The organism is Mycobacterium sp. NGS48, assembly GCF_059812585.1.
Genome location: NZ_JCALCY010000002.1, coordinates 285,740 through 342,339 on the forward strand (window position 1 = coordinate 285,740; position 56,600 = coordinate 342,339).

The window sequence follows — 56,600 nt, forward strand, 5'->3', positions numbered from 1 at the left end:
GAACTGGTCAGCGGCACGATGGCGGCCTATCTGCGCCCCGACACCACGCTGTTCGACCGTTGCGCCGAGGCGGTCGAGAAGAGCTTTTCCAAGCTGACGTTCGTCCGCACGTTCTGCGGTGGTGACCGCGAGGTCGCCGAAGCCATGGGCGTATCGATGGGGCCGACCGACCTCATGCGCGTCGCCCTCACCGCGCCCTTCATCATCGGACGTTTCACCGCCGTGAGTCAGGCCAGCCGCATTCCCGTGCTTCGGGAAATCACCGACGCATATGTCATCGGGCTCCTCAAGCTTCGGCTGGCGACCTACGGCAAGCCCGAATTCACCACCGACGCAGCGCATTACACGCCAGTCCCGCACTGAGCCTCTTAACCGCGAGCGTGCGTGTCTCCGGCCGACACGCCGGGCGTGCGGCCGGGACACGCACGCTCGAGCAAGAGATTAAGCGAAACGCTTCGTCAGCTGCGGCGGCAACACTCGCATCAATTGAACCAGCGGTGCCCACGGCCAGGCCGGGACGACGGCGCGGCCAGATTCGCGTTCGATCGCGGCGACCATTGCCTTCACCCCGGTCTCGTTGTCCACCATCAGCATGGTGCTCGCCGACTTGGCCGTCATCTCCGACTCGATGTAGCCAGGCTCCAGCACAGTGACCCTAATCGGGCCCTTGGCGTACTCGGCGCGCAGCGATTCACCCAGCGACGTCACCCCGGCCTTGCTGGCCGCATACGCCGCCTTGACGCCCGGCACCCCCTTGTTGCCCAGCACCGACGAGATCAGCACCAGGTGCCCCGACCCGGCCTGCTTGAACATCTCCAAGGCGACCTCGATCTGCACCAGCGCCGACACCAAATTGGTCTCGATGGTCGCCTTGTTGGCCCACAGCTTGCCCGAGCCCAGCGGCGCACCCTTGCCTATGCCGGCGTTGACGATGATGCGGTCAATGCCGCCGAGCTCGTCGGACAGCACGCCGAACACTTTGGGCACCTGCTCGTGGTCGTTGACGTCCAGCGCCGCGACGCCCACCGTGATGCCCGGATGTTGTTGCGTCAGTTCGGCTTTGATCTCATCCAGCCGGTCGGTGCGACGGGCGCACAGCGCCAGGTCGCGGCCCTTGGCGGCAAACGCGCGCGCCATTCCGGCGCCCAGGCCCGAGCTCGCGCCGGTGATGAGGATCTTCTGTCGAGGCACCCGGGCAGCATAGCGACCGCCCCTCGAACGTCGAGTTGTCGGGCCAAACCACTGGTGGGCCGCACAACAAGTCGACGCTCGCGCAGCGCAACTATTTCAAGAGCCGCGACATCCGCCGGTCAGCCAGCACCTTGCCGCCGGTCTGGCAGGTCGGGCAGTACTGAAACGACTTGTCGGCAAACGACACTTCGCGCACGGTGTCCCCGCACACCGGGCACGGCATCCCGGTGCGCGCATGCACTCGCAGCCCGGAACGCTTCTCGCCCTTCAACGTCGCGGCCTGTTGGCCGACCGAACGGGACACGGCATCGGTAAGCACCGACACCATCGCCTCGTGCAGTGCGGCCAGTTGACCATCCGAGAGTTTGCCGGCGGTGGCGAACGGCGAGATCTTGGCGACGTGCAAGATCTCGTCGCTGTAGGCGTTGCCGATGCCGGCGATCACCTTCTGGTCGGTGATGACGGTCTTGATCCGGCCGGTGTTGCCCGCCAGCAACTCGGCCAACTCCTCGACCCCGACCTGCAGCGCGTCCGGCCCGAGCACGCTGATTCCCGGCACTGTCATCGGGTCCTCGACGAGCCACACCGCCAACCGTTTCTGGGTGCCGGCCTCGGTGAGGTCGAACCCGGGCGCTTCGCCGGGCACACCGAGATGAACCCGCAGCGCGATCGGGCCCTTACCCGGCCGCAGCGGCGCCCCGGCCAGCTTGTCGGACCAGCGCAACCAACCTGCCCGGGACAGGTGCGCGATCAGAAACAGGTCGCCGACCTGCAGGCCCAGGTACTTGCCCCAGCGGTGCGCCCCGGTGACGGGTTGGCCGTGCAGCGCGCCCACCGGCGGGTCGAAGGTCTTGAGCACCGAAAACGCGACGACATCGACCCGGCCGATCGTCAAGCCGACGGCGTGCTGGCGCAGGTAGTCGGCGAGCGCTTCGACTTCGGGCAGTTCGGGCATGCGTCCAGTCTGCCGGTCACACCCGAGTGATGCGCCGGGCGTCGCGCACCACGAGGGACAGCAGCCAGCTCACGATCGACAACACGATCGCAGCCCAGATGGCGGTCCACCAGAAGTGGTCGATTTGCAAGCCCCAGTGCGTGGTGTGGTCGGTGATTCCGGCGGTGATCCACAGCATCAACGCATTGATGACGATGTGGATCAACCCGAGCGTCAGGATGTACAGAGGAATCGACAGGATCTGCACGATCGGTTTGATGACCGCGTTGACCAGGCCAAAGATCACCGCGACGATGAAGACGATCCCGATCCTCTGCATCGGTGTGCCGCCACCGACAAACCTGATCCCGTCGACGACAAGCGTGACCACCCACAACGCGAAGCCGGTCACCGCGGCACGAAACAGAAATGGACCCATGGCGAGGAACCTACTCCGCGGCGCGCAATAAATAGGTATCCATAATCCAGCCGTGGCGGGCCCGGGCCTCGGCGCGCAGCGATGCGATCTGCTCGCCGTCCTCGCCGACCGTGCCCGATATCAGCAGCTCATCTTCCGTGCCCAGATAGGCACCCCACCAGATCCGGGTCGCTGGCGGACAGGCGAGAAACGAGCACTCGCCGTCGAGCATGACAACTGCCGAGCCGGACAGCCCATGGGCGCGAAGCTGTCGGCCGGTGGTGATCAGCACGGGTTCGCCGACATCGTTGAGCGGAATGCGGTGCCGTGCCGTCAGCGCCTGCACGGCGGTGACGCCCGGGATGACGTCGTAGCTGATGTCGGCCTCGGCAGCGACCGTGTCGAGGATGCGCAGCGTGCTGTCGTAGAGCGACGGGTCACCCCAGGCCAGAAACGCACCGACGTCGTCGGGACCGAGTTCAGACGCGATCGCGGCTGACCAGAGCCGCGCGCGGGCCGCGTGCCAGTCCGACACCGCGCCTCGATAATCGCCGTCCGCGGAACGCGTGGGATCGGGCAACTCGACGAATCGATACCCCGGCTCACGGATGAACCGTGCGCAGATTTTTCGACGCAACGCCATCAGATCGCTTTTGGCAGCACCCTTGTCCATCGCGAAGAACACTTGAGTGTCGTTGAGTGCCTCGATCGCCTGCACGGTCAGATAACCGGGATCTCCGGCACCGATCCCGATGACGTGAATGTGCCGCTTGCCCATCGCCAGGAAAGCTTAACCGCAGTAAATAGCCGAGACCACCAGTATCCGATACCCTGGGTATTGACATCTTCTTGCGCGCTTCCTACCGTCTGATTCAGAGCGAAGCGAGGAGGAGCGGCGCCCATGACTACTGCGTTGAAGCCGGCCGGGCCCGGTCGTGAGGAATTCTCCGAGCGGTTGCTCAAAGGCTCGGTCAAGAAGTCCTATGCGCCCGTCGTCGACATCGACTGGGACGCCCCGCTGGACCCGGACAAGTTTTTTCTCCCGCCGAAAATCGTGTCGCTCTACGGCACGCCGATGTGGGAAGAGATGACGCGCGCCCAGCGCATCGAGCTGTCCCGCCAGGAACTGGTCAACACGCTGTCGGCGGGCATCTGGTTCGAGAACATGCTCAACCAGGCCTTGCTGCGCAAACTCATTCACGCGGACCCGACCACCCGGTCGTCGCACTACGCCCTGACCGAACTCGGTGACGAAACCCGGCACATGGTGATGTTCGGTAAGGCCATCGAACGGGTGGGCGCCAGGCCGGTGCGTCCCCGGCTGTACCAGCGCATGGTGATCAACATCTTGCCGCTGTTCTTCCGCGGGCCGGTGCTGTGGGTGGCGGCGCTGATCGGCGAAGAGATTTTCGACTCACTGCAGCGACAAATGATGGACGACCCCGAGTTGCAGCCGATGATCCAGCGGCTGATGCGAATTCACGTCACCGAAGAAGCCCGCCACATCCAGTTCGCGCGCGACGGGCTGCGCAAGCGGGTGCCGCACATGGGGCGGCTCAACCGGTGGCTGGTTGCCAACGTCAACGGCCTGGGCGGATGGTTCTTCCGCTACTTGTTCACCAACCCGGTGCCCTATGCGCGGGCGGGCCTGGATGCGCGACGGGCGCGCAACACTGCACGAAACAGCCCGCACCGTCACGAAATTCAAGTGGCCGGTTTCGCGCCGTTGGCGGCGTTTCTGACCGAGGTGGGTCTGATGGGCCGGATCGCCCGGCGCGGCTGGACGCGCAGCAAGTTCCTGTGATCAGTAACCTCCCAGAGGTCGTCGTCGTCGGCGACGCGACGGCCGCCACGCAACTGCGCAACGCCGGTATCGCTGATTTCACGCTCGTGGACCGAGAAGTCGTCAGTTCGGTATTCGACGACGACGCCGCCACCTGGACACTGACCACCAGTGGCGGCGAAACATGCCGTGGCCGGGTTGTCGTCGGCTGCGCATCGCCCTTCGTCCCGTGGATTCCAGACCTGCCCGGGCGCAACGACTTTGGTGGACTGGCATTCGCGGCAGCTGCAGGCGATACTCAGTTCGAGCCAGCCGGTAAACGGGTGGCGGTCATTGGCGCCGACTCGGCCGCCGGGCAGTGGATCGGCCGACTGATCACATCGGCGGCGTCGGTCGAGATCTTCCCCCATTCACCGCGGCGGATCATCCGCACGCCCCGCCGGCGATGGCGGCGCACATCGGTCAAACCGGTGCGCTCCCCCGTCGACGTCATCACCGCGTCGGGCATCCGCACCTGTGATGGCGCCCACTATGACGTGGACGCGATTATCTACGGCACCGGTTTCACGGTTCCCGCGCAGCTCCCGGCAGACACGCTGATCGGCGCTCACGGACTCAGCATCCAACAGGCCTGGCAGGACGGCATGGAGCCCTACCTCGGTATCGCTATGCACGGTTTCCCCAACTACTTCCTGGCCGCCGCATCCAATACCGAACGCCACGTCGCCAAATGCCTGCAATTGATGAACCGCAGCGGCAGTACCCGCATCGAGGTGCGCCGCAGCAGTGCGCAGACGTTCAACGAACACGTCTACCTGCGCTGCAGGCGGCGTCGTCTGGTGGCATCAGCATTCGAGTTGTCCCGCGCCGGAATAGACGGCCAAACCTATAAGGGCCCCGCGACGCTGACCATCGCCGGCGCCTGCCGCGAGGTACGCGTTCACCTGACCGGCCACGTCGATCCGATCGACGGCCAATACCACTGGCAGGGAACTATTTACAATCGAGTGCCGACCGATCTCGGCAAGCAGGCCGGGGCAGTGGTCCTGGCGATCGGCGAGCGCAGCGCGGCCGCACGCATTACCGAGGAGACATCGCAGGGTACGCACTCGATCCTCGGCGTAGGCGCCCCGCCTTTCGCATTGGACGGTCTCGAAGTCACTACGGCTCAGTTGTAAATTGTCTCCGCGCGCGGCTGGCTGACGTGATGGGAGTCGCTGACACGATTGACTACGCCTTCTAAGGGGTACTTGCCGGACAGGAGCAAGGCGAAGTGGTCACTCGGGGCGTGGCCCCGGTTAAAACGCGTTGCATTCAGCGTTGTGTGAGCTATCTGGGAGGGGCATCCTGTCCAGGGAGACCGGTCAATTGATGATTTGCGCGGCCACCACGCAATATGCATCGCTGGCCACCGTCGACGGTGTGCTGGACAGCAGCACTTATCTGAAGCTGCGGGACTCGATCATCGAGGCGGCCCTGGGCGAACTGCGCGCAGTCGTTGTCGATGTGACTTCACTGGAGGTCCCGGCCCCCTCGGCGTGGTCGGCGTTCAGCAGTGCACGCTGGCACGTCCGCACCTGGCCCGACGTGCCGATAGTCCTGGCATGTGCGGATGACGGCATACGAGCCGCTATTACCCGAAGCGGCGTCACACGCCATGTGCCGGTATATCCAACGGTCGAGGCTGCCCTGCACGCGCTTCGTTTCGGCAACGATCGATCATTTCGCCGCCGTTTCCGCCGGGAGCTGCCGGCCTCACTTGGCAGCCTGCGTTGCGCCCGCCAGCTGGTGGCTGAGTGGCTGGGGGCCTGGTCACAAGCTGAACTCATCCCGGCCGCGACGGTGATCGCCAACGTGTTCGTCGAGAATGTGCTCCAACACACCGACAGCTCGGCGATCCTGGAGCTGGAAACGAATGGCGTGACGGTCACCATCACGGTGCACGACACCTGCCGGACCTTGGCAGTACTTCGTGAAGACCCGGCCCACGGCAATCGAGTATCCGGACTGGCGATCGTGGCCGCAGCATCCCGTTCCTGGGGTTGCACACCGAGGCAGTCCGGGAAGGCAGTGTGGGCGCTCGTCGGTCCGGAGAACCAACTCTGACCCGCCGTCAACTCAGGTGCGCTGATTCGACGAGCCCCCGCGCGACTGCCGCCACCGGCGTGTTCGAGTCCTGCGACAACCGCTTGAGCAGTTCGAATGCCTGCACCGCATCTGTGTTGAACCGCTGAGGCAACTACTGCACGCCACGTCAGCTCTGCCCTTTGCCCGTTGTAACAGGTTCTAGTATTCGGTTGACGACTTGCGATTCCCAGGACTGGAGGCGGTGTGCGGTTCAGCTATGCCGAGGCGATGACGGATCCGACGTTTTACGTCCCGTTGGCCAAGGCTGCCGAGGCAGCCGGGTATGCCAGCATGACTATTCCGGACAGCATCGCCTATCCCTACGAGTCCGACTCGACGTATCCGTATACGCCCGACGGCAACCGCGAGTTCCTGGACGGCAAGGCGTTCATCGAGACGTTCGTGCTGACCGCCGCTTTGGGCGCGGTGACGACGACGTTGAGGTTCAACTTCTTCGTGCTCAAGCTGCCGATCCGGCCGCCGGCTCTGGTGGCGAAACAGGCCGGCTCGCTGGCGGCGCTGATCGGCAACCGGGTAGGGCTGGGCGTGGGCACCAGCCCGTGGCCCGACGATTACGAGCTGATGGGTGTCCCGTTCGCGAAGCGCGGCAAGCGCATTGACGAATGCATCGAGATTGTGCGCGGACTCACCACCGGTGACTACTTCGAATTCCACGGCGAGTTCTACGACATCCCCAAGACCAAGATGACCCCGGCACCCACCAAACCGATCCCGATCCTGGTTGGCGGGCATGCCGATGCCGCTTTGCGGCGGGCGGCACGTGCTGATGGCTGGATGCACGGCGGCGGTGACCCAGCCGACCTCGACGACTTGATTGTGCGGCTCAAGCGATTTCGCGACGAACAGGGCAACGATGGCCCGTTTGAGATCCACGTGATCTCGGCCGATGGGTTCACTGTCGACGGGATCAAGCGGTTGGAGGACAAGGGTGTCACCGACGTCATCGTCGGTTTCCGGGTCCCCTACATCAAGGGACCCGACACCGAGCCGCTGGATACCAAGATCCGTAACTTGGAGAAGTTCGCCGAGAAAGTGATAGCGAAAGTATAACCGTTACAGTGGATCCCAATTCGCGGTCCGTTTCTCGCGGTGCGCCCTGGCCGCTTCGACCGGATTGTTGGTGAATCCACTGATGATCTGGGTGCGGTTTTCGATCTCCTTGGCGTGCCGCAGGCTGGGCGCGTCCAGCGCGGCGTTCAGCCCGATCTTGGTCTGCCACACCCCGTAGGCATTGTTCGCGGCGATCGAGCGCGCCATCCCCAGCGCTGTCTCGGTCAGCGCGTCCGGTGCCACGACTTCATGGACCAAAGTGATCCGATAAGCCTCGGCCGCATCGATGATCCGGCCGGTCAACATCAGTTCACGGGCCACGCCCGCTCCGACGATCTTGGGCAGCAGATAGCTGGTGCCCATGTCCATCGAGGAGAATCCGGCTTTGATGAATACCGACCCGAACCGGGCCGCGTCGGATGCGATCCGAATGTCGCAATGCAACGCGTAGGCCAACCCGCCGCCGACGGCCACCCCGTTGACCGCGGCGATCACCGGGATGGGCAACTCGTAGAGCCGGGTCAGTTGATCGGCCAGCCGGACCTGGCCGTCGTAGCTGGTCTTGAACTCGGCTGCGGCCGGCGCTGTCCAGGGCTCACCCGTGCCGCTGAGGTCGGCGCCGGCGCAAAAGCCGCGGCCCGCGCCGGTCAGGATCGCCGCCCGGTACTCGCCCACGCTGAGCTGGTCCAGGGCGTCGTCTATGCCGTCGAGCAGTGACCCGTCGATCGCGTTGAGGCGTTCCGGCCGATTCAGCGTGACGCAAGCGATGTTGTCCTCGAGGCGTTCCATTTCCACAGCAGCCATACCGGAACCGTAGGCGACTGACGACCTACGGTGGCATCAAGGGTTAACGACCTAAGAAAGGCGGCCAATGACTGAGAACATTCTCTCCGATACCGCTATCGCCGCGATGTCCTTGGCCGAGCGTCGTGAGTTGGTCCGCCGGCTGCAGCGCCCTCTTGCCGAGCTGGCCCCTCCGACAGAATACGAGCGAGACCGTCGAATCCGGCTCGGACTCATGATCAGCGGTGCGGCAGGACTGATTCCGTGGATCGTCTATCTCGCCTTCACCCTGCCCGACACATACGTCGCCCATAATTGGCCAGCGACCTGGGTGGGATTCGACACTCTGCTGGTCCTGTTCATGGCCGCGACTGCCGTGCTCGGTTTCCTGCGCCGCCAGATCTTGATCTTGTCCGCGTTCACCACCGGGATCTTGTTGATCTGCGACGTATGGTTCGACGTGATGACCGCCGGCCCGCGCGACATGTGGGCGTCGCTGCTGACCGCCGTGGTGGCCCTGACGCTGGCGGCCGTCCTGATCAGCGGCACGCTGCGTATTGTGCGACTGACCGCGACGCGGTTTTATCTGCTGGATCCGGCTACGCGGTTGTGGCGGTTGCCGTTGTTGCCTTGACCGTCAGTTGTGTTTGGCGGACCACTCGGCCTGCATGGCCAATAGCGCCATCGGCTCCAGTTGCGGTGTGCCCGGGTCGAGTTCGCGATAACGCTGATAGACGTTGACGACGACGCGCTCGGCGTCCAGCCAGTCCGCATACCCGCCGAGGTCGATGGCGTCGGCCGCCTCCGCGAACGACAAGCCGTTGCGCCAAGCCGCCTGGGCCTGCTCGTTGACGTGGACGAGATACCCGCGAACCGCGCGGATACCATCCAGGTCGGTGACCGGGCCGTGGCCCGGGACCACCGTCGCCGGGTCTAGCGCGATCATCGCGTCGCAGGCCGCCACCCAGTTGGCGATCGGACCGGCCCACACAATCGGCGTGCAGCCGATGAACAGCAGATCACCGGCGAACAGCACGCCTGCGTCTGGCACGTGCACGACCGAGTCGGCTGCGGTGTGGGCGGGTCCCAGGTTCAGCAGCCGCACTTCCCGTCCACCGACGTCGATGGTCAGTTCGTCGTCGAAAGTCTGGTCGGCGTTCCGCAGCCGGATGCCGCTGAAGTCGAAGGGCCCGAAGCGGTCTCGCAGATACCGCGTTGCGACCGAGCCCAGGTCGACGGTTTGGGTCATCGCCAGCATTTCGGGGGCCATCCCGTGGGCGATCTCCTCGGCGGTGCCCTTGGCGGCAATGATTCGCACCGAGCGGTCCAGCAGTTGGTTGCCGTGGGTGTGGTCGCCGTTGGAGTGGGTGATCAGCGCGTCGGTGATCGGAGCGGCAGCGGTGATCGGCTTCATCGCGGTCAGCATTTCACGGGTCAGCGGCAGGTCGAAGAGGGTGTCGACGAGCAGCGACGCACCATCGGCCGCGACCAATCCGGCGTTGCTCCAGCCGTATCCGCCGTCCGGCAGCATCCATGCCCACACCCGCGGAGCGACCTCGTGCAGTCCGCGGGTATAGGGCACCTTCGCTGGCGCCCGGTTGACGCGTGTGCTGGCCGTGGCCTGCGGGTCGGGCCGTGGCGGCAGGGGGTGCGGTGCGGGCGTGTGGCGGACGGTTTGGCGGATTTCGCCCAGCCCTTGGACTCTGAGCGTGACGACATCGCCGTCGTGCAGCCAGCCGGGGAACGATTCTGGGTTCGCCGGGTCGAGGTGCTCGACGAGCGTACACGTCGGAACGGTGCCGGAGCCGAAAACGTCACCGGGAGTAAGGGTTACGCCGCGCGAGGCGTAGGAGATCACTTCACCGAAACTCCAGTCCATCGAGCCTGTCGAGCCCGAACCGATCACCGTGTCGTTGACCATTGCAGTGACGTCGAGGCTGAGTTTGCCGTCGCGGCAGTAGGACTCGAGTTCGTCAGGCGTGACCAGGTAGGGACCTAGCGTCACGCCGCTGTCTTTGCCCTTGGCCTGACCGATGCCCAGTTGGCCTTCCAACTGCTGCAGGTCGCGTGCCGACCAGTCGTTGAAGATCATGTAGCCGATGATCGCCTGCTCCGCCTCCTCGACCGACAAGTCTTTGCCTGCGCTGCCGATTACTGCCGCGATCTCCAATTCGAAGTCTTGCCAGGCACTTCCGGGTGCCGTGGAAGCGTCTTCATACGGTCCGAGAACCGTCGAGGGACAGGCGAAGTAGAACGCCGGGATGCGGTACCAGGTGTCTTTGAGTCCCCGGCCGCCGCCCATCGCGGCCTGGCAGTTGCGCATGTGGTCCAAAAAGCAGAGCGAATCCCGGATCGACGGCGGGCGCGGGATCGGCGCCAGCAGCGTCACCTCGTTCAATCGCACCACGGTATGCGGCGAATGCAACACCGCCTGGCCCGCTTCTTGCAATCCGGTGGCGCCGCGCCCGACCAACTCGAGCAACGTCGCGCCCGGCGGCATCACATGGATTGCATCACCGCAGAGCACCCCGGTGCGCTCGTCGGCTGTGTCTCCATTTGAACCGAGATATGTCACCCACCGCATGTCGATTCGCCCGCTATTGCGCAGTAGCGCGGGAGTTGGGCCAGTCCGGCAGGAAGGAGTCAAGCTTTCCGTGCTTCTGCGCGTCGACCATATTGAGCGCTACTTCCCGCAGTTTGATATTCCGCTCCTGAGATATTCGGCGCAACTGCCCGAATGCCGTGTTGGCGTCGCAGGAGAATCGCCGCATCAATATGCCCTGCGCCTGGCCGATGGCTTCGCGGGTCGCCAGGGCGCCGTGCAGATGATCGATCAACTGGCGGGCGTCGTTGTACAACGACGCATTGTCAAACGCGGTGCCCGCGTGCAGCGCGAACAGCAACACCAAGTCCAGTGCCTGATCGGTGAACTGATGCGGGCGGCGGGAAAACAAGGTGAACCCCACCAGCGGCTGGCGTCGCACGGGCATCGGCAGCGCCAGGCAGCTGTGGAACCCGGCTTCGCGCATCCGGTCGGAAAAGCCCGGCCAACGCTGCTCGGTGTCCGCGTCGTCGACCCGGCGCGGCTCGCGATAGCGCACCGCGTCGAAGATCGGCCCAGGCCACGGCGTTGCTTCGGACAGCGAATGGCACAGCGAGGTGACCTCGGCACCGGCAACCGTCTCGAGCTTTTCCCCGGCGCCTACGGTGATCGTCACGTGGTCACACCCCGGGATGGTGCGCGCCGCACGCCCGACCAGCCGCTCGAGCACCATGGTCACATTTTCGTCCTCGCTCAGCCGGCCGACCTCAGCCAGCTCGTGTGCCAGCGAATACACCTGATCGTCCACGCTGCACCTCCCCAGAAGCACCTTTAGACAGACCACCGTGTTCGTGCTAAAAATGCAAGATCAGTCTGTCTTCGACAGGGCAGGGCAGCGCCAACTCACACCAGAACATTCTGGAGCTGCCTCATGTGCACTGTCATCGAAGAACTATCGGATACCGCCGCGCGGCTGCAGGTCGACCTCGCACACCACGGTTCTGCCGTGATCGTCCACGCCATCGGTGAAGTAGACGCCTACACCTTGCCGATCTGGCGCCGAGCGACGCTGGAGGCAGCTGCCCACGTCAGCTCACCGGGGCCAGTGATCGCCGACATCAGCCGGCTGGACTTCATCTCCTGGGGCGGGCTGCGGACTCTGGCGGAGGAGGCGGCGGAGTGCCGGCGGCGCGGGACCGATCTGGTTGTGGTGAGCCAGGCCGCGATCGTGCGCCGCATGACCGCGGCGGCCAAACTGCAGGACCTTCTTACAGTCCGCCCGAGCGTCGAGGCTGCGCTGCGTACCGCGGGGTAGTCATTCCCGCACCACCTCGTCCGGCGACTTGTCGGGCCGCAGACCGCGCCAGCTGGGTTGACGCAGCCGGCCGTCCGATGTCCATTCGCTGTAGCGGACCTCACCGACCAGCGTCGGCTCGACGAATGTCACTCCCTTGGCGTCGCGAGTGGGAAGCCGTGTGTTGAACGGAGATTCGTCGGTGCGCAACGGCGCCAATGTCTTCTTCAGAGTGGCCAGGGCGTGTTCGGTGAAACCGGTGCCGACCTTCCCTGCGAAGTGCAGCCCACCGTCGGCGGGTATGCCCATCAGCAGGGAACCGATACCGCTGGTGCGTCCACCCTCGCCGGCGCGCCAGCCGCCGATGACGACTTCCTGCGTATTCCAGTGCTTGTCCTTGATCCACGACGACGAGCGACGGCCCGGCTGGTAGGTGGAATCGCGCTTTTTGGCGACGACGCCCTCCCAGCGATGTTTGCGCGAATATTCCAGTGCTTGATCACCATTGCCGGGCAGCAAGTCCGGAACGATGAGATTGGTGCCGGTGGCCAGCGTTTCCAGCAGGCGGCGGCGATCGCGGTATTTGGCGCGCAGCAGCGACCGACCGTCCAGATACAACAGGTCGAATGCCCAATATTGGATGCGGGTGGCGCGGACCCGGTTCTGCATCTCGGAGAAACTTGGCACCCCGTCTTCGTCAAGCGCGACAACTTCCCCGTCCAGGACCATCCGATGGTCTGTGAAATCAGCTGCCAGTGAACGTAATTGAGGATATTCCTTGGTGACTTCGCGTCCACGGCGTGATCGCAGCAGAACGGTGCCGTGATCGGCATCGGCGAGTAACCGGTAGCCGTCCCACTTGCCTTCGAACGCCCACTGCGATGCCTTCAGATTCGCCACCGAGCCCTCCGTGGCGAGCATCGGGCTCAGCCCGTCGAGTTCGAAAACCTTCTGGTCTTTCGTCCGGTGCGCCAGCCACTGATCGCCGTTGGTCTGAATCAGTGCGTAACGACCCGAGATTCGGCTGCCGTGCAGCGTGACAATGACTTCATCGTCGCGAAACTTCTCGGTCTCGTAGGTGCCGGCGTCCCAGATGATCACTTTGCCGCCGCCGTACTCCCCTTTGGGAATCGTGCCCTCGAAGGTGGCGTACTCCAGTGGATGGTCCTCGGTGTGCACCGCCAGATGATTGACCGACGGGGTGTCAGGCAAATTCTTGGGCACCGCCCAGGACACCAGCACGCCGTCGCGCTCCAGTCGAAAGTCGTAATGCAGCCGACGGGCGTGGTGCTCCTGGATGATAAAGGTATTGCCCTGTCCGACAACCGGCTTCTCGCTGGGTACCGGCTCCGGTGTTTTCGACGCATCGCGCATACTGCGGTATTTGGTCAGTCGGTCGGGGGTAATGTCGGCGTCCAGCGGCGCCAGTAGATCGCCGTCGCGCTCGATGCGTGTCAGCACCTCGTCGTAGCTCAACTGGCGAAGCCGCTTGTCGTCGAGTTCCTCCCAGTTGCGCGGCGCAGCGACCGTCGGATGATCGCGACCGCGCAGTGAATACGGCGCGATCGTGGTCTTGGACCCGTTGTTCTGGCTCCAGTCCAGGAACACCTTGCCGGCCCGCAAGCTCTTGGTCATCGTCGCGGTGACCAACTTCGGCATCGACTTCTCCAGCTGCTGCGCAATACGTTTGGCTACTACCACGGCTCCGCGGCTGCTCACCGGGTTGTCCAGCGGGGCATAGAGATGCAGTCCCTTACTGCCGCTGGTAAGCGGGAACGCCGTGAGACCGATATCGGCGATCAAGTCGCGCACCGCGCGGGCCACCTCGGCGAGTTGAACCATGGTCACGCCTTCACCGGGGTCGAGGTCGAACACCAATCGCGTTGCAGGCCCGGGTTTGAGTTCTTCCCCACTGCGTGTCCACTCCGCGACGAAGCGCCACTGCGGCACGTGGACTTCCAGCGCAGCCTGCTGTGCGATCCAGGCCAATCCGGTCGAGCTGTCGATGATCGGATAGGTCGTCGTTCCCGACTTGTGCACCACGCTTCCGCGAGGCAGCCAGTCCGGTGCCGACGACGCCAGCTGCTTTTCAAAAAATGACGGCTCGTCAACACCATTGGGCCAGCGCTTGCGGGTGGCGGCGCGACCGACGATGTGCGGCACCATCACCTCGGCGATACCGGTGTAATAGTCGAACACTTCGGCTTTAGTGGTGCCGGTGGCGGGATAGAGCACCTTGTCGGGATTGGTCAGCTTCACCCGCGGCGCATTCATGCTGCTAAACGTACGCGCCGAGCCGCGTGTGGCGTATTTCACCGCGTCGGTTAAACGCCTGCTGAGGGCGGTAATGTCGGGTGCGACGATACCTTGCTCGCTTAACGATTTCCGTCACGACGGGTACGTTCGGCGACCTATGGGTTACGCAAACTCTCTTACGAATGTCGTCACCCAGGGCCACACCACTGGGGTTCCGCTGAGTGACGCCACATTGCCTCTGCATTCGTCACGGATCGACGTGCCGACCTACGACAGGTCAGCTCTTCAACCTGGCGTCGTTCACATCGGAGCAGGCAACTTTCATCGTGCACACCAGGCCGTTTACTTCGATGACCTTGCACGGTCGGGCATCTCCGACGGATGGGGGGTCACCGGCGTCAGTCTTCGCTCGCGCGACGTCAAAGACTTGCTGTCCGCTCAGGATGGCCTCTACACGGTTGTGCAGCGCGGCCATGACCACCAAACGGCCCGCGTGGTCGGCTCAATCGCCGCCTACCACTACGCACCGAACGACGGCGATGCAGTCCGTGCCGCGCTGACTGATCCACAAACCCGCATCGTCAGCCTGACGATCACCGGGAACGGATACTTCCTGGATCCGGTTACCGGCGAATTCGACGCTGCCAACCCCGACGTGCGTGCCGACCTGGTCGCAGGTCTGGATTGCTATGTCACCGCGTGGGGCTACCTGGCCGAGGCGCTTGACCGGCGCCGCCGCGCCGGCACCGCCCCGTTCACGGTGCTCTGCTGCGACAACATTCCCGACAACACCCAGGCGGCACGGACCGCGCTGGTCTCATTCGCCGCGTTGAAAGACCCCGAGCTTGCCCGCTGGATCGACCGGAATGTCGCATTCCCGTCGACCATGGTTGACCGCATCACCCCGCAGACGTCCAACTCGGAGCGCCAATTCGTCGAGCAGACGTTCGGCATCGCCGACAAGTGGCCGGTACTGACCGAACCGTATTGCCAATGGGTCATCGAGGACAGCTTTAGCTACGGTCGCCCGCCGCTCGATGAGGTCGGCGCTCAGTTCGTGACCGATGTCAGCGATCACAAGCTCGTCAAGACCCGTCTGCTCAACGGAACTCATATCGCGATCGGGTGTTTGGCGACGCTGGCCGGCTACCAGCGCACCGACACAGCGATGCGCAACCCCGTCATCGTCGATTACGTCGAGCAACTCATGCGCGACGAGATTCAGCCACTGCTGCCGGCGGTGCCCGGGATGAACACACCCGGCTATCGGGACACCTTGCTCACCCGGCTGGGCAATCCCCAGATGAGTGACCAATTGTCGCGATTGGCGCGCCGCGGATCGACGAAGATGTCGTCGTTTCTGCTGCCGTCCCTGCAGGAGGCGATCACCCAGGGCAGACCGCGCACGTTGCTGATGTTGGCCCTCGCCGGCTGGGCCCGATATCTGCGCGGCTATGACCTCACGGGACGCACAATCCGCATCGAGGATCCGCAGGCAGAAACGCTGACCAATTTGGCGACCTGCGGAGGGAACAACCCGGATCCGCTGCTGCAGCACGAGGTCTTCGCCGAATTACGGATAATTCCTGGCTTTGCGGAGCGCCTCGGCGAGATGATTACGGACATCGACGAGCATGGTGCGATTCCCGCACTGCGTCGAGCATTGCGGGACAACGCGCGGGAGTTGGTGTTGCAATGAATCAGCCGCTGAAGTTTGTCCGCCAATTCGACCCCGCATCGATCACCACCTTGCTCTGCGACGCAGACGACAACCTTTTCCCTTCGGAGAAACCGGCATTCGCCGCCTCTGTTGAGGTGATCAATCGGTTCCTGGCCAGGTTCGACGTGCCGGCTCCGTTCACCGCAGAGCAACTGCGCAAGCAGGCCGTCGGAAAGAACTTTCGCAGCACCGCTCTCGACCTGGCCGTGCAGTCCGGAGTGTCCGTCGACGCCGACGAGCTCGAGCAGTGGGTGCGACAGGAGCGCGAGCAGGTCACCGCACACTTGGCCGCCACCCTCAAGCCAGACCGGCAGGTGCTGGCTCCATTGCAGGCGCTTGCATCGCGGTATGCACTGGTAGCGGTCAGTTCCAGTGCGACCAAACGTCTGGATGCCTGCTTCGCCGCCACTGACCTCGATCCGCTCATCCCGGCGGCGCTGCGCTTCAGTGCGGAAGATTCCCTTCCGGTGCCGACCAGCAAGCCCGACCCGGCGGTGTATCTGCATACCGGCCAGGTGATGGACGTCGAGGCCCACCAGGGCCTGGCCATCGAAGATTCCGTAGCCGGCGTCACCTCCGCGGTCGCGGCCGGCTATCTCACCGTCGGTAATCTGATGTTCGTCTCAGACGACGAACGGCCCTGCCGCGGTGCAGAATTGATCGAAGCCGGTGCGGTCGCGATAACCGACTCCTGGCAGGCTCTCGCTGATGTCCTCATGTTGTCGCCCGTGACAGGTGGAAGTTTCACCGCTTAGGAGTTGGGCAATCATGCCTAACGTGACGAACCTCAACAATGCAGCGCTGACAAAGCTGCCGATCGCAACGCCGAGCTATGACCGCAGCAGCCTCAGCATCGGTATTGCGCATATCGGGGCAGGTCACTTTCACCGGGCGCACCAGGCCGCCTACATCGACCGGTTGCTGCAACAAGGCCTGGCGCGTGAGTGGGGCATCTGCGGAGTGGGCGTACTGCCTTCCGACTGGCCGATGCGCGACGTCCTGCGTGACCAGGACGGGCTCTACACGCTGGTTCAAGAAAGCCCCGACGGCCGTCGGGACGCACAGGTGATCGGCTCGATCATCGACTATCGCTACGCTCCGGACGATCCGGAGGCAGCGCTCGAGGTGCTGGCCGCGGCGTCCACCCGGATCATCTCGCTGACCATCACCGAGGGTGGTTACCGCGATCCCGAAGGGCCCGCGTTCGCTTTGATCACCGAGGCTCTGGCCAGGCGCTGTGACCGTGGGATCGCCGCACCGACAATTCTGTCGTGCGACAACATCGAGAGCAATGGTTTGGTCGCGCGGCGGGTCGTGCTGGCGAATGCCGAGCGGCGGAATCCGGAGCTGGCCGAGTGGGTGGCGGAACATGCCCGGTTCCCGAGTTCGATGGTGGACCGGATCACCCCTTACACCACGCCGGAGATGGCCGCGGCGATCCAGCGTGACCTCGGTGTCGCCGACCGGTGGCCGGTGCTGACCGAGGCGTTCGCCGCGTGGGTCATCGAAGATTGCTTCGGTGACGGCAGGCCGCCGTTGGAAGAGGCGGGCGCGCTGATGGTCGACGATGTCGTCCCCTACGAAATGATGAAACTGCGACTGCTCAACGCGGGGCATCAAAGCCTGTGCTACTTCGCGCATCTCTGCGGCTTCGAGTTCGTTCACGACGCAGCACGTGATCCATTGCTCAGCGAATTTCTGCGCCACTATTTCGATACCGAGGCCATCCCGACACTGCCGCCGGTACCCGGCATCGATCTGCACGATTACAGCCGCACACTGATCGAGCGGTTCGCCAACTCAGGCGTGAGCGACACTGTTGCCCGGCTGTGCGCCTACTCGTCGGATCGCATCCCGAAATGGCTGTTTCCCGTCGTCTGTGACAACTTGGCCAGCGACGGGCCAGTGCGGCTGGCGGCGGCAACGGTGGCCAGCTGGGCTCGCTATGCCGAAGGCGTCGACGAGCGTGGTGCGCCGATCGACGTGGTGGACCAGCTGGCGGACTCGCTGGTGCCGATTGCCCAGTCGCAACGCGAGAATCCCACCGCGTTCATCGACACCGTCTTGTTCGGAGACCTGATCTGTCAGCCACGCTTCGTCGAGGCATACCGCTGGGCGCTGGATTCGTTGCACCGCAAGGGAGCTCGGGCGACCCTGGAGGAGCTGCTGCAGTGAGCCGCGCGCTGGTGATCGGCGAGTCCTTGATCGACATCGTCGGGCGTGGTGAGCACGTCGGCGGCAGCCCGCTCAATGTCGCCGTCGGACTGGGCCGACTGGGCCGCGGCGTGGATCTGCTGACTCATATCGGTGACGACGCATACGGCCGGCGCATCGCGAAACACGCGAATATGGCCGGGACGCAACTGGTCCCCGGAAGCACCACGGCCGCGCGAACACCGACCGCGCGGGTCACGGTGGACGAAAACGGGTCGGCCGACTACGTATTCGATCTGGCGTGGGAGCTGTCGGGTACACCGGAAGTGGCTCCCCCACTCGTCGTGCACACCGGATCGATCGCCGCGGTGCACGAGCCGGGTTGCCTGGCGGTCGCGGCGCTAGTCGACACGTATCGTGTGTCGGCCACAGTGACCTTCGATCCCAATGTGCGGCCGGCGTTGATCATCGACCGTGATCTTGCCCGCGAACGCATCGAGCGTCTCGTCGAGCGCAGTGACGTGGTCAAGGTCAGCGAGGAAGATCTGCGCTGGATCGACCCCGACCGCCCGCCCGACGTGGTTGCCCGGAGCTGGCTGGCGTCGGGGCCGTCGATCGTCGCGATGACAATGGCTGAGCGGGGCGCGGTGGGATTCTTCGCCGGTGGCGAAGCGCGAATCCCGGCCAAGGCCGTGCAGGTGGTCGACACCGTCGGCGCCGGCGACGCGTTCATGGTCGGCCTCATTGACGCGCTCTGGACGATGGGTCTGCTGGGCGCTGATCGCCGCGACGAATTGCGCCGGATCGGGCCCGATGCGCTGACCGCCATACTGCGGGCAGGCGCATTGTTGTCGGCGTTGACAATCGCCCGGGCCGGCGCTGACCTGCCAGATCGAGCCGCTGTTGACGCCGCAGGATCCCGAGGCGACCGCTAACCTATCGGTACCCCGAGAAGGCGAGGGTAAGCCGATGTGTGTTGGTCTGCTGTCAGGCATCGGCGCTATGCCGACCGACACCAATGAGACAGCGCTGCAAAAGCGTCTCGCGGTCGTACTGTTCGCGGGAACGTTGCCGTTCACAGTGTCGTGGAGCGCAATCTACCTGCTGGTGCACGCCCCACTCGCCGCCGCGATTCCGGCATTCTATTCGGTGGTCACGGTGGTCAATACGGGCTTCTTTGCCTGGACTCGCAATCTGGCGTTCTACCGCTTCACCCAGCTGCTCCTGGTCTTGATCCTGCCGTGGCTGGTGACGCTCGCGCTGGGCGGCTTCCGTCAATCCAGCGTCGTGATCGTCTGGGCCGCACTGTGTCCGGTGGGATCGCTTCTGCTGGAAGAGCTCCGGCGCACGCTGCGCTGGATCGTGGGCTTCGTCGCGCTGCTGGTCGTGACCGGGTTGCTGCAGCCGCACCTGACGCCGGCGATGTTGCCCGAGCCGTTCGTCACCTGGTTCTTCGTGCTCAACGTCGGAACCGTGATCACGGTCGTGTTCGGTCTGCTGTACTACTTCGTCGGCCGCCGCAACTTCTTCCAGGAAACATCGGAAATGCTGCTGCTCAACATTTTGCCGAAGGAGATCTCCGAGGCGCTGAAAACCGAACCGCGTGCGGTCGCCGCCGACTACGACAGCGCCAGCATCTTGTTCGCCGACATCGTCGAGTTCACCCCGATGGCAGCAACCATGACGCCGCTGCACTTGGTCGATCTGCTCAACGAGGTGTTCCAGTGCTTCGACGCGCTCGTCGACGAATACGGCCTAGAGAAGATCAAGACGATCGGCGACTGCTACATGGTCGCCGCCGGTGTGCCGCGCCCGCGCGCCGATCACGCGCAGGCCCTCGTCGACTTCGCACTCGACATGCAAGCTGCGATCGGTTCGCGGACGTTCGGCGGGCGAAAACTCGCGTTCCGCATCGGCATCAACTCCGGACCGATCGTCGCCGGTGTTATCGGCCGCAAGAAGTTCAGCTACGACCTCTGGGGCGAGACCGTCAACATGGCGAGCCGGATGGAATCGCACGGCCACAGCGGCATCATCCAGATCACCCGCAACACCTTCGAACTCGTCTGCAACGAATTCGATTGCAAGGCCCTGGGGATCATCGAGGTCAAGGGAGCCGGGCACGTCGAAACCTGGCAAGTGACCGGACGCAGGCCGCCGGGCGAGCCAACCGGACGCTAACGCCCGTGTTACGCGCTTACCTGGTTGCTGAGGTAGGCATACTGTCGGGTATGCGTTCCATCTGGAAAGGTTCCATCGCCTTTGGTCTGGTGAACGTTCCGGTCAAGGTGTACAGCGCCACCGAAGACCACGACATCAAGTTCCATCAGGTGCATGCCAAGGACAATGGCCGCATCCGCTACAAGCGGGTGTGCGAGGTGTGCGGCGAGGTCGTCGAGTACCGCGACATCGCGCGGGCATATGAATCCGACGATGGCCAAACGGTGGTGATCACCGACGACGACATCGCGACGCTGCCCGAAGAGCGCAGTCGCGAGATCGAGGTGCTGGAGTTTGTTCCGGCCAGCGACCTGGATCCGATGATGTATGACCGCAGCTACTTTTTGGAGCCGGATTCCAAGTCGGCGAAGTCCTATGTGCTGCTGGCCAAGACGCTGGCCGAGACCGACCGGGTCGCGATAGTGCATTTCGCGCTGCGCAACAAGACCCGGCTTGCGGCGTTGCGGGTCAAGGATTTCAGCAAGCGCGAGGTGATGGTGATCCACACATTGCTGTGGCCCGACGAGATTCGCGATCCCGATTTCCCGGTGCTGGACAAGAAGGTTGACATCAAGCCTGCCGAGCTGAAAATGGCCGGGCAGGTGGTGGAGTCGATGGCCGATGAGTTCAATCCCGACCGCTACCACGACGACTACCAGGAGCAGCTGCACGAGCTGGTCCAAGCCAAACTCGAAGGCGGCGAGGCGTTTACCACCGAGGAGCAACCCAAGGAGCTGGACGAAACCGAGGACGTTTCCGATCTGCTGGCCAAGCTGGAGGCCAGTGTGAAGGCGCGGTCCGGCAACGGCAAGGCTCCGGCCAAGAAGACTGCGGGCCAAAAGGCGCCGGCGAAGAAGGCGGCCGCGAAGAAAGCACCCGCCAAAAAGACCGCGGCCAAGAAAACGCCGGCTAAGAAAGCTAAGGCGAGCTCGAAATCCTGATCGCCTCCGCACATGCGGGCGACTTCATGATTCGGACACGGCCAGGGTGGGAACCCTGCACACATGTCTAACAACACGAGGAGTTGACATGGCCACCAGCGCTGTCATCTGGATAGTCGTAGCCGTAATCGCCGCAATTGTCCTGATCGCCATCCTTGTTCTCCTGACCCGACGGCAACGCGGCCTGCAAGCGCGAAACATTCGCGAGCAAGTCGACGCCGAGACGGCGGGCGTCGACAAACGCGAGGCGTTCGCCGACGAGACGGCAGCCCGAGCCCGAGCGGCGCAAGCCGAGGCGGAAGCCAAGGCGGCTGAGGCAGCCCGGCTGGAGCAGCGGGCCGCGACCCATCGCGAGCAGGTAGCGGATTCGCGAGACCGGTTACGTCAACAGTCCGAGCGCGCCGACTCCCTCGACCCGAAGACAAGGCCGAAGGACCGGACCGCGCGTCCCGACGAAGACGGTGCAACGCAACCGGAGGCCGAGATTCCGCCGCGGACGACGACCTGAGGTCAGTGTCGGCACGGCCGACCACCGTACTAGAACGTGTTCTAATTGCCTGTTACGGTGACGCTCGTGATACTCGATAAATTCCGGCTTGATGACAAAGTCGCCGTAGTCACCGGGGCCGGCCGCGGCCTTGGCGCAGCCATCGCCCTCGCTTTCGCCGACGTCGGCGCCGACGTTGTCATTGCCTCGCGGACTCAATCTGAACTAGAGGCCGTCGCAGAAAAGGTCCGGGCGGCCGGCCGACGCGCCCACGTCGTCACCGGAGATCTGGCGCATCCGGAGGTGACCGCGGAACTGGCCGGCCAGGCCGTCGAGGCCTTCGGCCGGTTGGATGTCGTCGTCAACAATGTCGGCGGCACGATGCCCAACGCGCTGTTGAGCACGTCGACCAAAGATCTCAAAGACGCATTCACGTTCAACGTCGGCACCGCCCACGCATTGACTTCTGCAGCGGTGCCCTTGATGCTCGAGCACTCCGGCGGCGGAAGCATCATCAACATCACCTCGACGATGGGACGGGTGGCCGGCCGCGGCTTCGCCGCCTACGGCACCGCTAAAGCCGCCCTTGCCCACTACACCCGGCTGGCCGCGTTGGATTTGTGTCCGCGGATCCGGGTCAACGCCATCGCCCCCGGGTCGATCGCCACCTCGGCGCTGGACATCGTCGCCTCCAACGACGAGCTGCGCGCACCGATGGAAAAGGCGACACCGCTACGGCGCCTCGGTGAGCCGGACGAGATCGCCGCCGCAGCGGTGTATTTGGCGTCTCCCGCAGGCGCCTATCTGACCGGCAAGGTACTCGAAGTCGACGGCGGAATCACCTTCCCCAACCTCGACCTACCGATCCCGGACCTGTGACATGACTATTCGCGTCGCTCAGATCGGCACCGGCAATGTCGGGGTCCACGCCTTGAGGGCATTGATCACTAATCCCCAGTTCGAGCTCACCGGCGTGTGGGTGTCGTCGGAGGCGAAAGCCGGCAAAGACGCCGGCGAGCTTGCCGGCCTTGATGTCTCGACCGGCGTCGCCGCCACCACCGACTTGGACGAGGTGCTGGCCACCAAGCCGGAATGCGCGGTTTACACCGCGATGGCCGACAACCGACTCCCCGAAGCGCTCGAGGACTACCGACGAATCCTGGCCGCCGGCATCAACGTGGTCGGCAGCAGCGCGGTGTTCCTGCAGTATCCATGGCAGGTTCTTCCCGAAGAGATGCTCGCACCGTTGGAAGATGCTGCACAGGACGGAAATTCGAGCCTATACGTCAACGGCATCGACCCCGGCTTCGCCAATGACCTGCTGCCGCTGGCGCTGGCCGGCACCTGCCAGAACATCCAACAGGTGCGGTGCATGGAAATCGTCGACTACGCCACCTATGACAGTGCGACCGTGATGGTCGACGTGATGGGGTTCGGCAAGCCGATCGACGAGACCCCGATGCTCCTGCAGCCCGGCGTGCTCAGCCTCGCCTGGGGGTCGGTGGTGCGTCAGCTTGCCGCGGGGCTGGGCGTCGAACTCGACGAGGTCACCGAACGGTACGAGCGCCAACCAGCTCCGGAGAACTTCGACATCGCCGCGGGGCACATCGCGAAAGGCAGCGCGGCGGCGCTGCGGTTCGAGGTGCTCGGGATGGTCGACGGCTCGCCCGCGGTCGTCCTCGAACACGTCACCCGGCTACGCGAGGACCTGTGCCCCGATTGGCCGCAGCCCGCCCAGCCGGGCGGCTGCTACCGCATCGAGATCACCGGCGAGCCGTCGTACGCCGTGGATGTCTGCTTGAGCAGCCGCAACGGCGACCACAACCACGCGGGGCTGGTCGCCACCGCGATGCGAGTCGTCAATGCGATCCCCGCGGTGGTGGCCGCACCGCCCGGCATCCGGACCACCCTGGACCTGCCGTTGGTCACCGGCCGGGGGCTCTACAGCCAGAGCTGACACGCCGAAGACGACGCGGACGATTGGCGAAAGCAGGTTTCGTCTACCCTAACTCTGTTATTCGTCCGCCCGTACAGAAAGTAGCGCCGGTGATCGACGAGACCCAGGTTCAGCCAGGGAAGCGGCCGGTTTCGGGGAAATCAGGCTGGTATCTGCTAGGTCCGGCGTTCGTCGCCGCCATCGCTTACGTCGACCCGGGCAACGTCGCCGCCAACGTCAGTGCCGGCGCACAGTTCGGCTTCCTCCTGGTCTGGGTCATCATCTTGGCCAACGTGATGGCCGGTCTGGTGCAGTACCTGTCGGCCAAGCTCGGGCTGGTCAGCGGTCGTTCACTTCCCGAGGCCGTCGCCGATAACAGCCGAAAGCCCGCTCGGATCGCCTTCTGGCTTCAGGCCGAGCTGGTGGCCATGGCGACTGATTTGGCCGAAGTGGTGGGCGGGGCGATCGCCTTGTACCTGCTCTTCGACCTGCCCTTGTTGCTCGGCGGTGTCATCACCGGCGCGGTCTCTTTGCTGCTCCTGGCAGTACAGAATCGGCGCGGACAGCAAGTGTTCGAGCGGGTCATCACCGGGCTGCTGATGGTCATCGCGGTCGGCTTCCTCGCCAGTCTGGTCGTCGAGCCGCCGCCGGCCGGGCAGGTGATCGGTGGTCTGGTACCCCGCTTCGACGGCGCCGAGAGTGTGCTGCTGGCCACCGCGATCCTGGGGGCCACCGTGATGCCGCACGCGGTGTATCTGCATTCCGGTCTGTCCCGCGACCGGCACGGCCATCCGGCACCGGGTCATCGGCGTCGCCGGCTCATACGGGTCACCCGGTGGGACGTGGGACTGGCCATGCTGCTTGCCGGCGCGGTCAACCTGGCCATGTTGGTCGCTGCGGCGACCAACCTGCAGGGTCGGACGGACACCGACTCGATCGCAGGTGCGCACGCCGCGGTGAGCGAATCCCTCGGGCCCGCGGTTGCGCTGCTTTTCGCGATCGGTCTGCTGGCTTCCGGCCTGGCGTCGACGTCGGTAGGGGCCTACGCGGGCGCGATGATCATGCAGGGACTGCTGCGGGTGTCTGTCCCGCTGCTGTGGCGGCGCCTGATCACCCTGATCCCGGCGCTGGCGATCCTGGCGATCGGGGTGGACCCGAGCCGAGCCCTCGTGATGTCGCAAGTCGTGCTGTCGTTCGGCATCCCGTTCGCCCTCTTCCCATTGGTGCGCCTGACCAGCAACCGCACGCTGATGGGCATCGACACCAACCACCGTCTGACCTCCGCACTCGGCTGGGGCGTCGCGCTGATGATTAGTGTGCTTAATGTGGTCCTGATCTATCTGACCGTGAAGGGCTAATGCCCGACCGGCATCATGCCTACTTCGCGTATGGGTCGAACCTGTGCGTTGAGCAGATGGCGCGGCGGTGTCCCGACGCGGTCGACCCTCGTCCGGCGGTGTTGCGCAACCACGACTGGCTGATCAATCAACGCGGGGTGGCCACCGTCGAACCGTTTGCCGACACCGCGGTGCACGGCGTCATCTGGCAGATCTCCGATCATGACCTCGCGACCCTGGACAGTGCCGAAGGTGTGCCAGTGCGCTATCGGCGCGACCGGCTGGCCGTTCACACCGACAATGGGCCGTCACCCGCCTGGGTCTACATCGACCATCGCGTCAACCCGGGTCCGCCGCGGCCCGGCTACCTCGAGCGCATCATCGACGGTGCGCTCCACCACCAGCTACCGCAACGCTGGATCGACTTCCTGCGCCGGTGGGATCCTGCCCACTGGCGCCGACCGCTAACTGCACCAAATTCGCCTGCACCGCAAACACTTTCAGAACTGCTCTCGGATAACGGGGTGATCGAAGAGAGTCGGCTGCGATCACGTTTCGGCTTTCTCGCCATTCATGGCGGCGGGCTGGAACAGATGACCGATGTGATCGCCGAACGTGCTGCCGAGGCGGCCGACGCGTCGGTGTATCTGGTACGCCATCCCGACCATTACCCGCACCACCTGTCCTCGGCACGCTTCTGCACTGGCGAGTCGGCTCGTCTCGCGGAGTTTCTCGATCACGTCGACGTCGCGGTCTCGCTGCACGGCTATGGGCGAATCGGGCGCAGCACCCAGCTATTGGCCGGCGGCCGCAACCGCGCACTGGCAGCCCACGTGGCCGAGCACATCGATCTGCCCGGCTATCAGGTCATCACCGAGCTCGACAAGATTCCCCTGGAGTTGCGTGGCCTGCATCCAGACAACCCGGTCAATCGCACAAGCCGCAACGGGACGCAGCTGGAATTGCCTCCGCGTGTCAGGGGCATCAGCCCGCGCAGCCCGCTGCCGGCGCAGGACGGGTTGTCACCGGTAACGTCGGCTCTGGTGCAGGGGCTGGTGGCGGCGGCTCGCTCCTGGAAATAGAACGGAGATTCTTGGTGGGCAATGACTTTCGTTTTTCGATCGGCATCCACGCGGTCAAGTCACGCGCCGCATTGGTCGATAAAGCGCGACGGCTGGAGGGTTACGGGTTCGATGTGCTGCATCTGCCCGATCACCTCGGTGCGCCGGCACCGTTTCCCGCGCTGACGGCGATCGCTCAGGCCACCACCACGGTCCGGCTGGGCACCTATGTGCTCAATGCGTGCTTTTACAAGCCGGCCCTGCTGGCCCGCGACGTCGCCGCGGTCGATCTGCTCAGCGACGGACGGTTCGAGGCCGGCCTCGGCGCCGGTTATGCGCGTGAGGAATTCGAAGCCGCCGAACTGCCGTACCCCAGCGCCGGACGTCGTGTCGACTACCTCGAGCACGTCACCACGTATCTGAAGAAGCACCTGTCGAGCGTGCCGATCCTGATCGCCGGCAACGGTGATCGTCTGCTGACAGTGGCGGCCCGGCACGCCGACATCATCGGGCTGACCGGGGCGAACCCGGGTGCGGTCGACGATCCGCTGGCCGAGCGCATCGACTTCGTTCGCGCCGCTGCCGGTGACCGGTTCGAGCAGCTCGAGTTGAACCTGGCGATCACCGCAGTGCCGACCGACAACTCGGGGATGCCCGATCTGTCCTTGACCCGTAGGTATGCGCCGACGCTGTCGGACGAGGAGATATTGGCGTTGCCCGCCGTTTTGAGCGGATCACCGCGCGACATGGCCGACAAGTTGCGGGGGTTCCGCGACACCTACGAGCTGACGTCGTTCACCGTGCAGGAGAACCACGCCGACGGCTTCGCCAAGGTGATTGCGGAGCTGCGCTGACCGCTGGCGGTAAGCTCCCAGCCGATCCGCCCCAGGGGACCTGACGAAAACTCTTGGAGGCCTGGTCTCTGGCGGTGAGCTCGTACCGCCGGGAACGTGACTTTCCCGATTTGGGAACGCGCGATGCCCGCAGCGTCATAGGTGGCAAGCTAGCCCAGCTGCCAGCGGCGTCAGGATCGCAAGCCAGATCGCGGTCGTCGGCGCCAGCCTCTCGCGCCACTGGATACCGCGGGACGCCGGGCTGGTCAGCCGTGCGGCGCGGGCCGGTACTGCAGTACCGGCGGCTCCCAACGCAGTCGACGACGCTACCGACCTCTGCCCCGCCAGGGCCAACAATCCGCTCAGCAGTGGCACCGGACCGTAGCAACGGACCGCGACATCGTCGGCACACATCTCCAACAGGTCGGCGACCGCATCCGCTGCCGCGGGAAACAACGGCAGCCGCGGCATGCTCGTAGCAATCGCTCGCAGCAGCATGTGCAGACCGTGGTGACGGCCGGTCAGATGAGCTCTCTCATGCGCCAGTACAGCGGCCAACTGCGATTCGTCGAGCCGGTCGAAGGCGGCGGTGGTGACGATGATGGCATTGGGCCGACCCGCCACGCAATAGGCAGTAGGCTCACTTGCGGATATCACCACTACACCGGGCTGGTCACTGGGCCGGCCGATCATCAGGGCGATCGACGCGTGGCGACGGCTGCACGACCGCTGTTGCCGCAGCCGGCGAGCACTACGCAGGATCACCACAGCGGTCGCCATCAAGCCCACTGTCAGGAAGCCCAAAGCGAAGGCCGAACCGGCCTTCTGCGGCAGTCCCAAGTGGCCCGCGATACCGAGTATCTTCCGGCATATTGTGAGTGTCGAATGCCGCCCTATACTCATTAACACGTCGATGAGCAGGATGACCAGCGCGCCAACCCACGTGGCGATAACTGCGGTCACCGTCGTCACCCACGCCGCTACAGCGAGACGTGGATGCACACCACGCCCGGTGACGCGCCGGAGCAGCGGCGGCCCGAACCAAGCCAGCGCCAACGCGTGCAAAACCAGCAAAATAGCGGTGTTCATGTGAGGTTCCCGCCCTCGATGATGCGACGCAGGGCGGCCCGAACCTCTATCGAGTCTTCCTGGCTCATCTGGCCGAGAAAAAACGACAGCACTAGATCTGAGTCGCCGCCGGTGTCCAACGCATCGCGCATCAGGGCGGCTGAATATTCCTCTCGGGTCATGGTCGGCCAGTAGTGGAAGGCCTTGCCGGCCTTTTTGCACTGCAGCCAGCTTTTGCGGTGCAGGTTGTCCATGGTCGACATCACAGTGGTGTAGGCGATCTGCCGCTCGCGTACCAGATCCTCGAAGATGTCGCGCACCGTGACCACGTCCCCCCGCCTCCACACCCGGTCCATGACGGCGGCTTCGAGACTTCCAAAACTATGAGCGGGCACGAGGTCCATCATTTAGTTGCACGGCAGGGGCGGTGTTGGCCTTGACAGTAGCAGGAGAACACACACCAGCCATTAATCAGCGACGATGCCCGCGCAAGATGATTCGCGTCATCCTAAGCGTGAAGTGGGTGAACCGCCAGGACTGCACGAGCATGTTTTGCCGCATCCGAAGCGTCGCACGGGTGGGCAGCGGGGCGTCGGCAATGCTCTCGGCGGTGCGGGTGTTGGCGTCTGAGTTGAGGCCGTTCTCGTCCACGGGGGCGCCTTTCATTCGGGGATCAGCCACCACAGCGGTCGGGCCTTGGCTTTATAGATGAACATGTAGTGCAGCATCAGCTTCATCCAGTGGCCGGCCAGGCCGAGTTCACCGAACGTGCCCGGGATATCGCGCCCGGTCTGCGGATACTTCGCCGGGTCGGGAACGACCGGGAACATCGTCATCGAGGCGGCCGAGCCCTTACGCAAACCGGTGCCGGCTGAGGCGATACACGCAGCACCCATGGTCGCCATCGAGGCCTGATGGGCGATAGCGTCGGGGTTTTTGATCCGGTCACGGATGGTCTCGGCGACCGTCTTGGCCATGACGCCCGATGGCATCCCGGTGCGCGGCGGTGCAGGCGTGATCACCGTTCCCTTGACGCTTTTGCGCGGCCGGGAGATCGGGTGCGGGGGGGCAAACGCGATGCCCGGGGCGAAGATGTTCGGGTAGGCGGGCGACTCGTAGGTGCGCGGCCAATCCTCGGCGCACCATTCGTCATACGGCTTGCCCGAGTAGTCGGCGTCGACTTTGAGAAAGCCCGACGGTGCGAACAGCACCGACGTGATGTCGTCGCCGTCTTTGTCGTAGGCGGCCAGCGGCGCACCCCGAAACGGCGGCAGCAGCATCGCGAAGTCGAAGTCAAGGTCGTGCTCGTTGCCGTCGAGTTGCTCGTAGCGCAGCTTGCCGTCCATCACCTCGTGCACGGCAGCCTGGGTGATCGCCTTGACCCCGCGCTCGCGGAACAGCGATTCGGTCCACATCCGGCTGGACTGTAAGAAACCTTTATCGATGAATTTCATGCCGTTGACGCCGAAGTCGCCGAGTTCGTATTCGTTGGTCAGGTAGATGATCTCGGCGAGGTCACGTACGCCGGCATCCCGCAGGACTCGATCGACGTTGAAGGTGTACTCGAATGCAGCGCCCTCACAGGTGCAGGTGCTGTGACCGATGCCGACGACCAGACGCTGCCGCTCTCCGGCCTTCAGTTTGGCGACGACCTGTTCGAAGGCCTTGCCCGCCTCGACGGCGTGCTCGGCGGTGCATACCGACCAGGAGTGCCCGCCGGGCCCCAGGCCGGGTGTGGCCGCGAAGTTCAGCTGCGGACCGGTGGCGTTGATCAGGTAGTCGTAGGTGAGGTTGCCGGTCTCGTCATGGCGTTCGGCGTCGGTGTAGGTGAAGTCCACCGACGGCGGCGAGGAGTCGCCGGTGCCCTCGGGGCGGATCGCGGTAGCAAAAGCCTGATGGAACTCGATGCCCTTGCGGCGGTAAACGGGCCGCAGTGGGATCAGCACCTTGTTCGCCTGCATCCGGCCAACCCCGACCCAGATGTTCGACGGGATCCAGTTCCAATCGGCGTTGGGGGACACCACCACGACCTCGTGTGCGCGCGGCAGCCATCGCCGCAGGTGCAGCGCGGCGAAGTGTCCGGCGATACCGGCGCCAAGGATGACGACTCGTGCCATTTGACTCTCCTCACTAGAACCGGGCCACCAAAACTAGAACCGGGCCATAGAGCGGCATTGTCACAATCATATACCCTGGCGGGTATAAAGCCAACCCGAACAGTCGCCGTCCTCGTCGTCCGATGGCTGCCACCGGCGACGTGTCCCGCATGTGCCGCCACCTAACGTTGAATACCCACACCGGTATGGGTTACCCTTCATGCGTGGACACCTGCCGGGGTATACAACAAGGCTACCCGTCACACATCGCCGCTATCGGGTAAGGAGACATGACATGTCCATCGCCATAAGCACATCCATCGACGCAGCCGACTTCGACAAAGTGGTCTCGAGAACTCGGGAGATATTGAAAGACAACGGGTTCGGGGTATTAACTGAGATTGACGTGCAAGCGACTCTGAAGGAAAAGCTGGGAGAGTCGATGGAGCGTTATCTGATCCTCGGTGCCTGCAACCCGCAGCTGGCACATCGGGCTTTGTCGGCGAAGAAGCAGGTCGGGTTGCTGATGCCGTGCAACGTCATCGTCCGCGAGGATCCGCAGAACCCGGCAACGGTACACATCGAAGCGATGCACCCCCGGTTGATGGCGGAGGTCGTCGACGATCCGGGTCTGTCGCCGGTCGCCGAACAAGCCACCCGCCAACTAGAAACCGCGATAAGCGCGCTCACCCAGGAACTGCGATGACCTCGATCGAGCGAGGTCCGGGGTGGCTGGCGGCAACCCCCGCCTGTAGAAGACAGTAGAACGAAGAGCAGATCGTGGCGTCCGCCGATGCGATGGATCTGGTACTGACACGGCTACGCCGTGCACAAGGCCAGCTCTCAGGGGTCATCGCGATGATCGAAGCGGGCCGTGGCTGCAAGGAAGTTGTCACGCAGCTGGCTGCGGTCTCTCGTGCGCTCGACCGTGCCGGCTTCATGGTGGTCGCGGCCGGGTTGCGGCAGTGCATCATCGGGACTGACAGTGCCGACGGCCCGGCGCGCACCGAGGCCGAACTCGAAAAGCTCTTCTTGTCGTTGGCCTGAGATCGTTTCCCGGCCCCGCGGACGGGAATGTACGGATGAACAAGTTCACGTCCGAACGCTAGCCCCTAAAGCGAAGGGAGACCCTCATTTTCGCGCCACTGAAGCGGGCCTGGGTGCCCGTAGTCGTCGTCGTGGCGGCCACTCTCGGGAGTATCGCCGTTATCAACCTTCGCGGCGTATTCGGCTCCGACGCGATTTTCTCCTGGAACGGAAGCGGCTCTGAAGTGATCGAGTCGATCAATACCAAACATGTGACCTACGAGGTTTTCGGGCCACGCCATGCCGCCGGGGGGGTGAGCTATTTGAACGTCGATAGCCAGGCCGAACAGGCAGAGTTCAGCAGCCTGCCCTGGACCCACGAGATGACGACGACAAACCCGGCGGTCATCGCCAACGTGTTGGCCCAAGGCGACAGCGACGGTATCGGGTGTCGCATCACCGTCAACGGTGACATCAAAGACGAGCACTTCTCCGACGGGCATCACGCCCAGGTGTTTTGTCTGGTGAAAGCCGCATGAGCAGCCACCACGACACCCGCCCGCTGTACATGCGGGCGGTCCGTCGGCTCGCGGTCCCGATTATTCTCGCCTGGCTGGCGCTGACGATCGCGTTGAACGTGTTGGTGCCGTGGATCGAATTCGTCGCCAGGGATCATGCGGTCACGATGTCGCCGCAGGATGCGCCGGCGATGATCGCCGCCAAACAGATTGGTAAGACCTTCCAGGAGTTCGATTCCGACAGCATGGTCATGCTGGTCTTAGAAGGCGACCAGAAACTCGGCGAGGATGCCCACCGCTATTACGACACCTTGGTGGAAAAGCTGGTGGCGGATCACGAACACGTCCAGCATATCCAGAATTTGTGGGGAGATCCGATCACGGCCGCTGGCGTGCAAAGCACCGACGGCAAGGCTGCGTACGCGCAGATCCACACGGCCGGCGATCAGGGCAGCACCCTGGGAAGCGAGTCGGTCGACGCGGTCCGCAAGATCGTCGACGCGTCACCGCCACCGGACGGGGTGCGGGTGTATGTGACCGGGCAGGCCGCGCTCACCACGGACATGACCGAGGCCGCCGACAAAAGCATGTTCAAAATGATGGGCGTGACCGGCGTGGTCATCATGATCATGCTTGCGCTTGTTTATCGCTCCGTCAGCACGGTGCTTCTGGTCCTGTTGATGGTCTTCATCGAGATGCTCACGGCCCGTCAAGTTGTCGCGGTTCTTGGCCACTACGGCCTGCTGGGATTTTCGACATTCGTCGTCGCCATGCTGTCGTCGCTGGCCATCGCCGCAGGAACGGATTATGCGATTTTTCTCATCGGGCGCTACCATGAGGCGCGCCAGGCCGGCGAAGACCGAGAAACCGCCTGGTACACGATGTTTCACGGCACCCAGCACGTTATTTTAGGTTCGGGCCTGACGATTGCCGGCGCGTCATTGTGTTTGCACTTTGCGCGGTTGTCCTATTTCAAGGCCTTGGGCATCCCGTCGGCGCTGGGTTTGCTTGTCGTGATCGCCGGCGCGCTCACTGTGGCGCCGGCGATCGTCGCGGTGGCCAGCCGCTTCGGCCTGTTGGACCCCAAGCGTGTCGAGGGGCGTGGGTGGCGGCGCATCGGCACGGCCAACGTCCGCTGGCCCGGACCGGTCTTTGTGGCGGCGCTACTGGTCACCCTGGCCGGCATGCTCCTGGTACCGAGCATGAAGATCAGCTACAACGATCGCTACTACATCCCCAGCGATCTCCCGTCGATCGTCGGGTATGACGCCGCGGAGCGACATTTCAGCGCGGCCCGGATGAATCCCGATATTCTCATGATCGAAAGCGATCATGATATGCGAAATTCCAGCGACATGCTCATTTTGGACCGGATCGCCAAGAACATGTTCCGCACCCGCGGCGTGGAGAGAGTACAAGGCATTACCAGGCCGCTGGGCAGCCCGATCGATCACACGTCGATACCGTTTCAGATCAGCATGCAGGCGGTCCCGATACAGGAAAACCTGCAGTTCATGCACGACCGGATGGCCGACATGCTCACGATGAGCGACGACCTCGGCGCCATGATCAATTCCATGCAGCGGCTGCGTGACCTGGTTGGGCAGATGAGCGACACGACCGGGAACATGGGCGATCACATGGTGGAAATAAAACACACCGCGGATGAGATACGCGATCACATCGCCGATTTCGACGACGTCATACGACCGATCCGCAACTACACCTACTGGGAGGCGCACTGCTTCAACATCCCGGTCTGCTGGGCGGCGCGGTCGGTGTTCGAGGCCTACGACGGGGTGGACAGATTCAGCGAAAACATGCAGCCGCTGCTTCAAGACATCGACGACCTGAACACGGTGCTGCCCCAAATGGTCGCGGAGTTTGCGCCGATGATCGCGGTCGCGCGGTCCATGCAGGGCAGCCTGCTGACCATGCACAGCAGTTTCTCGGGCCTGATCACCCAGATGGAGCGGATGACCGACACGGCCAGCGCAATGGGGCAGGCCTTCGATTCCTCGAAGGCCGACGACTACTTCTACCTGCCGCCGGAAGCCTTCGACAACCCCGATTTCCAGAAGGGGTTGCAACTCTTTTTGTCCCCGGACGGCAAGGCCGCGCGCTTCATCATCACCTACGACGCGGACCCGGCAACCCCCACCGGCATCTCCTTCGTCAAGCCGGTACTGGCCGCGGCGCACGACGCGGTGAAGGGCACCCCGCTGACCGGCGCCAAGTTCTACCTCACCGGCACCGCCGCGGTCTACAACAACATCCAAACCGGCGCGAAATACGACATCCTGATCGTCGGGGTAGCCGCGGTGACGCTGATCTTCATCGTCATGTTGATCATCACCCGCGCGCTGGTGGCCGCAGCCACGATCGTCGGCACGGTGCTGTTGTCGCTCGGTGCCGCTTTCGGGCTAACGGTGCTGGTCTGGCAGCATATTTTCGGCCTGGAACTGAACTGGATCGCGCCGGTGTTCGGGGTGATCATCTTGCTGGCCGTCGGATCAGACTACAACCTGCTGCTGGTCTCCCGCTTCCAAGAAGAAATCGGCGCCGGAATCAAGACCGGCATCATCCGCTCCATCGGCAGCACGGGCTCGGTCGTCACCGCGGCGGGCCTGGTGTTCGCCTTCACCATGATGTCCATGGTCGCCAGCGACCTGTACTCCATAGGACAGGCCGGCAGCACGATCGGGCTCGGGTTGTTGTTCGACACTTTGATCGTGCGTTCCTTCCTGACGCCGTCCACCGCGGCGCTGCTGGGACGCTGGTTCTGGTGGCCGCACAAAGTGCGGGCTACCCCCGGTCGGGCTGCCTACCGAGCCGAGGCCCCACGGGCAGCAGACGATGATCCGACTGTTGCACACGCCGGCAGGCGCGGGGTGGAGTAGCCGCCGGCGTTGACGTTCAGTTCCGGGCAGCCGATGTCGTTGGGTAGATGGTGAGTGGCCACGACCACCGTCCGTTCTGCGCTGACCAGCCCGCCATCGGGGTCGAGCAGCCTGCGCAGCAGCACCTCGGCGTCGCCGGCGTCGAGGTGTTCGGTGGGTTCGTCGAGCAGCACGATGCGCGCCGGTGAGATGATGGCCCGGGCCAGCAGCAGCCGGCGGCGCTGACCTGCGGACAGTGCCTGCGCACCGCCGGATAACACCGTCGCCAAGCCGTCGGGCAGGCCGGCCAGCCACCCACCGAGTCCGACCCGGTGCAGCACCGCCATCAGCTCGTCGTCGCGGCAGTCGCCGCGGGCCACCAGCATGTTGTCGCGGACGGTGGTGGCGAAAGTGTGTGCGTCTTCGGCGAAAAAGGTGATGGCGTTGCGCAATTGGTCTTCGTCGAAATCACTGAGCGCGGTCCCGTCCAACTCGGCCTGGCCGTGTAGTGGCGGCAGCAGGCCGGCCAGCGTCATCAGCAGCGTCGTTTTGCCGGAGCCGCTGGGGCCGGTGACCGCGAGCCGGGCACCGGGTTGCAGGTCCACCGTCACCAGGGTCGAGCGCTCGGCGTGGTGACCGACGCGGATATTGGCGGCGCACAGCCGGTGGGTCACCGGTGGATGCGACTGCGCCGGCGGGCGAGCCGGGTCGGTGCCCGGCTGGTCTGCGGGGGCCAGGTCGAGCAACCGCCGCGCCGCGATCCGCGACCGGGTCAACTGGATGGCCGCGGCCGGCAACGCCGCGGTCGTCTCGAATGCCGACAGCGGCAACAGCATCAGGATCGCCAGGGTGGTGGGCGCGACGGTGGGCGCGATCGAGATCGAGGCTATCACCGCGCCGAGCACGCTGACCCCGATCGCTGCGGTGGGCATGGCGGCGGCCACCGCGGCCGGGGTTGCCGCGGCGTCGATCGCGTCGGCCCAGGCGCGTTGCCGGCGTTGCGACTCGGCGACGATATCAGGCAGTCTGCCGCTGACGCGCAGCTCGCTGGCGTGCTCCAGCGCGAGCATCGCCGCCACGTCACGCTCGGCCAGGTGTTGGCGGGCAACGTCTTCGGCCGCCGCGGCTGCCCGCGCCGACAGCCACGGCGCGATCACCCCGGCGGCGAGCAGGCAGACCGCCAGCACCGCGGCGGCCGCCGGCGAAATCACCGCAATCACCGCCACGGCGGCCACGCTGAGCACAACCGCGACCCCAATCGGCAGCAGGGCGCGCACCAGCACGTCGGCCAGCACGTCGACGTCGGCGCCGACCCGTGCCACCAGCTCACCGCTGTGCAGCCGGGTCGCGACGTCTGCGGGTCCGTGGGCCAGCCGGCGATAGATTGTGCCGCGGGCGACGCCGGCCGCGCGCAGCGCGGTGTCGTGGGTGGCCAGCCGCTCGCAGTAGTGCAGCACGCCGCGGGAAATCGCCAACGCCCGCACCGCTACCACCGCGATCGACAGGTCCAGGATTGGCGGCATCTGCCAGGCCCGGGTGATCAGCCAGGCCGACACCCCGGCCAGCCCCAGCGCGCTGGCCTGCGACAACACCCCCAACGTGACTGCCAGCACCAGCCGGGGCAGCCGCGGGCGCAGCAGGGTTGACGCGGTCAGCAGATCAGGCGGGCGCATAACGACTCGCTTCCACGTCGATCACCCGGTCGCCGATCGCCAGCACCGGGTCACGGTGGCCGACGACGATCACCGTCGCGCCGGCCCGCGCCCGCTCGACGAGGGCCCGCAACACCGCGTCTGCGGTCTCGGCGTCCAGGTGGGCGGTCGGCTCGTCGAGCAGCAGCACCGGCGCGGGTGATCCGAGCGCGCGGGCCAGGCCGAGCCGCTGTCGCTGACCCAGCGACAGCCCGACACCGCCGCACCCGAGCTCGGTGTGCACTCCGCCGGGCAGCTCCGCCAGCACCAGATCGAAACCAGATGCCGCACAAGCGGTTTCTGCATCATCGAGTTCGCCGAACAGCGTCAGGTTGTCGGCGACACTGCCCGGGATCAGCACCGGGCGTTGCGGCAGCCAGGACAGCTGACGCCACCACCGGGCCGGGTCGAGGTCGGCGACGTCGATCCCGGCCACGGTGATCCGCCCCGACGTCGGCACCGTGAGCCCGGCGACGCACTGCAGTGTGGTGCTCTTGCCGGCGCCGTTGGCGCCGGTGAGCACCGTCACTTGCCCAGGTTCGAAGACCGCGGTGAGCGCGCGTGGCGCCTTCCCGTCGCGGCCGGCGACGCTGAGCCGTTCGGCGCGGATCACCGCACCGCGCGCGGACACGGTCCGGTGTCCTGGGGCCGGGCCGCCGGTCGAGTCGTCGATGAGCGCGAACGCCTTGTCGGCGGCCGCGCGGCCGTCCTGGGCGGCGTGGTATTCCACCCCGATCCGGCGCAGCGGTGCGTACACGTCCGGCGCCAGCAGCAGCACCGTCAGCCCGGCGGTCAGGCTCATCTGGCCGAACACCAGGCGCAGCCCGATGCTGACCGCGACCAGGGCGACGCCGAGCATGCCCAGCAGCTCCAGCACCAGTGCCGACAAGAAGGCGATCCGCAGCGTGGCCATCGCCGAACGGCGGTGGGCCGTCGAAAGTTCGGCGATGCGATGTTCGGGCCCGGCGGCCCGGCCCAGCGCGCGCAGCGTGGGAATTCCGGCGACCAGATCCAGTAGTCGGGCCTGCAGAGTGGTCATGGCCGCCAGCGCGGCCGCTGACCGGTCGGCGGTGGCCAGGCCGATCAGCACCATGAAGATCGGGATCAGCGGCAACGTGACCGCCACGATCACCGTCGACTTCAGGTCGTAGAGCGCGATCACCGCGACGGTGGCCGGGGTCAAGATCGCGGCCAGCGCCAACGCGGGCAGGTAGGCGGTGAAGTAGGGGCGCAACCCGTCCAGGCCGCGGGTCACCACCGTCGCGGCGGCGTCGCGCTGGGCGGCCAGTTCCCGGGGGGCGCGCGCGGTCACCGCGGTCAGCACCTGACCGGCCAGATCGGCGATCACCGCGCTGGCGCCCCGCTGGCCCAGCCGCGCCTGCAGCCAGTGGGCCGCCGTGCGAATTGCCCACAGCGCCGCCAGGATCGAGATCAGCGGCATCCAACGCTCGACGCTGCGGGTGGACGGGTCGGTGATGACCCGGGAGGCGATCTGTGCCAACACCATCGCCGAAGCGACCGCGCAGCCGGCGATCACCACACCGTAGGCCACCGTGGCGGCCAAAAACCGGCGCACCGCCGTCGATGCCCGCCACAAGCGCGGGTCCAGCGGTGCTTGGGCTGACGAACCGCTTCCGCTCAAGACGGGTGCCTCGAAAGGCCGGTCGACGGGGGTATCCGCTCGGCCGAGATCCGCTGCCGGAACACCCAATACGTCCAACCCTGGTAGGTCATCGCCAACGGGGCGAAGACCACCGCCGCCCACGTCATGATCTTCAACGTGTAAGGGGTCGACGACGCGTTATAGATCGTCAGGCTCCAGGCCGGGTTGAGCGTGGAAGGCACCAGGTTGGGATACAGCGCAGCGAACAGCAGGATCACCACCGCAGCCACCACCACCGCGGTCGACAAGAATGCCCAGCCGTCAGAGCCGCGGCGCCACACCAACGCCACCGCCGCCACCTGGGCGATGACCGCGACGGCCAGCACCAGCCAGGTCCACGTCTTGCCGTAGGCCAGTTGGGTCCACCACCCGAACCCGGCAACCAGCGCGGTCACCGGTGCCGACAACCACGCCGCGAACCGCAGCGCGTCGTCGCGGATCGCGCCGGCGGTTTTCAGCGCCACAAACACCGCGCCGTACAGCAAAAACAACCCGCCGGTGGCCAGCCCACCCACCAGCGTGTAGGGGTTGAGCACATCAGCGACCGACAGGTGGACACGGTGGTCGGCGTCCACCGGAAGCCCGCGCACCAGCACCGCGAACGCCACGCCCCACAGCACCGCGGGCAGCCACGACCCAGCGGCGATACCGACGTCAGCCCGGGCCCGCCACTTCGGGTCGTCGATCTTGCCGCGCCACTCGATGGCGACCGCCCGCACGATCATCCCGACCAGGATCACCAGCAGCGGCAGGTACAGCGCCGAGAACACGCTTGCATACCAGCCCGGAAACGCCGCGAACATCGCGCCACCGGCGGTGATCAGCCAGACCTCGTTGCCGTCCCAGACCGGGCCGATGGTGTTCAGCGCCGCACGGCGATGCGACTCGATGTCGCCGGTGCCGGCCCGGCCGAACGGCTCCATCAGCATGCCCACCCCGAAATCGAAGCCCTCCAGGATGAAGAACCCGAGAAACAGCACCGCCACCAGACCGAACCACAGTTCTTGCAGCGCCATCGCGTCTACCTCCTTCCGAGACTGACGGGCAATCAGTAGGCGAATGACAGCGGCGCCACCTCGTCGCTACCGGGCGGAGCCGGCGGGGCGAGTTCGGCGTCGTGCTCCTGCGGGCCTTCGACGACGTAGCGTTGCAGCAGCCGGAACCAGATGACCGCCAGCACGCCGTAGACCAGGGTGAACATCACCAGGGAGGTGACCACCATCCCGGGTGAGTGACTCGACACACCGTCGGCGACAGTGAGACGGATCAGCTGGTCGCCGGTCGGGTTGGGGGCGACGATCCATGGTTGGCGGCCCATCTCGGTGAAAACCCATCCCGCGATGTTGGCCAAGAACGGCGTGGGGATGGTCAGCAGCGCAAACCAGGAAAACCACCGCCGGTTCGGGGTCCTGCCGCCGCGGGTCAGCCACAGCGCGATCAGAGCGAACAGCACCGGCACGGCCAGCAGCCCGATCATCGCCCGAAACGACCAGTAGGTGACGAACAGGTTGGGCCGGTAGTCGTTCGGCCCGAAGCGCTGCTCGTAGTTCTGTTCGATGTCGCGCACACCCTCCAGGTGCACGTCGCTGAACCGTCCTTTGGCCAAAAACGACAGCGCGTAGTGCATGTCGATAACGCGGTGGAGGTGGCCGCAATTGTTCTGTGTCCCGATGGTCAGGATCGATAAAGGCGGGTCGGTTTCGGTGTCGCATAACGTTTCCGCGGATGCCATTTTCATCGGCTGCTGGACGAACATCAGCTTGCCCTGGATGTCGCCGGTGAACAACAACCCCACCGCCGCGGCCAGTGCCACCCAGCAGCCCAGGATGGTCGCCGGGCGATACATGCTGCCGGCGTCGGTTTGCGCTGCGGTGGTGTCGGTGCCCGCGCCGGCGGCACGCCCGTTTCGGGATCGGACCATCCACCATGCGCACACCGCCGCAACAAACGCTCCCGCGGTGAGGAATGCCCCGCCGATAGCGTGTGAAACCGCTGCTTGCGCAGTGTTATTGGTGAACAACGCCAAGATGCTGTCCAACTCAGCACGGCCCGTTTCGGGGTTGTAGTGCGCGCCGACCGGGTGCTGCATGAACGAGTTGGCCGCGATGATGAAAAACGCCGACACGTTGGTCGCGACCGCCACGATCCAGATGCAGGCCAGATGCACCCAGCGGTGCAACCGGCCCCACCCGAAGATCCACAACCCGATGAAGGTGGACTCGAAGAAAAAAGCCGCCAGACCCTCCATGGCCAGCGGGGCACCGAACACGTCGCCGACGAACCGGGAGTACTCACTCCAGTTCATGCCGAACTGGAATTCTTGCACGATGCCGGTCGCCACCCCCAGCGCGAAGTTGATCAAAAACAGCTTGCCGAAGAACTTGGTCAGCCGATACCACGCAGGGTTATCGGTGATCGTCCACACCGTCTGCATCACCGCCACCAGCGGCGCCAAACCGATGGTCAGCGGCACGAAGATGTAGTGGTAGACGGTGGTGATGCCGAACTGCCACCGGGAAACATCAAGGGTGTTCATCGGCCACCTCCCGAGCTATACGACTTATACTACTACGTCATGTAGTAGTTGGCCTCCCGCTCGGCGGCCGTCAAAACCCCTGCACGGTGCAGCAGCGCACTTAGCGGACACCAGCCCACTGCTGCGTTGAGCAGCAAGTTCGCGCCCACCCATCCGGCGAGGAACCGCAGCCGCCCCGACTGCGCAGGCCACACGGCCTGCGCGAGCTGGGTTGCCAGCACCATAGCCCCGGCGACGAGACTCACGATCCGCTCGATGGGCCACCCGTGCGGCTTGGGTATCCCGAACACGCCTCGTTCGGTCGACATCTGGTCTTGCATGACAACCCTCCTTGTCAGTTCCTTTAATGGTCTGTCCGCGGGATCGCTTAGGCCAGGGCCAAAAACAGCTTTTCCAGCTCGGCCTCGGTCAACCGTGGCGCATCGCCCGACCTGCTCTCGCTGATGCAGTCCCGCAGACCCGACGCCACGATCTTGAAGCCGGCCCGGTCAAGGGCGCGGGAGACCGCCGCGAGCTGGGTGACGACATCTTTGCAGTCGCGGCCCTGCTCGATCATGGCGATCACCCCGGCGAGCTGACCCTGCGCGCGACGCAACCGGTTGAGCACCGCAGTGATGGTGTCCTCGTCGCCGATCATTGACTCCTCCATTCCTGAAAGTCCTGTAAGCACCCGATACTACCCTAGGGGGTATCTGAGCGTCATGACCCTGACCGGGTTGAATACCGATACGGGTATCGGTATCATAACGGGTCATGAGCGAACATAACCACTACCACGACGTACTCAACGAGCTGAACCCGCAGCACCGGGCGCTGCGCGAGAAGATCCCCGAGGTCTACAAGGGCTTCGCACAGATGAGCAACGCCGCGCTGACTTCCGGCGCGTTGGACACAAAGTTCAAAGAGCTCATCGCGGTGGCTATCGGTGTCGTGGCCGGATGCGACGGCTGCATCGCCTCACACACCAAGGGTGCTGCCCGCGCCGGCGCCTCCAAAGAAGAAGCCGCCGAAGCCATTGGGGTCGCGTTCCTCATGCATGGCGGGCCGGCCACCATATACGGCGCCCGCGCATACGACGCCTTCTGTGAATTCGCCGACGCACGCGTCGGCGCGACATCGGGCTCGCCGCAATGAGCCGCGAAACCGTGAGACTGGGTTGTCTTTTTCAACAAGGCCGAAAGGAGGGCTGCGGTGCCGGTAAAAGCCCTCACCCACGCCGATTTCGAATCGACGATCCAGGTCAGCCCAATCGTGCTGGTCGACTTTTGGGCCCCGTGGTGTGGCCCGTGCCGGACCTTCGCGCCAGTCTTTGAGCAGTCGGCTCAAGACCATCCCGACGTCGTGCACGCCAAGGTCGACACCGACGCTGAGCCGGAGCTGACCGCAAGGTCCGGTATTCGATCCGTGCCCACCGCGATGGCGTTTCGCGACGGTGTCCTTGTCTACAGCCAGCCCGGGGCGATGCGCCCAGCGGCGCTAAAAGACCTGATCGGCCGACTCAAGGCGTCCAACAGATAACAGCCCACCTATCACCCACGACTGGAGCCTTGATGTGTTATCCGTGCCCTGCTCTTACTGCGGCAAAACCACCTGGGCGGGCTGCGGCCAGCACGCCGATGCCGTCATGAGATCCGTACCGGCCAACCGACGGTGCACTTGCTGCGACACCACCGCACAGCAACCCCACCGGCCGCCACGTTAGCGACTATCCCCCTGCGGGTATGTCCCACGTCGAAGCGCCCCGGAAATGGAGTGGACCATGACCGCTGAAGCACCGCAGGCCGCACCGCTACAAGCCCACCGGCCGTTTCCGCCCCGGCTGGGCCCGAAGGGCAATCTGGTCTACAAGCTGGTGACAACGACCGATCACAAGCTGATCGGGATGATGTACGTGATCACTTGCTACGCGCTGTTTTTCATCGGCGGCCTGATGGCATTGTTGATGCGCGCCGAGCTCGCAGCGCCGGGGCTGCAGTTCTTGTCCAACGAGCAGTACAACCAGCTGTTCACCATGCACGGCACCATCATGTTGCTGCTGTATGCGACCCCGATCGTGTTCGGTTTCGCCAACCTGGTGCTGCCGCTGCAGATCGGTGCCCCAGACGTGGCGTTCCCGCGGATCAACGCGTTCTCGTTTTGGCTGTTCGCCTTCGGCGCCGCCATCGTGGTAGCCGGCTTCATCACCCCCGGCGGGGCCGCCGACTTCGGCTGGACCGGCTACACCCCACTCAGCGACACCGTGCACTCCCCCGGGGCCGGGTCTGATCTGTGGATTATGGGCCTCGTCGTATCGGGTCTGGGCACCATCTTGGGGGCGGTCAACATGATCACCACGGTGGTGTGCATGCGCGCGCCCGGTATGACGATGTTTCGGATGCCGATCTTCACCTGGAACATCTTGATCACCTCGATCATGGTCCTGTCGGCTTTTCCAGTGCTGACCTCGGCGTTGGTCGGCCTGGCCTACGACCGACACCTCGGCGGCCACATCTATGACCCGGCCAATGGCGGGCCGATCCTGTGGCAGCACCTGTTCTGGTTTTTCGGCCACCCCGAGGTCTACATCGTCGCGCTGCCGTTCTTCGGCATCGTCACCGAAATCTTCCCGGTGTTCAGCCGCAAACCGCTGTTCGGCTACACCACCATGGTCTACGCGACGATGGCCATCGCGGGACTGTCGACGGCGGTGTGGGCGCACCACATGTTCGCCACCGGTGCGGTACTGCTGCCGTTTTTCACCATCACCTCGTATTTGATCGCGGTGCCGACCGGGATCAAATTCTTCAACTGGATCGGCACCATGTGGAAGGGCCAGCTAACCTTCGACACGCCGATGCTGTTCTCGGTCGGCTTCGCCGTGACCTTCCTACTCGGCGGCCTGACCGGGGTGATCATCGCCAGCCCCCCACTGGACTTCCATGTCCACGACACCTACTTCTTGGTGGCGCACTTCCACTACACGCTGTTCGGCACCATCGTGTTCGCCACCTTCGCCGGTGTCTACTTTTGGTTTCCGAAGATGACCGGGCGGCTACTGGATGAGCGGTTGGGCAAGCTGCACTTCTGGCTGACCTTCATCGGGTTTCACACCACGTTTTTGGTGCAGCACTGGCTGGGCAATGCCGGCATGCCGCGCCGCTACGCCGACTATCTGCCCACCGACGGCTTCCAGGGCCTCAACATCGTCTCCACCATCGGATCGTTCATCCTCGGCGTGTCGATGATCGTCTTCGTGTGGAACGTCTTCAAAAGCTGGCGCTACGGCGAGGTGGCCACCGTCGACGACCCGTGGGGCTACGGCAACTCACTGGAGTGGGCCACCAGTTGCCCGCCGCCGCGGCACAACTTCACCGAGCTGCCCCGTATCCGCTCCGAGCGCCCCGCCTTCGAGCTGCACTACCCGCACATGGTCGAACGGATGCGCGCCGAAGCGCACCTCGGCCGCCACGGCGAGGCCAGCGGGCGCGAGACCGCGGCAGTACGCAGCCAGGTCGGTCGCAATTTATGGAAAGGGAATGAGGTGCGATGAGCACTAACACCGAGGTATCTGCCGTACGAGCCATGCCCCGCATCGGCGACCCAGCCATGACAAGCACGGAACTTCCCAGATGGGGATCCGTTCTGGCGGTGGTTGCCCATCCCGACGACGAGTCGTTCGGTTTGGGCGCGATCCTGTCTGCGTTCGCCGACCGCGGCGCACGGCTGGCTGTGCTGTGTCTGACCCGCGGCGAGGCGTCAACATTGCACGGCGTGGCCGGCGAGTTGAGCGAGGTTCGGGGCGTCGAACTGGCGAGCGCCGCCGAGGTTCTCGGCGTGTCGACAGTTGAGCTGCTGAGCTACCCTGACGGCCGACTTTCCGACACGCCGCCCGCTGAATTGGGAACCCGTGTTGTCGACTTCGCACAAAGGGTCGACCCCCGTGGTTTGCTGGTGTTCGACCCGAGCGGTGTCACCGGCCACCCCGACCATCAGCAGGCCACCGCTGCAGCGCACGCCGCTGCAACCAATACTGGTCTGCCGGTGCTGGGTTGGACGCTGCCTGTCGCCGTCGCCGAAGCGCTCAACCGCGAGCACCACACATCGTTCATTGGGCATTCGCTGGCAGACATCGATCTGGTCGTCCCGGTAGACCGGCGGCGACAATATGAGGCAGTGGGCCACCATACCAGCCAGGCATTACCGACCAGCGTGCTATGGCACCGCCTGGAGTTGTCAGGCCCGCACGAGTACCTGCGCTGGCTCACCCACGGCTGAGGTCGACGTCCCAGCGCGACCATGTTCTACTATCTAGGTACGTAGATAGTAGAGCGAGCATTATCCCTGTCGCTCCAACCACCCGCCCGACCGGAAGGAACCGCCATGCCCCGCCGGCTCAGCGCCCTACTTGCCGCCGCAGCGATCGTCGTCGCAGCGTGTGGTTCGCAGCTAACAGCCGAGCCGGGCCTGGTTACACCCGCCGGCGACCCCTCCGCGCCGGCTCAGCTGCAGTTCACCGCCGAAACCCTGGCCGGTCAACCGTTTTCTGGTGAAAGCCTGCTGGGCAAACCGGCGGTGCTGTGGTTCTGGGCGCCATGGTGTCCGGCGTGTCAACGCGAAGCCTCGACGGTGGCCAAGGTTGCCGCGGCTAATCCCGCGGTGACGTTCGTCGGGGTGGCCGCACGGGCCGATGTGCCCGCCATGCGCGAGTTCGTCGACAAATACCGTATGGCCGGGCTCGCTCAGCTGGCCGATACCGATGCGGCAGTGTGGGCGAAATTCGGTGTGACGCAACAACCCGCGTACGCGTTCGTCAGTTCAGACGCCAGCATCGACGTCGTGAAGGGCACGCTCCCCGAAGCACAGTTGACCGAGCGAGTCCACAGGCTTGTCGCCAAATGATCGACACCGCGGCGCTGAGTTTCGCCCTGGGCGCTGGGCTGGTCGCCGCGCTCAACCCGTGCGGGTTCGCGTTCCTGCCCGGCTATTTGGGCTTAGTGATCGCCGGTAGCCAAGACGCGTCGCGGGGCGCGGCGCTGGCCCGCGCAGCTGCGGCCACGGTGACGATGGCGCTCGGATTTCTGACGGTGTTCGGCATTTTTGGCCTGGCGATCTCACCGGTGATTGCCTCGGCGGGAAAGTACCTGCCCTTTGCCACCGTGGCCATCGGTGTTGCGCTGGTCGCGATGGCATTTTGGCTACTGGCCGGCAAGGACCTCAGCATTCTGTTGCCCAAGTTGGCGGGCGGTGCACCTACCGCACGGCTGGGTTCCATGTACGGCTACGGCGTAGGCTACGCAACCGCTTCGCTATCCTGTACGATCGCACCGTTTCTCGCTGTCGTCAGCACGACATTCAAGCAAGGGTCGATGCTCTCGGGTGTGCTGGCGTTCCTGGCCTACGCAGCCGGCATGAGCGTCACTGTGGGGGTGGCGGCGCTGGCGGTCGCGGTAGCCGGCTCGTCGGCCGCCGCGGCGTTTCGCCGGATTCTGCCCTACGTGGGCCGCATCGCCGGCGTTATCGTGCTGTTGACCGGACTCTACGTAACCTATTACGGGTACTACGAAATCCGGCTACACTTCACCGGCGCAGGCGCCGATGACCCGGTAGTCAACGCGGCCAGCGAAATACAGGGCTGGTTGGCCCACCAGGTCGACAGCCTGGGTCCATTACCACTGTTGTTGGTGGCTGCCGCGCCGGTCGCCGTGGTAGTCGGCTGGCACGCCATCGCCGGCCTGCGCTCGCGAAACCGCAGCGTGGCTAGGGCTAGGGATTATTTGTCAGACAGCAGCTGATGGACCAGCGGGTGATAGGAAGCTGTGCACGGCGATCGCAAGATCTGAAGCGATGTCTGGTCTGGCAGCTGATGCTGCTGCGCGCCAACGTGCCACACGCAGGGGACGCACACACCCAGCGCCGATGGTTTGACCACCCGGCGAAAATGGTGAGGTGGAAGAGATCCTAGGCGGCTGTGGCAATACCGAGAATACGTACCCGAGCTAGTGCGGAAAGCGGCGCAGTTGATAAACGATACCCATTTCGCGAAGGATCGTGAACGGCTCAGCCGGGCTCATCATCGAAACGGTGAACGGCTTGAGCGGTGTAGGTGGTTTTCACGGCGCCACCGGGGGTGGTTTCGGTTTTCATGATCGCGTCGACGCGTACCCGCATGCCGAGTCCGAATCCGCGGACGTCATCTACGCCGAGTTGGCCGCGTTTGACGGTGACGGTTTCCCCGTCTTCTTGGCGGATTAGCCAGGATTGCACGGAGCTGACGGTGAGGTATTCGCCGACGAGCTGCACTGGCTGTTCGTCGAGGTTGGCGTTTTCCACGGTGGTGGCGATGTGGGCGGCGGCGGCCGCGGACACCGCTACCCGGCGGGTGGCGCGAGCGGGTTGCCGCCAGTCGATTTCGACGTCGAATCGAGCCCGGTCCAGGGTCTTGGACAGATCACGTAGCGCCGAGGCGGTGCGGGGCCCCATCTGGCCGAGTTGTTGCACGAACAGTGAGTCGGCGGGGTCGGGGCCGATGTCGTTGCCGGCGGCGAACACGTCAATCGTGGCGCCGATCGCGGTGTCGAGCAGCTGATCGTCGGTTTCGAGCTCGGCGAACATGCCGACCTTGCCGTCCCCGTGTCCGGTTTCGATAATCGGCGAGCTGGCCGGCGTAAACGCCAAGATGATGGACCCGCGCCCCGGTGAGGCAGTGAGCAACAGGTCGGTGCGGCGACGCACAAGGGCGTTGGGTTGGCGCTCCAGTGTCTTGTCGCCCTGGTGGGCGGCACCGACCGCGGTGGCCAGCCGCTGGAAGCCGGTCATGACCCGTGCAACATCGGCCACCCGCGCTGCCGATCCGCTGACCCCGTCGCCGGTGATGCGGATGCTGCCGTGCGACGCCAGCGTGCGGCCCAGGGTGTCGGCGGCGATTAGCCCCTCGACGCTGATTCGGGACAGGTCATCCGGCGTTGTCCAGGTGGGTGCGTCGTCGTCGGCCATCGCCGCCAGGAGGGTGGCTTCCATCCGGTCGATGTCGTCCTCACTGGTAGTCATCGACGATCACCTCCACATAGCCTTGGCGAGGTAGCGCGTCTTGACGTGCCGGTTGCGATCCCCGTGGGCCGGAATGCATTCGCTGGAGGTAATCATCCACTTGGCCTCGCAGTTGCAGGTAGTCGGGTAGGTAGCGGTCGTCGGTGCTGGTGTCGGGCTGGCAATGCCAGGCGACGAGTTGCGTGTCCACCTGCACTCCGAGGGTGCGGCGGACCTTACCGCGTTGCGCGAAGGCTTGCAGGAGTTTGATGCTGGCCGGGTTCAGGTGCGCCTTGGCCAGCTCGAGGTCCTCGGCCCAATACACGCACGACACCACTTCCGGGTCTGGGTCATTGGAGAGGAACTGCCCGTAGAGCCACGCGGCGTTGACGTGCACGTGCCGGCGCAGCACATTTGTCGCACACTCCCAGTCCTGCCATAACCGTTGCCGGTGTGCGCTGCGCCCGTCGACGAAACGCTGATGCACCTCGTCTCGGGTTGCGCGATATCGGCCAGGTGGCAGCAACCCGTGCGATGAGTCCAACTCCGGAATCACAACACCGCCCCTCTTGTCGCGCGCCGTGCGGGCCTATCCGACTGCGTGTGCTGGACCGCTGTCCTCCTGTCGTTCAGTGAGTTGTGACCATGGTGCGCCATCGGGTGCGTCCTGGTCGGCCGACGCGGCGAACAGCGCGTCGATGACCTCGTCGATGCGTGCCACTGCGTCTTGGGCTGCGGCCGCAAGCCGCTCGGGGCCCTCGTGCTCTGCGGCGCTGGCCAGCGCGGCGTGCAGGTTTTCCCGCGCAGCCAGCAACCGGCCGAAGTCGACCCCGGTGGCGGCCGGGGTCTCATCGGTGGCGAATGCGCGGATCAACTCATCGAGCGCCTTGCGTTGCCGGGTGCTCATCCGCTGGGCTTCGGAAGGCGGCTGGTAGGCGACCGGGGCCGGGGCCCTCACCTCCGCTGCGGCGAATGCGGTGTTCTCCGAGACGTCGGCCAGATAGGCGATCGCTCGGATCGAGGCATCCGAGGCCCGGGTGGCGTAGGTGCCCTGCCGCAGCCGGTTGAGCGTGGCGTGCGAGATATCGTGACCTGCGCCCTGCGCGAGTTCCGCCAGTCGACGTCCCGACGCACCGCCATGCCTCTTCACGGCGACATCAATCAGGTCGATCAACGACCTCGGCGTCTTCACCATGTCCTGCCACCCACTTCCCGGCTACGCTGACGCGTGCGCGCGTGCGCGCGCGAGACCCAGTCTTCTGGAACCTGGAACACGAGTCAAGCGCAACACGCCGTTGCGGTACGGGCGCAATCGAATCACAGGGATGTAACCTGCCTCATGTGACGGACGGCATTGGGTTAGGCGGTCGCTCGCCGGGTCACACGGCGGCGGTTCGGAGTGGGGCCATGCTTGGGCCAGAGCGCCCGACCCAGGGCGTCTTCCAGGCGGGCCAGCGAGCCGATGTCGCAGAGCACCGTGCCGGCCAGGATGCGCCCGATCGTGGTATGGGCGACCCCGCTAGCGGTGGCCAGTGCGCGCTGGCCCGTCGCGGTCTCGGCCATCGCAAAGCGCAGCGCACGCGCCAGGTGCTGCGCGGCGGACGCCGATGGCGGGGCATCGGCGACCAGTTCGGCCTCCGGCCAGGTCCCAGTGGCCACGTAGGCCACCGGGGGCTGGTCGGCGTTGCTGCGCGGCATGCGCCCACGATAACCGCCAGTGCCGTCGCATCGACGCGACTTGTCGGACCCCTCTGCTCAAATGGTGCATACATGCACCGATGCAGAGGGAGGCGGCATGCGCAACCGGTCATCGAAGGCGCCGGGCCTTGGTGAGCGCCGGCGAGCAGCTGGCGCTGCCGTTGTGTTGGGGGCCCGCCATGGCTGACGGCAGCCTGGAGACGGCCGTGCACGCGGTGATCGGCGCCTGGATCGATGACGGCGCGCTGGCCGCGCAGACCCTGGACAAGTTCGGGTTGCTGCTGTGCCGGTTCGCCCGGTTCGCCGCCGCCCATGACATCACCACGCTGGCCACGGTCGATGCGGCGCTGGTCACGAAATTCGTTGCCGCCAAAGGACGCACCCGCCACGGCAGCGTGTCGGGGGCGGCGGTGGCGACTATGCACAACCGGCGCGCCGCACTTCGGGCGTTCTACCGCACCGCCCGCCGGCTGCAGTTGGCTCTCGATGACCCCACCACCGACATCGACGTTCCCGCTCGCCAATCCTCGGTACGGCGCCCCCTGTCGCACGACGAGTCCGCCCTGGTGCGGCTGTTCGCCGAACACGGCACCCCGACGCGACATGCCGCCACCGCCGCGCTGCTTCTGGCCGGCGCGCACACCTCCGAGCTGGGACACATCACCGCCACCGACCTCGACGCTCAGGCCGCGACTGTGTGGGCGCACGGGTCATACAAGCACCGACCCCGCGTCCTGCCGCTGGACAACTGGTCGCTGCGGGTGCTCACCGAGCGCGCCGACCACATCACCGGCCCACTACCTACGTCGGCCTCGTCGCCGGTGTTGTGCACCGGCGCCGGCGGCAGCGACGCCCACAAACAAGCCCGTGTATGCGTCACCGTGCGCGACATCCTTTCCCGCGCCGGGCTTTCCCAGGACCCCGGCATCCGCCCCGCATCGCTGACCGCTTATGCCGGCCGCCTCGAATTCGACCGCACCGGCCGTATCGAAGACGCCGCCCACCGCATCGGCTCGTCGTCGCTGGACACCACTGCGGCCCTGATCGGCTACCACTGGCACGAGTCGGGTGATCGGCCGTGAGCCGCAAACCCGCCACGTCCAACCAGGCCGACGCCTACGGCGCCAAGCGGATCGGGCAGAGTCAGCTGCACAGGATCGAGACCCCGATGGATCTCACCCTGCTCGAGATCGACACCATCGAAGCCGTCGCGTCCAGCGAACTCATCTATCGACTCGCCGCCACCCTGCCCGTCCATGAGCCCGGCACCCCAGGTCGGCTCCCGCACTACCCGCCCTGGGTGCACCTGCTGCACAAGGCGCTGGCCGGGGTACTCGGTTCGCACAGCAAGGCCGCCCGCGCTATGGCCCACCCCGCCTACTGGCGCTCGATCCGCCATCACGCCGCCAAGCACGGGGCACCCACCGCGCAGCGCCGCCCACCGCAGCGATGGCACCACAACTACGCCCAACACCTGCTCGACGAGCACGCCAACGAGCTAGTCGACGCGTTCCGGCCTTTTGCCCGCCGGTTGGCCATCGAGATCGGCTGCCTGGACCCCGCCGCTGCGGTATCCCACACCAACCCCGCCCGCGGGCAATACATCGTCGGCGATGGCACCGTCGTAGCCGCACCGGTTCGCAAGTCCACCGCCGACAAGTGGGCCGAGAAGGGCGGACGTCGCGTCAACGCCGGCATCGAGGTGCAAAACGGCGAAAGCGACAAGGAGTTCCGATACGGTACCAAATTCACCATGCTCAGCACCCGCCCCGACGCCATCCGCAACAACCGGATCATCCTCGATGTCGACGCCGTGCCGGCGGGCAAGGGCTACGGCGGTGAAGCTCGCATCGCCACCGACATGATCGACCGCGTCGTCGCCGATCCCGACGTTCGCTGCGACGGCGTCTGCTACGACGGCGCATTCCGCGGCACCCACATCGACCACACCATGAAACAGGGCCTGACGGTGCTCTCACCCATCCACGACGGCACCCGTAAGCCCACCGCCCTGACCCGCCTCGACTGCGCCTGCGGCGATACCCACGACCTGTGGACCGCCGACGGCCGTATCTGCGAGCGGCAGGTCCTCGACACCGGGGACAAACACTTGCAGCCCTGCCCCGTCGCCAAGATCTACCCGCGCCGCAACGCCGACACCAGCTACCGCTGGTATATCGAGTTCGCCACCCCCTCGTGCGGCACCGTGCACCGCGAACGTATCGACACCACCGAAGCCGACCGCAGCCGCGGCTACAACCGCGCCGAACACCTGCGCCAACACGTCAAAACCGACGACGGGGCCAGCGTCTACGACCGCTGTTATGGCTGGCGCGAAGACTCCGAAAGCCTCAACAACACCCTCGACCGCACTCTCTACGGCGGCCGCATGATCGCCTATAGCGCGCTGCGCCAACTCACCGTCATGATCGGATTCGCCTTGGGCCGCAACGCCATCGCGGCCTACCTGCACCGACGACGACAACCCGACCAGGGAGCCGCCTAAGCCCGCCACCACGACGAGCGTCACTCAACGCCGACCACGCACGCCCAGACGTCGCGTGTCCATCGTCATGCCCGATACACTCACACCCGCCGTACTCGACAACACGACGCCCGCCGTCGCGACGCCGACCACGGCACCAGGATGTCCAAGAAGCCGCTGAAATCGCGCCTCGCCAGGGTTTTAGTCAGGTATTCGAAGACGTCCCCCGCCCCAGTAGCTCAGGGGATAGAGCAACCGCCTCCTAAGCGGTAGGTCGCAGGTTCGAATCCTGCCTGGGGCACTCATCGCCATGTATTGCTTCGGTTGATCCTTGGGGCTTAGCTACGGTGGCTTCAACGAAGAGAGGATCTCGAGCGGCGTGAACGCCCTGACCTTCTGCCTGGTGGAGCCCGCATGAGCGCCGACGTCACCGAGGCGCCGACCGACGCCCTGCCTGCCCCGGTTCAGGCGGTGCGGGAGCGCTTGCCGCTGTGGATCCACCGGTTGGCGGTGCCGGTCATCCTCGCGTGGGTGGCGGTCACGGTGCTGCTGAATGTCGTCGTCCCCCAGCTGGAAGTGGTGGGACAGATGCGCACAGTGTCGATGAATCCCCAGGACGCGCCGTCGATGATCGCTATCAAGCGTGTCGGCAAGGTCTTCAAAGAGTTCGACTCCGACAGTTCGGCGATGATCGTGCTGGAGGGTCAGCAGCCACTGGGCGACGCGGCCCATGACTACTACAACCAATTGGTCGCCCAACTGCGCGCGGACACTAAACACGTCCAGAACGTCCAGGACTTCTGGAGCGATCCGCTGACCGCGGCCGGCTCGCAAAGCCCCGACGGCCTGGCCGCCTACGTCCAGGTCTATCTCGCGGGCAACCAGGGTGAGAGCCTGGCCAACGAGTCGGTCAAAGCCGTTCAGGACATCATCAAGAAGACGCCCGCGCCGCCTGGCGTCGACGCCTACGTGACCGGCGATGCTCCGCTGCAAGCTGACCAGAACATTGCCGGGGACCGCAGCCTCCAGCTGATCACCGGGCTCACCTTTCTGGTGATCACCAGCATGTTGCTGTACTTCTACCGGTCCATCGCCACGGTGCTGTTAATGCTGGCGACGGTCTTCCTGAACCTCGCGGCTACCCGCGGCTTCGTCGCTTTCCTGGCCTACCACAACCTGATTGGACTCTCGACGTTCGCGACCAATCTGTTGGTGATGCTGGCGATCGCGGCCTCGACGGACTACGCGATCTTCCTGATCGGCCGATATCAGGAGGCGCGTAGCGCCGGCGAGGATCGGGAGAATGCGTTCTACACGATGTATCGCGGGACCAGTCATGTGATCCTGGGGTCGGGGCTGACGATCGCCGGCGCGACGTTCTGCCTGCGCTTCACCCGGATGCCCTACTTCCAGACGCTGGGTGTCCCGTTGGCCATCGGCATGCTCGTGACTGTCGCCGCCGCGATGACCCTGGGTGCCGCGGTCGTGGTAGTGGCCAGTCGGTTCGGGCTGCTGGAACCCAAGCGGGCGATGCGGATTCGGGGTTGGCGCAAGATCGGCGCGGCCGTGGTGCGCTGGCCGGGACCGGTGTTGGTCGCGACGGTGCTGGTCTCGCTGGTCGGGCTGATCACCTTGCCCGGTTACAAGGCCGGCTACAACGATCGCAAATACCTGCCGGCCGATCTTCCGGCCAATGAGGGGTATGCCGCCGCCGATCGGCATTTCTCCCAGGCCCGGATGAACCCGGATCTGTTGCTGGTCGAAACCGACCACGACATGCGCAACCCCGCCGACTTCCTGGTCATCGACAAGGTCGCCAAGGCCGTCTTCCGCACCTCAGGCATCGGACGCGTGCAGGCCATCACCCGGCCACTGGGCACCCCGATCAACCACGCGTCGATCCCGTTTGCGATCAGCATGCAGGGCACCACCCAGCAACTGAACATGCAGTACATGCAAGACCGCATGAAAGACATGCTGGTGATGGGTGAGGACATGGCTCGCACCATCACCAGCATGGAACAGATGCTCGAGATCACCCGCGGCATAGCCGAGACCACCCACAGCATGGTCACCAAGATGCACTTAGTAGAGGAGCACATCCAGGAATTACGAGAACACATGGCCGATTTCGAAGACATGTGGCGCCCGTTCCGCAGCTATTTCTATTGGGAAAAGCACTGCTATGACATCCCGATCTGCTGGTCGCTGCGCTCGGTCCTCGAAGCGTTCGACAGCGTCGACATCATGACCGATGACATTCAGAACCTGATGCCCGACATGGACCGCCTCGACACGCTGATCCCGCAGATGCTCACGGTGATGCCGCCGATGATCGAGACCATGAAAAGCATGCGGGTCATGCAGCTGACCATGCAGCAGACCATGGGTGGGCTGCAGGATCAGATGGAAGAGATGATGAAAAACCAGTCGGCGATGGGCCACGCCTTCGACGAGGCCAAAAACGACGACTCCTTCTATCTGCCGCCCGAAGCGTTCGACAACCCCGATTTCAAGCGCGGGCTGAAGATGTTCCTATCCCCCGACGGCCATGCAGTGCGGATGATCATTTCCCACGAGGGTGAACCGATGTCGACGGAGGGCATCTCGCGTGTCGAACCGGTCAAACATGCCGTGCACGAGGCCATCAAAGGCACCCCGTTGGAGGGCTCCAAGGTCTACCTCGGCGGTGCGGCGGCCATGTACAAGGACCTCGCCACCGGCACCATGTATGACCTGCTCATCGTCGGGATCGCGTCGCTGTGCCTGATTTTCATCATCATGCTGATCATCACCCGCAGCGTCATCGCCGCCGCCGTGATCGTGGGCACCGTGACGCTGTCGCTGGGTAGCGCCTTCGGCCTGTCGGTGCTCATCTGGCAGCACCTCATCGGACTTGAACTGGATTGGTGGGTGCTGCCCATGGCGCTCATCATCCTGCTGGCGGTCGGGTCGGACTACAACCTGCTGCTGGTGGCGCGGTTCAAAGAAGAGATCCACGCCGGACTCAAGACCGGCATCATCCGGGCGATGGGCGGCAGTGGCTCCGTGGTGACCTCGGCCGGCCTGGTGTTCGCATTCACGATGTCCTCGATGGTGGTCAGCGAGCTGCGCGGTCTCGGTCAGGTCGGCACCACGATCGGCCTGGGCCTGCTGTTCGACACCTTGGTGGTGCGCTCCTTTATGACGCCGTCGATCGCCGCGTTACTGGGCCGCTGGTTCTGGTGGCCGCAACGGGTGCGCACCCGACCTGTGCCCAAAAGCTTTCTGCCACAGCATCATCGGGTCTAAAGCTGGCCAGCGCCGGGTCATCACGAGGGGTCGATGGCCCGCAGAGTGGTCTCGGCCAGCCACCGATGGCCATGTTTGTCAATCGCCGCCAATGGCAATGTTCTTGCAACAGGCGGGTATGTCGGTCGACCGGCGCATCCGCTCAGGTCTCGTCGGTTCAGCCGAGAGCCGACGAGGCCGTCTCCTCCGTCAACCCAACGCGCCCGCCGTTCCGTGAACGGGCTTACGTCACTCTCTTAGTTGTAGTAGCGTGCGGGTTATGGACCCGGGCCTGTGGATTCTCGGCGGCTACCAGAGCGACTTCGCACGCAACCTCACCAAGGAAGGTCTCGACTTTGCTGACCTGACCAGCGAAGTTGTCAACGCCACGCTCGCTGCGGCCAAGGTGGATGGGTCCGAAATCGGCGTGGTTCACGTCGGCAACGCATTCGGGGAGATGTTCGCCGCGCAGGCCCACCTCGGCGCGATGCCGGCCAGCGTGTGCGAGTCGCTGTGGGACGTGCCGGCCTCCCGCCACGAAGCCGCCTGCGCATCGGGCAGCGTGGCGACGCTGGCGGCGATCGCCGATCTGCGCGCGGGCAACTACGACACCGCGCTGGTCCTCGGTGTCGAGTTGGAGAAGACCGTCCCCGGCGACGTCGCCGCCCAGCACCTGGGCGCCGCCGCCTGGACCGGACACGAAGGGGTCGGGGCGAAATTTTTGTGGCCGTCGATGTTCGCTCAGGTCGCCGACGAGTATGACCGCCGCTACGGCTTGGACGACATCCATCTGCGCGCGATCGCAGAACTCAACTTCGCCAACGCGCGTCGAAACCCCAATGCGCAAACCCGCGACTGGACGGTCCCCGATCCGATCAGCGACGACGAGGCGTCCAATCCCGTCATCGAAGGCCGGCTGCGACGGTTCGACTGCAGTCAGATGACCGACGGCGGAGCAGGACTGATCCTGGTCACCGATCGCTACCTGCGCGCGCATCCCAACGCACGTCCCCTCGGCCGCATCGTTGGATGGGGGCATCGCACCATTGGGTTGGGCCTGCGGCAAAAGCTGGACCGCGCAGCCGACAATCCCTACGTGCTGCCGCATGTGCGGGCGGCCGCACTTGATGCGTTCGGCCGCGCAGCGGTGTCGCTCGAGGACCTCGATGGCATCGAGGTACACGACTGCTTCACACCGAGCGAATACCTGGCCATCGACCACATCGGCCTGACCGGGCCCGGCGAATCGTGGAAGGCCATCGAAAACGGCGAACTCGAAATCGGCGGCCGGCTGCCGGTCAATCCCAGCGGCGGGCTGATCGGCGGCGGACATCCCGTCGGCGCATCCGGGATACGGATGCTCGTCGACGCGGCCAGGCAGGTCAGCGGAACAGCCGACGACTACCAGGTCGAGAACGCGAAAACCTTCGCCACCTTGAACTTCGGCGGTAGCACCACGACCACGGTCAGCTTCGTCGTCAGTGCGGCAGCAGGCTGATCACGTGGACGTCGAGATTGTCGGCAAGTTCCTTTCCACGCTGCCCGAGGACGACGACCACCCGTACCGAACCGGTCCG

At 64.9% G+C, this 56,600-nt stretch carries 58 protein-coding genes, 1 tRNA gene and 1 pseudogene (2 of these 60 running past the window's edge); 36 read left to right on the plus strand and 24 right to left on the minus strand.

All coding sequences use genetic code 11. From position 1 onward, the window contains the following. On the plus strand, nt 1-363 hold the final stretch of the coding sequence (locus AC5Y42_RS05000) for an oxygenase MpaB family protein (RefSeq protein ID WP_499896262.1). 957 nt of this gene lie to the left of the window's left edge; the window shows 363 of its 1,320 coding nt (coding positions 958-1,320); the start codon falls outside the window, past its left edge; it ends in the stop codon at nt 361-363. Between the two features lie 78 nt (nt 364-441). Here the strand turns inward: AC5Y42_RS05000 and AC5Y42_RS05005 are convergent, their stop codons facing one another. From AC5Y42_RS05005 to cobF, 5 genes and pseudogenes are all read right to left on the minus strand, one after another. Next, nucleotides 442-1,191, minus strand: a complete 750-nt coding sequence (locus AC5Y42_RS05005) for an SDR family oxidoreductase (protein ID WP_499896264.1) — start codon at nt 1,189-1,191, stop codon at nt 442-444. 91 nt (nt 1,192-1,282) lie between these two features. Then, a complete protein-coding gene (locus AC5Y42_RS05010) occupies nt 1,283-1,756 on the minus strand; it encodes a zinc finger domain-containing protein (protein WP_499896767.1) in 474 nt (157 codons plus the stop codon). Between the two features lie 153 nt (nt 1,757-1,909). Beyond that, nucleotides 1,910-2,146, minus strand: a pseudogene (locus AC5Y42_RS05015) (DNA-formamidopyrimidine glycosylase family protein); the annotation flags it as partial. A 16-nt stretch (nt 2,147-2,162) separates the two neighbouring features. Further along, complete coding sequence (locus AC5Y42_RS05020; protein ID WP_499896265.1) at nt 2,163-2,564, minus strand: phage holin family protein; 402 nt, start codon at nt 2,562-2,564, stop codon at nt 2,163-2,165. A gap of 10 nt (nt 2,565-2,574) precedes the next feature. Further along, nucleotides 2,575-3,321 carry a precorrin-6A synthase (deacetylating) gene (gene cobF, locus AC5Y42_RS05025; RefSeq protein WP_499896267.1) on the minus strand — a complete coding sequence of 249 codons (747 nt, stop codon included), beginning with the start codon at nt 3,319-3,321 and terminating at the stop codon, nt 2,575-2,577. A 123-nt stretch (nt 3,322-3,444) separates the two neighbouring features. Here cobF and AC5Y42_RS05030 point away from each other — a divergent pair, with 123 nt between their 5' ends. The 3 genes from AC5Y42_RS05030 to AC5Y42_RS05040 all read left to right on the plus strand — a co-directional run bounded on the left by AC5Y42_RS05030 (nt 3,445) and on the right by AC5Y42_RS05040 (nt 6,432). Beyond that, complete coding sequence (locus tag AC5Y42_RS05030; RefSeq protein WP_499896269.1) at nt 3,445-4,347, plus strand: AurF N-oxygenase family protein; 903 nt, start codon at nt 3,445-3,447, stop codon at nt 4,345-4,347. Next, the gene (locus AC5Y42_RS05035) at nt 4,344-5,504 is read left to right on the plus strand and encodes a DUF4873 domain-containing protein (RefSeq protein WP_499896270.1); all 1,161 of its coding nucleotides are present in this window, start codon (nt 4,344-4,346) and stop codon (nt 5,502-5,504) included. Before AC5Y42_RS05030 ends, AC5Y42_RS05035 begins: the two co-directional genes overlap by 4 nt. Nucleotides 5,505-5,697: 193 nt before the next feature. Then, nucleotides 5,698-6,432, plus strand: coding sequence for an STAS domain-containing protein (locus tag AC5Y42_RS05040; RefSeq protein WP_499896769.1), 735 nt, complete (start codon nt 5,698-5,700; stop codon nt 6,430-6,432). 7 nt (nt 6,433-6,439) lie between these two features. Here the strand turns inward: AC5Y42_RS05040 and AC5Y42_RS05045 are convergent, their stop codons facing one another. After that, nucleotides 6,440-6,565, minus strand: coding sequence for an ANTAR domain-containing protein (locus AC5Y42_RS05045; protein WP_499896272.1), 126 nt, complete (start codon nt 6,563-6,565; stop codon nt 6,440-6,442). A 92-nt stretch (nt 6,566-6,657) separates the two neighbouring features. Between AC5Y42_RS05045 and AC5Y42_RS05050 the strand changes: the two genes are divergently transcribed. After that, on the plus strand, nt 6,658-7,524 hold the full coding sequence (locus AC5Y42_RS05050) for an LLM class flavin-dependent oxidoreductase (RefSeq protein ID WP_499896274.1): 867 nt from the start codon (nt 6,658-6,660) through the stop codon (nt 7,522-7,524). Nucleotides 7,525-7,527: 3 nt separating this feature from the next. On the opposite strand, the gene AC5Y42_RS05055 is transcribed toward AC5Y42_RS05050, so the two are convergent. Further along, nucleotides 7,528-8,328, minus strand: a complete 801-nt coding sequence (locus AC5Y42_RS05055; RefSeq protein ID WP_499896275.1) for an enoyl-CoA hydratase/isomerase family protein — start codon at nt 8,326-8,328, stop codon at nt 7,528-7,530. A gap of 67 nt (nt 8,329-8,395) precedes the next feature. Between AC5Y42_RS05055 and AC5Y42_RS05060 the strand changes: the two genes are divergently transcribed. Further along, entirely contained in the window at nt 8,396-8,941 is a 546-nt protein-coding gene (locus AC5Y42_RS05060) for a hypothetical protein (protein ID WP_499896276.1), read from the plus strand. Nucleotides 8,942-8,944: 3 nt separating this feature from the next. Here AC5Y42_RS05060 and AC5Y42_RS05065 read toward each other — a convergent pair whose 3' ends face one another. Continuing rightward, entirely contained in the window at nt 8,945-10,891 is a 1,947-nt protein-coding gene (locus tag AC5Y42_RS05065) for a fumarylacetoacetate hydrolase family protein (protein ID WP_499896278.1), read from the minus strand. A gap of 13 nt (nt 10,892-10,904) precedes the next feature. Further along, on the minus strand, nt 10,905-11,657 hold the full coding sequence (locus AC5Y42_RS05070; RefSeq protein WP_499896279.1) for an ANTAR domain-containing protein: 753 nt from the start codon (nt 11,655-11,657) through the stop codon (nt 10,905-10,907). 123 nt (nt 11,658-11,780) lie between these two features. On the opposite strand from AC5Y42_RS05070, the gene AC5Y42_RS05075 reads away from it, so the two are divergent. Continuing rightward, on the plus strand, nt 11,781-12,164 hold the full coding sequence (locus tag AC5Y42_RS05075) for an anti-sigma factor antagonist (protein ID WP_499896280.1): 384 nt from the start codon (nt 11,781-11,783) through the stop codon (nt 12,162-12,164). Here the strand turns inward: AC5Y42_RS05075 and AC5Y42_RS05080 are convergent, their stop codons facing one another. Then, nucleotides 12,165-14,417 carry an ATP-dependent DNA ligase gene (locus AC5Y42_RS05080; protein WP_499896281.1) on the minus strand — a complete coding sequence of 751 codons (2,253 nt, stop codon included), beginning with the start codon at nt 14,415-14,417 and terminating at the stop codon, nt 12,165-12,167. A 139-nt stretch (nt 14,418-14,556) separates the two neighbouring features. On the opposite strand from AC5Y42_RS05080, the gene AC5Y42_RS05085 reads away from it, so the two are divergent. The 12 genes from AC5Y42_RS05085 (at nt 14,557) to AC5Y42_RS05140 (ending at nt 27,109) form a co-directional block, all read left to right on the plus strand. Beyond that, nucleotides 14,557-16,098, plus strand: coding sequence for a mannitol dehydrogenase family protein (locus tag AC5Y42_RS05085; protein ID WP_499896282.1), 1,542 nt, complete (start codon nt 14,557-14,559; stop codon nt 16,096-16,098). Next, nucleotides 16,095-16,874 (plus strand): HAD family hydrolase, encoded by a 780-nt coding sequence (locus AC5Y42_RS05090; RefSeq protein WP_499896283.1) that lies wholly within the window; start codon nt 16,095-16,097, stop codon nt 16,872-16,874. The genes AC5Y42_RS05085 and AC5Y42_RS05090 overlap by 4 nt, the downstream gene beginning before the upstream one ends. A gap of 13 nt (nt 16,875-16,887) precedes the next feature. Next, on the plus strand, nt 16,888-18,294 hold the full coding sequence (locus AC5Y42_RS05095; protein WP_499896285.1) for a mannitol dehydrogenase family protein: 1,407 nt from the start codon (nt 16,888-16,890) through the stop codon (nt 18,292-18,294). Beyond that, nucleotides 18,291-19,208 (plus strand): carbohydrate kinase family protein, encoded by a 918-nt coding sequence (locus AC5Y42_RS05100; protein WP_499896287.1) that lies wholly within the window; start codon nt 18,291-18,293, stop codon nt 19,206-19,208. Before AC5Y42_RS05095 ends, AC5Y42_RS05100 begins: the two co-directional genes overlap by 4 nt. A gap of 67 nt (nt 19,209-19,275) precedes the next feature. After that, on the plus strand, nt 19,276-20,454 hold the full coding sequence (locus AC5Y42_RS05105; RefSeq protein WP_499896289.1) for an adenylate/guanylate cyclase domain-containing protein: 1,179 nt from the start codon (nt 19,276-19,278) through the stop codon (nt 20,452-20,454). Between the two features lie 50 nt (nt 20,455-20,504). Then, nucleotides 20,505-21,434, plus strand: a complete 930-nt coding sequence (ku, locus tag AC5Y42_RS05110; protein WP_499896291.1) for a non-homologous end joining protein Ku — start codon at nt 20,505-20,507, stop codon at nt 21,432-21,434. An 88-nt stretch (nt 21,435-21,522) separates the two neighbouring features. Beyond that, nucleotides 21,523-21,942 carry a hypothetical protein gene (locus AC5Y42_RS05115; protein ID WP_499896293.1) on the plus strand — a complete coding sequence of 140 codons (420 nt, stop codon included), beginning with the start codon at nt 21,523-21,525 and terminating at the stop codon, nt 21,940-21,942. 66 nt (nt 21,943-22,008) lie between these two features. Then, the gene (locus AC5Y42_RS05120) at nt 22,009-22,800 is read left to right on the plus strand and encodes an SDR family oxidoreductase (protein WP_499896295.1); all 792 of its coding nucleotides are present in this window, start codon (nt 22,009-22,011) and stop codon (nt 22,798-22,800) included. Between the two features lies 1 nt (nt 22,801). Further along, nucleotides 22,802-23,878, plus strand: a complete 1,077-nt coding sequence (locus tag AC5Y42_RS05125) for an NAD(P)H-dependent amine dehydrogenase family protein (RefSeq protein ID WP_499896296.1) — start codon at nt 22,802-22,804, stop codon at nt 23,876-23,878. A gap of 92 nt (nt 23,879-23,970) precedes the next feature. After that, nucleotides 23,971-25,215 carry an Nramp family divalent metal transporter gene (locus AC5Y42_RS05130; RefSeq protein WP_499896770.1) on the plus strand — a complete coding sequence of 415 codons (1,245 nt, stop codon included), beginning with the start codon at nt 23,971-23,973 and terminating at the stop codon, nt 25,213-25,215. Continuing rightward, on the plus strand, nt 25,215-26,276 hold the full coding sequence (locus AC5Y42_RS05135; RefSeq protein ID WP_499896298.1) for a poly-gamma-glutamate hydrolase family protein: 1,062 nt from the start codon (nt 25,215-25,217) through the stop codon (nt 26,274-26,276). The genes AC5Y42_RS05130 and AC5Y42_RS05135 overlap by 1 nt, the downstream gene beginning before the upstream one ends. Before the next feature lie 14 nt (nt 26,277-26,290). Then, the gene (locus AC5Y42_RS05140) at nt 26,291-27,109 is read left to right on the plus strand and encodes an LLM class F420-dependent oxidoreductase (protein WP_499896299.1); all 819 of its coding nucleotides are present in this window, start codon (nt 26,291-26,293) and stop codon (nt 27,107-27,109) included. Between the two features lie 135 nt (nt 27,110-27,244). On the opposite strand, the gene AC5Y42_RS05145 is transcribed toward AC5Y42_RS05140, so the two are convergent. From AC5Y42_RS05145 to AC5Y42_RS05160, 4 genes are all read right to left on the minus strand, one after another. Continuing rightward, nucleotides 27,245-28,177: a M56 family metallopeptidase gene (locus tag AC5Y42_RS05145; protein ID WP_499896300.1), complete on the minus strand. Its 933-nt coding sequence runs from the start codon at nt 28,175-28,177 to the stop codon at nt 27,245-27,247. Then, nucleotides 28,174-28,551: a BlaI/MecI/CopY family transcriptional regulator gene (locus AC5Y42_RS05150; protein ID WP_499896302.1), complete on the minus strand. Its 378-nt coding sequence runs from the start codon at nt 28,549-28,551 to the stop codon at nt 28,174-28,176. Before AC5Y42_RS05150 ends, AC5Y42_RS05145 begins: the two co-directional genes overlap by 4 nt. A gap of 76 nt (nt 28,552-28,627) precedes the next feature. Beyond that, nucleotides 28,628-28,807 (minus strand): hypothetical protein, encoded by a 180-nt coding sequence (locus AC5Y42_RS05155; RefSeq protein ID WP_499896303.1) that lies wholly within the window; start codon nt 28,805-28,807, stop codon nt 28,628-28,630. 11 nt (nt 28,808-28,818) lie between these two features. Further along, entirely contained in the window at nt 28,819-30,273 is a 1,455-nt protein-coding gene (locus AC5Y42_RS05160) for an NAD(P)/FAD-dependent oxidoreductase (RefSeq protein WP_499896305.1), read from the minus strand. A gap of 274 nt (nt 30,274-30,547) precedes the next feature. On the opposite strand from AC5Y42_RS05160, the gene AC5Y42_RS05165 reads away from it, so the two are divergent. The 4 genes from AC5Y42_RS05165 (at nt 30,548) to AC5Y42_RS05180 (ending at nt 34,696) form a co-directional block, all read left to right on the plus strand. Then, a complete protein-coding gene (locus tag AC5Y42_RS05165) occupies nt 30,548-30,958 on the plus strand; it encodes a DUF302 domain-containing protein (protein WP_499896307.1) in 411 nt (136 codons plus the stop codon). Between the two features lie 92 nt (nt 30,959-31,050). Further along, entirely contained in the window at nt 31,051-31,299 is a 249-nt protein-coding gene (locus AC5Y42_RS05170) for a metal-sensitive transcriptional regulator (protein WP_499896771.1), read from the plus strand. An 86-nt stretch (nt 31,300-31,385) separates the two neighbouring features. Next, a complete protein-coding gene (locus AC5Y42_RS05175) occupies nt 31,386-31,817 on the plus strand; it encodes an MmpS family transport accessory protein (protein WP_499896773.1) in 432 nt (143 codons plus the stop codon). Further along, nucleotides 31,814-34,696 carry an MMPL/RND family transporter gene (locus AC5Y42_RS05180; protein WP_499896309.1) on the plus strand — a complete coding sequence of 961 codons (2,883 nt, stop codon included), beginning with the start codon at nt 31,814-31,816 and terminating at the stop codon, nt 34,694-34,696. Before AC5Y42_RS05175 ends, AC5Y42_RS05180 begins: the two co-directional genes overlap by 4 nt. On the opposite strand, the gene cydC is transcribed toward AC5Y42_RS05180, so the two are convergent. The 6 genes from cydC to AC5Y42_RS05210 form a co-directional block, all read right to left on the minus strand. Beyond that, the gene (cydC, locus tag AC5Y42_RS05185) at nt 34,621-36,348 is read right to left on the minus strand and encodes a thiol reductant ABC exporter subunit CydC (RefSeq protein WP_499896310.1); all 1,728 of its coding nucleotides are present in this window, start codon (nt 36,346-36,348) and stop codon (nt 34,621-34,623) included. The genes AC5Y42_RS05180 and cydC overlap by 76 nt on opposite strands. Beyond that, the gene (cydD, locus tag AC5Y42_RS05190; protein ID WP_499896774.1) at nt 36,335-37,918 is read right to left on the minus strand and encodes a thiol reductant ABC exporter subunit CydD; all 1,584 of its coding nucleotides are present in this window, start codon (nt 37,916-37,918) and stop codon (nt 36,335-36,337) included. Before cydD ends, cydC begins: the two co-directional genes overlap by 14 nt. 86 nt (nt 37,919-38,004) lie before the next feature. Beyond that, nucleotides 38,005-39,045 (minus strand): cytochrome d ubiquinol oxidase subunit II, encoded by a 1,041-nt coding sequence (gene cydB / locus AC5Y42_RS05195; protein ID WP_499896312.1) that lies wholly within the window; start codon nt 39,043-39,045, stop codon nt 38,005-38,007. A gap of 32 nt (nt 39,046-39,077) precedes the next feature. After that, nucleotides 39,078-40,565, minus strand: a complete 1,488-nt coding sequence (locus AC5Y42_RS05200) for a cytochrome ubiquinol oxidase subunit I (protein WP_499896313.1) — start codon at nt 40,563-40,565, stop codon at nt 39,078-39,080. Nucleotides 40,566-40,597: 32 nt separating this feature from the next. After that, nucleotides 40,598-40,885: a YgaP family membrane protein gene (locus AC5Y42_RS05205; RefSeq protein ID WP_499896314.1), complete on the minus strand. Its 288-nt coding sequence runs from the start codon at nt 40,883-40,885 to the stop codon at nt 40,598-40,600. Nucleotides 40,886-40,932: 47 nt separating this feature from the next. Next, a complete protein-coding gene (locus AC5Y42_RS05210) occupies nt 40,933-41,202 on the minus strand; it encodes a metal-sensitive transcriptional regulator (RefSeq protein ID WP_499896776.1) in 270 nt (89 codons plus the stop codon). Between the two features lie 116 nt (nt 41,203-41,318). On the opposite strand from AC5Y42_RS05210, the gene AC5Y42_RS05215 reads away from it, so the two are divergent. The 7 genes from AC5Y42_RS05215 to AC5Y42_RS05245 all read left to right on the plus strand — a co-directional run bounded on the left by AC5Y42_RS05215 (nt 41,319) and on the right by AC5Y42_RS05245 (nt 46,336). Beyond that, entirely contained in the window at nt 41,319-41,699 is a 381-nt protein-coding gene (locus AC5Y42_RS05215) for a carboxymuconolactone decarboxylase family protein (RefSeq protein WP_499896315.1), read from the plus strand. 57 nt (nt 41,700-41,756) lie between these two features. Continuing rightward, nucleotides 41,757-42,083 (plus strand): thioredoxin, encoded by a 327-nt coding sequence (gene trxA, locus AC5Y42_RS05220; protein WP_499896317.1) that lies wholly within the window; start codon nt 41,757-41,759, stop codon nt 42,081-42,083. 43 nt (nt 42,084-42,126) lie between these two features. Further along, complete coding sequence (locus AC5Y42_RS05225) at nt 42,127-42,267, plus strand: DUF8730 family Cys-rich protein (protein ID WP_499896777.1); 141 nt, start codon at nt 42,127-42,129, stop codon at nt 42,265-42,267. A 57-nt stretch (nt 42,268-42,324) separates the two neighbouring features. Further along, nucleotides 42,325-44,094 (plus strand): aa3-type cytochrome oxidase subunit I, encoded by a 1,770-nt coding sequence (gene ctaD / locus AC5Y42_RS05230; protein ID WP_499896318.1) that lies wholly within the window; start codon nt 42,325-42,327, stop codon nt 44,092-44,094. Nucleotides 44,095-44,150: 56 nt separating this feature from the next. Next, nucleotides 44,151-44,819, plus strand: a complete 669-nt coding sequence (locus tag AC5Y42_RS05235; RefSeq protein ID WP_499896779.1) for a PIG-L family deacetylase — start codon at nt 44,151-44,153, stop codon at nt 44,817-44,819. Between the two features lie 105 nt (nt 44,820-44,924). Then, nucleotides 44,925-45,443 (plus strand): redoxin domain-containing protein, encoded by a 519-nt coding sequence (locus tag AC5Y42_RS05240; RefSeq protein ID WP_499896319.1) that lies wholly within the window; start codon nt 44,925-44,927, stop codon nt 45,441-45,443. Next, nucleotides 45,440-46,336, plus strand: coding sequence for a cytochrome c biogenesis CcdA family protein (locus AC5Y42_RS05245; protein ID WP_499896320.1), 897 nt, complete (start codon nt 45,440-45,442; stop codon nt 46,334-46,336). The genes AC5Y42_RS05240 and AC5Y42_RS05245 overlap by 4 nt, the downstream gene beginning before the upstream one ends. 265 nt (nt 46,337-46,601) lie before the next feature. Here the strand turns inward: AC5Y42_RS05245 and AC5Y42_RS05250 are convergent, their stop codons facing one another. The 4 genes from AC5Y42_RS05250 to AC5Y42_RS05265 form a co-directional block, all read right to left on the minus strand. Beyond that, entirely contained in the window at nt 46,602-47,591 is a 990-nt protein-coding gene (locus tag AC5Y42_RS05250; RefSeq protein ID WP_499896321.1) for a hypothetical protein, read from the minus strand. Next, nucleotides 47,578-48,126, minus strand: a complete 549-nt coding sequence (locus tag AC5Y42_RS05255; protein WP_499896323.1) for a DUF6932 family protein — start codon at nt 48,124-48,126, stop codon at nt 47,578-47,580. The genes AC5Y42_RS05250 and AC5Y42_RS05255 overlap by 14 nt, the downstream gene beginning before the upstream one ends. A gap of 33 nt (nt 48,127-48,159) precedes the next feature. Then, a complete protein-coding gene (locus tag AC5Y42_RS05260; protein ID WP_499896324.1) occupies nt 48,160-48,765 on the minus strand; it encodes a hypothetical protein in 606 nt (201 codons plus the stop codon). A 164-nt stretch (nt 48,766-48,929) separates the two neighbouring features. Beyond that, nucleotides 48,930-49,268, minus strand: a complete 339-nt coding sequence (locus AC5Y42_RS05265) for a helix-turn-helix domain-containing protein (protein ID WP_499896325.1) — start codon at nt 49,266-49,268, stop codon at nt 48,930-48,932. A 131-nt stretch (nt 49,269-49,399) separates the two neighbouring features. On the opposite strand from AC5Y42_RS05265, the gene AC5Y42_RS05270 reads away from it, so the two are divergent. From AC5Y42_RS05270 to AC5Y42_RS05295, 6 genes are all read left to right on the plus strand, one after another. Then, entirely contained in the window at nt 49,400-50,350 is a 951-nt protein-coding gene (locus AC5Y42_RS05270) for a site-specific integrase (RefSeq protein ID WP_499896327.1), read from the plus strand. Next, entirely contained in the window at nt 50,347-51,774 is a 1,428-nt protein-coding gene (locus AC5Y42_RS05275; protein ID WP_499896328.1) for a hypothetical protein, read from the plus strand. Before AC5Y42_RS05270 ends, AC5Y42_RS05275 begins: the two co-directional genes overlap by 4 nt. Before the next feature lie 207 nt (nt 51,775-51,981). Beyond that, nucleotides 51,982-52,054: transfer RNA gene (locus tag AC5Y42_RS05280), tRNA-Arg, on the plus strand. Between the two features lie 113 nt (nt 52,055-52,167). Continuing rightward, entirely contained in the window at nt 52,168-55,044 is a 2,877-nt protein-coding gene (locus AC5Y42_RS05285; RefSeq protein WP_499896329.1) for an MMPL/RND family transporter, read from the plus strand. Between the two features lie 259 nt (nt 55,045-55,303). Continuing rightward, nucleotides 55,304-56,521, plus strand: a complete 1,218-nt coding sequence (locus AC5Y42_RS05290) for an acetyl-CoA acetyltransferase (RefSeq protein WP_499896330.1) — start codon at nt 55,304-55,306, stop codon at nt 56,519-56,521. A 4-nt stretch (nt 56,522-56,525) separates the two neighbouring features. Further along, nucleotides 56,526-56,600 carry the 5' end (the start) of a carotenoid oxygenase family protein gene (locus tag AC5Y42_RS05295; RefSeq protein WP_499896332.1) on the plus strand. Its footprint extends 1,443 nt past the window's final position, so only the first 75 of its 1,518 coding nucleotides appear in the window; its start codon is at nt 56,526-56,528; its stop codon lies beyond the right edge, outside the window.

Bases quoted from the DNA above. Each gene is read 5' to 3' on its own strand.
- AC5Y42_RS05020 (WP_499896265.1), bottom strand. From the start codon at position 2,564: ATGGGTCCATTTCTGTTTCGTGCCGCGGTGACCGGCTTCGCGTTGTGG.
- AC5Y42_RS05260 (WP_499896324.1), bottom strand. From the start codon at position 48,765: ATGGTGAAGACGCCGAGGTCGTTGATCGACCTGATTGATGTCGCCGTG.
- AC5Y42_RS05030 (WP_499896269.1), top strand. From the start codon at position 3,445: ATGACTACTGCGTTGAAGCCGGCCGGGCCCGGTCGTGAGGAATTCTCC.
- AC5Y42_RS05115 (WP_499896293.1), top strand. From the start codon at position 21,523: ATGGCCACCAGCGCTGTCATCTGGATAGTCGTAGCCGTAATCGCCGCA.
- ku (WP_499896291.1), top strand. From the start codon at position 20,505: ATGCGTTCCATCTGGAAAGGTTCCATCGCCTTTGGTCTGGTGAACGTT.
- cydC (WP_499896310.1), bottom strand. From the start codon at position 36,348: ATGCGCCCGCCTGATCTGCTGACCGCGTCAACCCTGCTGCGCCCGCGG.
- AC5Y42_RS05265 (WP_499896325.1), bottom strand. From the start codon at position 49,268: ATGCCGCGCAGCAACGCCGACCAGCCCCCGGTGGCCTACGTGGCCACT.
- ctaD (WP_499896318.1), top strand. From the start codon at position 42,325: ATGACCGCTGAAGCACCGCAGGCCGCACCGCTACAAGCCCACCGGCCG.
- AC5Y42_RS05285 (WP_499896329.1), top strand. From the start codon at position 52,168: ATGAGCGCCGACGTCACCGAGGCGCCGACCGACGCCCTGCCTGCCCCG.
- AC5Y42_RS05170 (WP_499896771.1), top strand. From the start codon at position 31,051: ATGGATCTGGTACTGACACGGCTACGCCGTGCACAAGGCCAGCTCTCA.
- AC5Y42_RS05145 (WP_499896300.1), bottom strand. From the start codon at position 28,177: ATGAACACCGCTATTTTGCTGGTTTTGCACGCGTTGGCGCTGGCTTGG.
- AC5Y42_RS05210 (WP_499896776.1), bottom strand. From the start codon at position 41,202: ATGATCGGCGACGAGGACACCATCACTGCGGTGCTCAACCGGTTGCGT.
- AC5Y42_RS05105 (WP_499896289.1), top strand. From the start codon at position 19,276: ATGCCGACCGACACCAATGAGACAGCGCTGCAAAAGCGTCTCGCGGTC.
- AC5Y42_RS05215 (WP_499896315.1), top strand. From the start codon at position 41,319: ATGAGCGAACATAACCACTACCACGACGTACTCAACGAGCTGAACCCG.
- AC5Y42_RS05060 (WP_499896276.1), top strand. From the start codon at position 8,396: ATGACTGAGAACATTCTCTCCGATACCGCTATCGCCGCGATGTCCTTG.
- AC5Y42_RS05290 (WP_499896330.1), top strand. From the start codon at position 55,304: ATGGACCCGGGCCTGTGGATTCTCGGCGGCTACCAGAGCGACTTCGCA.
- AC5Y42_RS05180 (WP_499896309.1), top strand. From the start codon at position 31,814: ATGAGCAGCCACCACGACACCCGCCCGCTGTACATGCGGGCGGTCCGT.
- AC5Y42_RS05085 (WP_499896282.1), top strand. From the start codon at position 14,557: ATGGGTTACGCAAACTCTCTTACGAATGTCGTCACCCAGGGCCACACC.
- AC5Y42_RS05165 (WP_499896307.1), top strand. From the start codon at position 30,548: ATGTCCATCGCCATAAGCACATCCATCGACGCAGCCGACTTCGACAAA.
- AC5Y42_RS05040 (WP_499896769.1), top strand. From the start codon at position 5,698: ATGATTTGCGCGGCCACCACGCAATATGCATCGCTGGCCACCGTCGAC.
- AC5Y42_RS05245 (WP_499896320.1), top strand. From the start codon at position 45,440: ATGATCGACACCGCGGCGCTGAGTTTCGCCCTGGGCGCTGGGCTGGTC.
- AC5Y42_RS05240 (WP_499896319.1), top strand. From the start codon at position 44,925: ATGCCCCGCCGGCTCAGCGCCCTACTTGCCGCCGCAGCGATCGTCGTC.
- AC5Y42_RS05250 (WP_499896321.1), bottom strand. From the start codon at position 47,591: ATGACTACCAGTGAGGACGACATCGACCGGATGGAAGCCACCCTCCTG.
- AC5Y42_RS05080 (WP_499896281.1), bottom strand. From the start codon at position 14,417: ATGAATGCGCCGCGGGTGAAGCTGACCAATCCCGACAAGGTGCTCTAT.
- AC5Y42_RS05075 (WP_499896280.1), top strand. From the start codon at position 11,781: ATGTGCACTGTCATCGAAGAACTATCGGATACCGCCGCGCGGCTGCAG.
- AC5Y42_RS05205 (WP_499896314.1), bottom strand. From the start codon at position 40,885: ATGCAAGACCAGATGTCGACCGAACGAGGCGTGTTCGGGATACCCAAG.
- AC5Y42_RS05065 (WP_499896278.1), bottom strand. From the start codon at position 10,891: ATGCGGTGGGTGACATATCTCGGTTCAAATGGAGACACAGCCGACGAG.
- AC5Y42_RS05055 (WP_499896275.1), bottom strand. From the start codon at position 8,328: ATGGCTGCTGTGGAAATGGAACGCCTCGAGGACAACATCGCTTGCGTC.
- AC5Y42_RS05090 (WP_499896283.1), top strand. From the start codon at position 16,095: ATGAATCAGCCGCTGAAGTTTGTCCGCCAATTCGACCCCGCATCGATC.
- cydB (WP_499896312.1), bottom strand. From the start codon at position 39,045: ATGGCGCTGCAAGAACTGTGGTTCGGTCTGGTGGCGGTGCTGTTTCTC.
- AC5Y42_RS05200 (WP_499896313.1), bottom strand. From the start codon at position 40,565: ATGAACACCCTTGATGTTTCCCGGTGGCAGTTCGGCATCACCACCGTC.
- AC5Y42_RS05125 (WP_499896296.1), top strand. From the start codon at position 22,802: ATGACTATTCGCGTCGCTCAGATCGGCACCGGCAATGTCGGGGTCCAC.
- AC5Y42_RS05160 (WP_499896305.1), bottom strand. From the start codon at position 30,273: ATGGCACGAGTCGTCATCCTTGGCGCCGGTATCGCCGGACACTTCGCC.
- AC5Y42_RS05235 (WP_499896779.1), top strand. From the start codon at position 44,151: ATGACAAGCACGGAACTTCCCAGATGGGGATCCGTTCTGGCGGTGGTT.
- AC5Y42_RS05135 (WP_499896298.1), top strand. From the start codon at position 25,215: ATGCCCGACCGGCATCATGCCTACTTCGCGTATGGGTCGAACCTGTGC.
- AC5Y42_RS05095 (WP_499896285.1), top strand. From the start codon at position 16,888: ATGCCTAACGTGACGAACCTCAACAATGCAGCGCTGACAAAGCTGCCG.
- cobF (WP_499896267.1), bottom strand. From the start codon at position 3,321: ATGGGCAAGCGGCACATTCACGTCATCGGGATCGGTGCCGGAGATCCC.
- AC5Y42_RS05010 (WP_499896767.1), bottom strand. From the start codon at position 1,756: ATGACAGTGCCGGGAATCAGCGTGCTCGGGCCGGACGCGCTGCAGGTC.